Origin of the sequence: Clavibacter quasicaliforniensis (assembly GCF_051201715.1) — a bacterium.
Classification (GTDB): domain Bacteria; phylum Actinomycetota; class Actinomycetes; order Actinomycetales; family Microbacteriaceae; genus Clavibacter; species Clavibacter seminis.
Genome location: NZ_CP139624.1, coordinates 3224611 through 3267398, shown reverse-complemented (window position 1 = coordinate 3267398; position 42788 = coordinate 3224611). Strand labels below are relative to the sequence as shown.

At 71.5% G+C, this 42788-nt stretch carries 46 protein-coding genes and 1 pseudogene (1 of these 47 running past the window's edge); 32 read left to right on the top strand and 15 right to left on the bottom strand.

Annotated features, from left to right (window positions below):
* Window positions 1–478 precede the first annotated feature (478 nt).
* From rpmH to NL142_RS15670, 8 genes are all read left to right on the top strand, one after another.
* The gene (rpmH, locus tag NL142_RS15705) at window positions 479–616 is read left to right on the top strand and encodes a 50S ribosomal protein L34 (protein ID WP_012039665.1); all 138 of its coding nucleotides are present in this window, start codon (window positions 479–481) and stop codon (window positions 614–616) included.
* Window positions 617–619: 3 nt separating this feature from the next.
* Window positions 620–961: a ribonuclease P protein component gene (rnpA, locus tag NL142_RS15700; protein WP_435080439.1), complete on the top strand. Its 342-nt coding sequence runs from the start codon at window positions 620–622 to the stop codon at window positions 959–961.
* On the top strand, window positions 958–1269 hold the full coding sequence (gene yidD, locus NL142_RS15695; RefSeq protein WP_194684013.1) for a membrane protein insertion efficiency factor YidD: 312 nt from the start codon (window positions 958–960) through the stop codon (window positions 1267–1269). Before rnpA ends, yidD begins: the two co-directional genes overlap by 4 nt.
* Window positions 1270–1279: 10 nt before the next feature.
* The gene (yidC, locus tag NL142_RS15690) at window positions 1280–2242 is read left to right on the top strand and encodes a membrane protein insertase YidC (RefSeq protein WP_194684015.1); all 963 of its coding nucleotides are present in this window, start codon (window positions 1280–1282) and stop codon (window positions 2240–2242) included.
* Window positions 2239–2796 (top strand): Jag family protein, encoded by a 558-nt coding sequence (locus tag NL142_RS15685; RefSeq protein WP_435080438.1) that lies wholly within the window; start codon window positions 2239–2241, stop codon window positions 2794–2796. Before yidC ends, NL142_RS15685 begins: the two co-directional genes overlap by 4 nt.
* 539 nt (window positions 2797–3335) lie before the next feature.
* Window positions 3336–3971: a 16S rRNA (guanine(527)-N(7))-methyltransferase RsmG gene (gene rsmG, locus NL142_RS15680; protein WP_435080437.1), complete on the top strand. Its 636-nt coding sequence runs from the start codon at window positions 3336–3338 to the stop codon at window positions 3969–3971.
* Window positions 3972–4121: 150 nt separating this feature from the next.
* On the top strand, window positions 4122–5003 hold the full coding sequence (locus NL142_RS15675; RefSeq protein WP_435080436.1) for a ParA family protein: 882 nt from the start codon (window positions 4122–4124) through the stop codon (window positions 5001–5003).
* Window positions 5003–5992: a ParB/RepB/Spo0J family partition protein gene (locus NL142_RS15670; RefSeq protein WP_435080435.1), complete on the top strand. Its 990-nt coding sequence runs from the start codon at window positions 5003–5005 to the stop codon at window positions 5990–5992. Before NL142_RS15675 ends, NL142_RS15670 begins: the two co-directional genes overlap by 1 nt.
* A 56-nt stretch (window positions 5993–6048) precedes the next feature.
* Here the strand turns inward: NL142_RS15670 and NL142_RS15665 are convergent, their stop codons facing one another.
* From NL142_RS15665 to NL142_RS15640, 6 genes are all read right to left on the bottom strand, one after another.
* Window positions 6049–7014 (bottom strand): D-alanine--D-alanine ligase family protein, encoded by a 966-nt coding sequence (locus NL142_RS15665; protein WP_435080434.1) that lies wholly within the window; start codon window positions 7012–7014, stop codon window positions 6049–6051.
* A 43-nt stretch (window positions 7015–7057) separates the two neighbouring features.
* Entirely contained in the window at window positions 7058–8380 is a 1323-nt protein-coding gene (locus NL142_RS15660; protein ID WP_435080433.1) for an aminotransferase-like domain-containing protein, read from the bottom strand.
* Between the two features lie 169 nt (window positions 8381–8549).
* Window positions 8550–8873: a thioredoxin gene (trxA, locus tag NL142_RS15655; protein ID WP_012039655.1), complete on the bottom strand. Its 324-nt coding sequence runs from the start codon at window positions 8871–8873 to the stop codon at window positions 8550–8552.
* Between the two features lie 67 nt (window positions 8874–8940).
* Window positions 8941–9978, bottom strand: a complete 1038-nt coding sequence (trxB, locus tag NL142_RS15650; protein WP_194684026.1) for a thioredoxin-disulfide reductase — start codon at window positions 9976–9978, stop codon at window positions 8941–8943.
* A 156-nt stretch (window positions 9979–10134) separates the two neighbouring features.
* On the bottom strand, window positions 10135–11763 hold the full coding sequence (gene murJ / locus NL142_RS15645) for a murein biosynthesis integral membrane protein MurJ (protein ID WP_435080432.1): 1629 nt from the start codon (window positions 11761–11763) through the stop codon (window positions 10135–10137).
* A 36-nt stretch (window positions 11764–11799) separates the two neighbouring features.
* Window positions 11800–14097, bottom strand: coding sequence for a DUF6049 family protein (locus NL142_RS15640; protein ID WP_435080431.1), 2298 nt, complete (start codon window positions 14095–14097; stop codon window positions 11800–11802).
* A gap of 93 nt (window positions 14098–14190) precedes the next feature.
* On the opposite strand from NL142_RS15640, the gene NL142_RS15635 reads away from it, so the two are divergent.
* From NL142_RS15635 to dnaB, 6 genes and pseudogenes are all read left to right on the top strand, one after another.
* On the top strand, window positions 14191–15621 hold the full coding sequence (locus NL142_RS15635) for a CCA tRNA nucleotidyltransferase (protein WP_435080430.1): 1431 nt from the start codon (window positions 14191–14193) through the stop codon (window positions 15619–15621).
* 184 nt (window positions 15622–15805) lie between these two features.
* Window positions 15806–16150 (top strand): annotated as a pseudogene (gene rpsF / locus NL142_RS15630) (30S ribosomal protein S6); the annotation flags it as partial.
* Window positions 16151–16252: 102 nt separating this feature from the next.
* Window positions 16253–16807, top strand: a complete 555-nt coding sequence (locus NL142_RS15625; protein ID WP_435080429.1) for a single-stranded DNA-binding protein — start codon at window positions 16253–16255, stop codon at window positions 16805–16807.
* Between the two features lie 36 nt (window positions 16808–16843).
* Window positions 16844–17107, top strand: a complete 264-nt coding sequence (gene rpsR / locus NL142_RS15620; protein ID WP_012039648.1) for a 30S ribosomal protein S18 — start codon at window positions 16844–16846, stop codon at window positions 17105–17107.
* Between the two features lie 11 nt (window positions 17108–17118).
* Complete coding sequence (gene rplI, locus NL142_RS15615) at window positions 17119–17571, top strand: 50S ribosomal protein L9 (RefSeq protein WP_012039647.1); 453 nt, start codon at window positions 17119–17121, stop codon at window positions 17569–17571.
* Window positions 17572–18026: 455 nt separating this feature from the next.
* Entirely contained in the window at window positions 18027–19406 is a 1380-nt protein-coding gene (gene dnaB, locus NL142_RS15610; RefSeq protein ID WP_012039646.1) for a replicative DNA helicase, read from the top strand.
* A gap of 135 nt (window positions 19407–19541) precedes the next feature.
* Here the strand turns inward: dnaB and NL142_RS15605 are convergent, their stop codons facing one another.
* The 3 genes from NL142_RS15605 to NL142_RS15595 all read right to left on the bottom strand — a co-directional run bounded on the left by NL142_RS15605 (window position 19542) and on the right by NL142_RS15595 (window position 22103).
* Entirely contained in the window at window positions 19542–19868 is a 327-nt protein-coding gene (locus NL142_RS15605) for a CHY zinc finger protein (protein WP_435080428.1), read from the bottom strand.
* A gap of 163 nt (window positions 19869–20031) precedes the next feature.
* The gene (locus NL142_RS15600; protein ID WP_086506173.1) at window positions 20032–21657 is read right to left on the bottom strand and encodes a peptide chain release factor 3; all 1626 of its coding nucleotides are present in this window, start codon (window positions 21655–21657) and stop codon (window positions 20032–20034) included.
* A gap of 56 nt (window positions 21658–21713) precedes the next feature.
* Complete coding sequence (locus NL142_RS15595) at window positions 21714–22103, bottom strand: MerR family transcriptional regulator (RefSeq protein ID WP_435080427.1); 390 nt, start codon at window positions 22101–22103, stop codon at window positions 21714–21716.
* A 189-nt stretch (window positions 22104–22292) separates the two neighbouring features.
* On the opposite strand from NL142_RS15595, the gene NL142_RS15590 reads away from it, so the two are divergent.
* The gene (locus NL142_RS15590) at window positions 22293–23528 is read left to right on the top strand and encodes a glycosyltransferase (RefSeq protein ID WP_435080426.1); all 1236 of its coding nucleotides are present in this window, start codon (window positions 22293–22295) and stop codon (window positions 23526–23528) included.
* 16 nt (window positions 23529–23544) lie between these two features.
* Here NL142_RS15590 and NL142_RS15585 read toward each other — a convergent pair whose 3' ends face one another.
* A complete protein-coding gene (locus NL142_RS15585) occupies window positions 23545–24660 on the bottom strand; it encodes a glycerate kinase (protein WP_435080425.1) in 1116 nt (371 codons plus the stop codon).
* A gap of 110 nt (window positions 24661–24770) precedes the next feature.
* Window positions 24771–25655 (bottom strand): polyphosphate--glucose phosphotransferase, encoded by an 885-nt coding sequence (gene ppgK, locus NL142_RS15580; protein ID WP_435080424.1) that lies wholly within the window; start codon window positions 25653–25655, stop codon window positions 24771–24773.
* A 339-nt stretch (window positions 25656–25994) separates the two neighbouring features.
* Here ppgK and NL142_RS15575 point away from each other — a divergent pair, with 339 nt between their 5' ends.
* Window positions 25995–26669: an HdeD family acid-resistance protein gene (locus NL142_RS15575; RefSeq protein WP_237583706.1), complete on the top strand. Its 675-nt coding sequence runs from the start codon at window positions 25995–25997 to the stop codon at window positions 26667–26669.
* 2 nt (window positions 26670–26671) lie between these two features.
* A complete protein-coding gene (locus NL142_RS15570) occupies window positions 26672–26941 on the top strand; it encodes a hypothetical protein (RefSeq protein ID WP_194634312.1) in 270 nt (89 codons plus the stop codon).
* 84 nt (window positions 26942–27025) lie between these two features.
* On the opposite strand, the gene purB is transcribed toward NL142_RS15570, so the two are convergent.
* Window positions 27026–28408: an adenylosuccinate lyase gene (gene purB, locus NL142_RS15565; RefSeq protein ID WP_435080423.1), complete on the bottom strand. Its 1383-nt coding sequence runs from the start codon at window positions 28406–28408 to the stop codon at window positions 27026–27028.
* 13 nt (window positions 28409–28421) lie between these two features.
* Complete coding sequence (locus NL142_RS15560) at window positions 28422–28949, bottom strand: low molecular weight protein-tyrosine-phosphatase (RefSeq protein ID WP_012039636.1); 528 nt, start codon at window positions 28947–28949, stop codon at window positions 28422–28424.
* A 132-nt stretch (window positions 28950–29081) separates the two neighbouring features.
* On the opposite strand from NL142_RS15560, the gene NL142_RS15555 reads away from it, so the two are divergent.
* Both NL142_RS15555 and NL142_RS15550 read left to right on the top strand, forming a co-directional pair.
* Window positions 29082–29408, top strand: a complete 327-nt coding sequence (locus NL142_RS15555; protein WP_435080422.1) for a hypothetical protein — start codon at window positions 29082–29084, stop codon at window positions 29406–29408.
* Window positions 29405–30763: a hypothetical protein gene (locus tag NL142_RS15550; protein ID WP_435080421.1), complete on the top strand. Its 1359-nt coding sequence runs from the start codon at window positions 29405–29407 to the stop codon at window positions 30761–30763. The genes NL142_RS15555 and NL142_RS15550 overlap by 4 nt, the downstream gene beginning before the upstream one ends.
* A gap of 8 nt (window positions 30764–30771) precedes the next feature.
* Here the strand turns inward: NL142_RS15550 and NL142_RS15545 are convergent, their stop codons facing one another.
* Window positions 30772–31167, bottom strand: coding sequence for a phage holin family protein (locus tag NL142_RS15545; RefSeq protein WP_435080420.1), 396 nt, complete (start codon window positions 31165–31167; stop codon window positions 30772–30774).
* A gap of 70 nt (window positions 31168–31237) precedes the next feature.
* On the opposite strand from NL142_RS15545, the gene NL142_RS15540 reads away from it, so the two are divergent.
* The 13 genes from NL142_RS15540 (at window position 31238) to NL142_RS15480 (ending at window position 42689) form a co-directional block, all read left to right on the top strand.
* Window positions 31238–32353, top strand: a complete 1116-nt coding sequence (locus tag NL142_RS15540; RefSeq protein ID WP_435080419.1) for a pyridoxal phosphate-dependent aminotransferase — start codon at window positions 31238–31240, stop codon at window positions 32351–32353.
* A 9-nt stretch (window positions 32354–32362) separates the two neighbouring features.
* A complete protein-coding gene (locus NL142_RS15535; RefSeq protein ID WP_435080418.1) occupies window positions 32363–33475 on the top strand; it encodes a thiamine pyrophosphate-dependent dehydrogenase E1 component subunit alpha in 1113 nt (370 codons plus the stop codon).
* Window positions 33476–33561: 86 nt separating this feature from the next.
* Window positions 33562–34527, top strand: coding sequence for an alpha-ketoacid dehydrogenase subunit beta (locus tag NL142_RS15530; RefSeq protein WP_194684547.1), 966 nt, complete (start codon window positions 33562–33564; stop codon window positions 34525–34527).
* 40 nt (window positions 34528–34567) lie between these two features.
* Window positions 34568–35968 (top strand): dihydrolipoamide acetyltransferase family protein, encoded by a 1401-nt coding sequence (locus tag NL142_RS15525; RefSeq protein WP_435080417.1) that lies wholly within the window; start codon window positions 34568–34570, stop codon window positions 35966–35968.
* A 69-nt stretch (window positions 35969–36037) separates the two neighbouring features.
* Window positions 36038–36991 (top strand): metal ABC transporter solute-binding protein, Zn/Mn family, encoded by a 954-nt coding sequence (locus NL142_RS15520; protein ID WP_435080416.1) that lies wholly within the window; start codon window positions 36038–36040, stop codon window positions 36989–36991.
* On the top strand, window positions 36988–37863 hold the full coding sequence (locus NL142_RS15515; protein ID WP_435080415.1) for a metal ABC transporter ATP-binding protein: 876 nt from the start codon (window positions 36988–36990) through the stop codon (window positions 37861–37863). Before NL142_RS15520 ends, NL142_RS15515 begins: the two co-directional genes overlap by 4 nt.
* A complete protein-coding gene (locus NL142_RS15510; protein WP_435080414.1) occupies window positions 37860–38786 on the top strand; it encodes a metal ABC transporter permease in 927 nt (308 codons plus the stop codon). The genes NL142_RS15515 and NL142_RS15510 overlap by 4 nt, the downstream gene beginning before the upstream one ends.
* A complete protein-coding gene (locus NL142_RS15505; RefSeq protein ID WP_194684066.1) occupies window positions 38783–39232 on the top strand; it encodes a Fur family transcriptional regulator in 450 nt (149 codons plus the stop codon). Before NL142_RS15510 ends, NL142_RS15505 begins: the two co-directional genes overlap by 4 nt.
* Before the next feature lie 214 nt (window positions 39233–39446).
* Window positions 39447–39683, top strand: a complete 237-nt coding sequence (gene rpmB, locus NL142_RS15500; protein WP_012039624.1) for a 50S ribosomal protein L28 — start codon at window positions 39447–39449, stop codon at window positions 39681–39683.
* Entirely contained in the window at window positions 39683–39850 is a 168-nt protein-coding gene (rpmG, locus tag NL142_RS15495) for a 50S ribosomal protein L33 (RefSeq protein WP_011187086.1), read from the top strand. Before rpmB ends, rpmG begins: the two co-directional genes overlap by 1 nt.
* A gap of 2 nt (window positions 39851–39852) precedes the next feature.
* The gene (gene rpsN, locus NL142_RS15490; RefSeq protein WP_012039623.1) at window positions 39853–40158 is read left to right on the top strand and encodes a 30S ribosomal protein S14; all 306 of its coding nucleotides are present in this window, start codon (window positions 39853–39855) and stop codon (window positions 40156–40158) included.
* 131 nt (window positions 40159–40289) lie between these two features.
* Window positions 40290–40577, top strand: coding sequence for an HU family DNA-binding protein (locus NL142_RS15485; protein WP_043583695.1), 288 nt, complete (start codon window positions 40290–40292; stop codon window positions 40575–40577).
* A gap of 132 nt (window positions 40578–40709) precedes the next feature.
* Window positions 40710–42689 (top strand): bifunctional copper resistance protein CopD/cytochrome c oxidase assembly protein, encoded by a 1980-nt coding sequence (locus NL142_RS15480; RefSeq protein WP_435080413.1) that lies wholly within the window; start codon window positions 40710–40712, stop codon window positions 42687–42689.
* 33 nt (window positions 42690–42722) lie between these two features.
* Here the strand turns inward: NL142_RS15480 and NL142_RS15475 are convergent, their stop codons facing one another.
* Window positions 42723–42788, bottom strand: the 3' portion of a protein-coding gene (locus NL142_RS15475) for a DUF998 domain-containing protein (RefSeq protein WP_435080412.1). Its footprint extends 609 nt past the window's final position; the window shows 66 of its 675 coding nt (coding positions 610–675); its start codon lies beyond the right edge, outside the window; it ends in the stop codon at window positions 42723–42725.

Here is a 42788-nt window from a genome sequence, read left to right as displayed (position 1 = left end):
GTTTCCCCATCTGCCGTCACCAGGCTCGGTCCCGCGGCTGGTGCCGGGGCCGCCACGCGGTGCGCGGACTGCTGTCGACGCTGGAAGGGCGTCGCGGTCGTGCGTGCGGCGTCCGTCCCCGGAGGCTCCGAGGGTGCGGACCATCCGGGTACCGCGACCGCGGACAGCATAGTTACTCACAGGGTTATCCACCCTGTGTGCGAACGGGCCGTCAGCACCGCGCGGGCGATCCCCGACGCGTCGCGGCCACGCCACACGGTAGCCACTGTCGGAGATCAGGACAAATCGACCCTATCGACGGCGGCATGTCGATACCGGCCGATGGCCGATCTGTGTGGATAATCACGATCCGGCTCCCGGGTTTGACCGCAGCCCGCCCGGCCCGTAGATTTAGGCAGTTGACCCAGCCCCTCGAGGCTGCCCCATCTTCCCAGCCGCACTCGTCGGCCCCGTGGACCAACCTGAGTGGAGACTCACCGTGAGCAAGCGCACCTTCCAGCCGAACAACCGCAAGAAGGCCAAGAAGCACGGCTTCCGCCTCCGCATGCGCACCCGTGCCGGCCGTGCCATCCTCGCCGCCCGTCGTGGCAAGGGACGCACCGAGCTCTCCGCGTAGCACGTGCTCGCTCGGCGGAATCGCGTGACGAGCGGTGCGGACTACCGCACCATCGTCAGGCGAGGACGCCGCACGACCACGGGGACCGCGGTCGTTTCCGCGCTGGCCGGTTCCGATGGCTCGCCCACCCGCTTCGGGTTCATCGTCTCGAAGAAGGTCGGCAACGCCGTGACCCGCAACCTCGTCCGCAGGCGCCTCAAGGCCGTGTCGGCCGGCATGCTCCCCGAGGTCCCCATGGGCACCTCCATCGTGATCCGCGTACTGCCAGGCATGGAGCAGACACCGTGGGATACCCTGCAGGAGGAGATCGCGTCAGCCGTGACGCGGGTCGTGAGGACGATATGAAGAGGGTACTGACCTCCGTCGTCCTAGCGCCCCGGAACGCGGCCATCGCCGTGATCGGCCTCTATCGGCGCGTCGTATCCCCTCTGTATGGGGACGTGTGCAGGTACTACCCGTCGTGCTCGGCCTACGGCCTCGAGGCCGTGCAGGAGCACGGACTCGTCCACGGCGGCCTCCTCGCCGCGTGGCGCGTGTGCCGGTGCCACCCCTGGGCGGAGGGCGGCATCGACGACGTCCCCGCTCGTCGGGTCCAGCATTACCGGCGCACGAGGCTCGGATTCGTCGTCGCACCCAGCCACGGAAAGGGCTAACGACCACCTCATGGACTTCCTCGGAACGATCCTGTGGCCGATCAAGTGGGTCATCGAACTCATCCTGGTCGGCTTCCACACGCTGTGGACCACCCTCGGGCTGGATCCCGACAACGGCGCCACCTGGGTGCTGTCGATCGTGGGCCTCGTGCTCGTGGTCCGTGCTGCGCTCATCCCGATCTTCGTCCGGCAGATCAAGAACCAGCGCCGCATGATGGAGGTCGCGCCGCAGCTGAAGAAGATCCAGGACAAGTACAAGGGCAAGCGCGACCAGTTCTCGCGCGAGGCCATGTCCCGCGAGACCATGGCCCTGTACAAGGACACCGGCACCAACCCGCTGAGCAGCTGCCTCCCCCTGCTCCTGCAGATGCCGATCTTCTTCTCGCTCTACTCGGTGCTCCACCGTGCCGCGGTGGAGGAGCTCCCTGGCATCGGTCTCCTGAACGAGCAGCTCTCCCGTTCGTTCGGTGAGTCGTCGTTCCTCGGCGCTCCCCTCCAGTCGGCCATCTCCACGGCCAACGGCAACGTCACCGTCATCGTCATCGCGACCACCATGGTCATCCTCATGAGCGCTTCGCAGTTCATCACGCAGCTGCAGATCATGGCGAAGAACATGTCCGAGGAGACGAAGGCCAGCCCGATGTTCAAGCAGCAGCGCATCCTGCTGTACATCCTCCCGCTGGTGTTCGCCGTGTCTGGCATCGCCTTCCCCCTCGGCGTGATGTTCTACTGGCTGGTCTCGAACTTCTGGACGATGGGGCAGCAGTTCCTCGTCATCCGCAACATGCCGACTCCGGGTAGCGAGGCGGCGCGTGCCCGTGAGGCCCGACTGGCGCGCAAGGGCAAGCTGGTCACCCCTGAGGCGGCGTCGGATTCGTCGACCATCGTCGTCGAAGAGCGCAAGCCGGCGCAGCGTCAGCAGCCGGTCAGCAAGAACCGCGCCAAGAAGCAGGCGGGATCGAAGAGCCGATGACCGACGTGGAGAGCGAGGCAGTGCTTGTGCCCGATGCAGGTGGCGTCGACGGTGTGACGGAGCCATCCGAGCCCGAGCAGGTCGCGGTCGCTGGCGGCGGTGATGCCGTCGACGAGGGCGACATAGCGGCTGATTACATCGAGGAGCTCCTCGACATCTGCGACCTGGACGGCGACATCGACATCGATCAGCGCGGTGGGCGTGCATACGTCGCCGTCGACGCGGCGGACTCCCAGGACCTGCGCCTGCTGTCGAATCCGGAGACCGTGACGGCGCTCCAGGAGCTGACCCGACTCGCGGTCCAGAACAAGACGGGCGTGTTCAGCCGTTTGATCCTCGATGTCGGCGGCTCTCGGGACGCGCGTCAGGTCGAGCTCGCCCAGCTCGTCGACCGTGCCATCGAGCGCATCTCTGCCGGATCGGCGACCGCGTCCCTGCCGCCCATGTCGTCATACGAGCGGAAGCTCGTGCACGACATCGTGGCCGAGCGGGGGTACACGTCGGAGTCCGAGGGTGAGGGGCGCGACCGTCATACGGTGATCACGAAGGCGTGAGTACCGCGGCGTGAATGGAGAGGCCTGGTCCGGCGGATCGGGCCTCTTCCTTGTCCCACGCTAGACACGGAACTGTGTCTATTTAGCACGTGTGTGTTATAACCGGGCCATCGGGATGCACTTGGATTTGACAATCTGGTCGTCGTGAGACGAGGGTGCAGGGCTGGTCAGCTCGGATGCTCGACGCTTCGGTGCAAGGCGCGCAGACGTGAAGGTGGTCCATCGACTTGCCCCGTGCATGTCGATGAGTGTTTCACGTGAAACATAGGCCGGCTTTGGGTAGGAGGGATCCCGCGGAGTGCGCGCACACCCGCGGAGCGTGAGACCACCGCCTGCAGAGCCGGCCGGTTTCACGTGAAACATGAGGGGGGAATCAGCGTGCCGGACGGCAGACTGAGGGCCGATCCGGTCCTCGCGCAACATCCGTGAACGCTAAACTCGCAGGACACGCCTCAACAGTCGTCGCGACCGCTCGATGCTGACACGGGCCGCGGACATGTTCTAGTTGACACAGCCACCGAACACAGGATGGATAGGCGATGCCTGAGCAGATCATCATCGAGTCGGAGCCGACAGTGGCGGCATCGATGTTCGGAGACCGCCTGGACGTGGCACGCGAATTCGTCTCTCAGCTCGGTCAGCGCGGAGAGGAGCTCGGGCTCATCGGACCCCTCGAGCCCCCGCGACTCTGGTCTCGGCACATCATCAACTCAGTGCTGGTCGCGCCGCTTCTACGCCCTGGACTTGTCGGCGACATCGGAACCGGAGCAGGGCTGCCTGGACTGGTGCTCGCTATCGCGCGACCGGACGTCGAGTTCGTGCTCATCGAGCCCATGGAGCGCCGCATCGCCTGGCTGGAAGAGCAGGTGGCGCATCTAGCCCTGGACAACGTCTCTGTTCGACGCGCTCGTGCGGAGGAGGTGGCTCAGGAGTTCAGTCTCGACCAGGTGACAGCGCGGGCCGTCAGTGCGTTCTCGAAGCTGATCCCGCTTACCGTGCCACTCGTGAAGACCGGAGGAGAGCTCGTCCTGATGAAGGGATCAAACGCGGAGCGCGAGGTCGAGGCTGCCAGCAAGGCCATTCGCAAATACCACCTGGAGGATGTCGAGGTGCTCACGCTCGGTTCGGGGCAGGTCGACGAGGTCACGCGAGTGATCCGGGCGCGAGTCGCATGAGTGACGATGCCCGTCAATCCAAGATAGAAGAGCTGATCAAAATCGGATTACAGAGCAGAAGCCGCGACGAGGGCTGGATGTTCCACGTGAAACATGCCGATACGCACCGTGCACCCATCGCCCACCTCGACCACCGATCGGGAGCAATCCGTGGATGAAGACCTGAGTCCCATCGCACGCGAGCTCTCCGAGACGAGCCGACGACGGAAGGCCCTCGCGGGTCTCGTTCTGCCACGCCCGAAACGCACTCGGGTCTTCACGATCGCCAACCAGAAGGGCGGGGTGGGGAAGACCACGTCCACCGTGAACCTCGCCGCTGCGCTCGCGAAGGCCGGCTCGCGCACACTGGTCATCGACCTGGATCCGCAGGGAAACGCATCCACAGCGCTCGGCGCAGACCGTTCCAGCGACCTCATGAGCGTGTACGACGTGCTCGTCAATGATGTCGCCATAGAGAAGGTCGTGCAGACCAGCCCTGAATTCGGCACTCTCTTCTGCGTGCCCGCGACGATCCATCTCGCAGGAGCTGAGATCGAGCTCGTGAACCTTCCTCACCGTGAACGTCGGCTTCGAAAGGCGCTCGATGCCTTCTTGGCGTCGGACAGCGGGCGCGACTTCGACTACGTACTGATCGACTGCCCGCCGTCACTCGGGCTGCTCACGATCAACGCGTTCAGCGCCGCCAGGGAGGTGCTGATCCCCATCCAGTGCGAGTACTACGCGCTCGAGGGCCTCAGTCAGCTGCTCTCGAACATCGAGCTGATCGCGCAGCATCTCAACCCCGAGCTGGCGATGTCCACCATCCTGCTGACCATGTACGACGGACGTACGAACCTCGCCCAGCAGGTCGCGGCCGAAGTGCGTGAGCACTTCCCTCAGCAGACCCTCACGACCCTCATCCCACGGTCGGTCCGCATCAGCGAGGCGCCCAGCTATGGCCAGAGCGTCATCAGCTACGACCCCAATTCACCTGGCGCTCTCTCCTACTTGGAGGCAGCAGCCGAGATCGCACACCGAGGAGCCCGGAGATAATGGCAACCAAGAGAACCGGCCTGGGTCGAGGCATCGGCGCGCTCATCCCCACGTCCGATGAGCGCAGCAGGCCTGTCGACGTCTTCTTCCCGGACAGCATCGGTGCGGGTGCGCCGAGCGGGGTGCAGGGGGAGTCGCAGGCCAAGGGCGAGCCGGAGCTCGTGGCTGTTCCCGGGGCGCGCTTGGCTAACCTCGATCCCGCGGACATCACCCCGAACGCGCAGCAGCCGCGCACTGACTTCCGCCAGGACGAGCTCCAGGAGCTCATGGTGTCGATCCGGGAGTACGGGGTGCTCCAGCCGATCGTCGTGCGCCCGCTCGGTGCCGACGCGGATGGCCGCGCCCGGTACGAGCTCGTGATGGGGGAGCGTCGTCTTCGGGCCACCAAGGAGCTCGGGCTGGACACCATCCCGGCCGTCATCAAGGACACCGCCGACGAGTCCATGCTGCGGGACGCCCTGCTGGAGAACCTGCACCGGTCGGAGCTGAATCCCCTCGAGGAGGCCAGCGCCTATCAGCAGCTGCTGGCCGACTTCGCCATCACCCAGGACGAGCTCGCGCAGCGCCTCGGACGGTCGCGGCCGCAGATCACCAACACGATCCGCCTGCTCCGTCTACCCGAGGACGTGCAGCATCGGGTAGCGGCCGGCGTCCTGTCTGCGGGGCATGCGCGCGCGATCCTGTCGTCCGGGGACGAGGACGCCATGCGCCACCTCGCCGAGAAGATCGTCAACGAGGATCTCTCCGTGAGGGCGGCTGAGGCTGCTGCGCAACGGGGACAGCGGACCAGCAAGCCGCGCAAGTCCGCCAGCTCGGCGCGCAACGCGCATCTGGGCGACACGGCCCAGCGCATCGGGGACCACCTCAACACGAGCGTGCGCGTGACCATGTCGGCCCAGAAGGGCCAGATCATCATCGACTTCGCGACGGTGGGGGATCTGACGCGCATCGCCCAGGAGATGGGCGTCCCAGACGCCGACGCCAGCTGACGCGAAGCGAAGGGACGCGACCTGGGAGGGTCGCCTCCGTTCACGCGCTAGAGGCGTCAGGGGCCGGAGGAGGCTCCACGCGCAGCCTCGGCGAGGCGGCGGTAGAGATCGCCCACCTCGACCCCGGCAGCCGCGAGTCCTTGCGGGAGCAACGACGTCTCGGTGAGACCGGGGATGACGTTGACCTCGATGAACCAGGGCTCGCCCGCGGCGTCGATGATGATGTCCACTCGCGACATCTGTCCGATGCCGAGAGCACGGTGGATCCCGATGGCGGCCGCGGAGGCTGCCGCGTTCGCCTCGGGGGAGATGCGCGCGGGCGTGAAGAAGCGCGTCAGACCCGCGTTGTAGCGCGCCTCGTAGCCGTATACGCCGGATGTGGGCACGATCTCGGTCGCAGGGAGCGCCTCGGGGCCGTCGCCGGTGTCGAGGACGCCGATCGCGACCTCGGTACCCTCGACGAGCTGCTCGATGAGGGCGACGTCGCCGTATGTGTAGGCGTCCACCATCGCCCGCGGCAGGGATCCCGGATCGGTCACGATCGTGACCCCCTGTGCCGACCCGCCGCGGGCCGGCTTGACGGCGTACGGAGCGGGCACGGCCTCGGTGACGAGGCGCAGGACGGCAGCCGCGCCGAGCTCACGGAACGTGTCCTTGGGGAGGGTCACGGATCGCGGCGTGCGGATGCCCGCGGACTCGGCGATCGCCTTCGCGGTCGGCTTGTCCCATGCGAGACGTCCGGATCGTGCCGAGGAGCCCACGTAGGGGACGCCCGCGAGCTCGAGCAGGCCGAGGAGCGCGCCGTCCTCACCGCTGGCCCCGTGGAGGACCGGCCACACGACGGCGGGAGGCGTGTCCCGGAGGAAGTCCAGGAGGGTGGCGTCGGGATCGCGGAGCGACGCCTGGACACCGGCCGCGCGCAGGGCATCGGCCACGCGGCGACCGCTGCGGAGCGACACGTCGCGCTCGTGGGAGATCCCGCCCGCGAGGACGAGGACGGAGAGGGGCTCGTGTGCGGTCATGATGCTCGATCCGGTTGCGGTCGGTGTTCGTGGACGCGGGTTATCAGTCGAGGTCCGGCGGCGGCGTGACGACGGACGTCGTGGGGCGTGACGCCAGCGCACCCGTGCCGGAGAACGTGGTGAGCAGATCCAGCTCGTCGTCAATGACCCCCGCCATGCGGCGGATGCCCTCGCGGATGCGCTCGGGCGTCGGGTAGCAGAACGACAGGCGGATGGCGTCGCGTCCACGGCCGTCGGCGTAGAACGCCGTGCCGGGCGTGTAGGCGACGAGGGCCGTGACTGCTCGGGGGAGCATCTGCTTGGAGTCGAGCTGCTCAGGGAGCTTCAGCCAGACGTAGAAGCCGCCGTTCGGGACCGTCCAGGTCAGGCTCGGCAGGTGCTCCTGGAGGGCGGACAGCGTGGCGTCGCGTCGCTCCCGGTACACGCCGCGGAAGGTGTCGATCTGGCCCTTCCAGTCGGAGGCGTGGAGGTACTCCGAGATGATCAGCTGGCTGAAGGAGCTGGGGGAGAGGACCGCCGACTCCTGGGCGAGGATGAGCTTCTCGCGGATGGCATGCGGGGCGAGCGCCCAGCCGACGCGGAAGCCGGGGGCCAGGGTCTTGGAGAAGGAGCCGAGGTAGATGACGCCCTCGTCGTCGAGGCTGCGCATGGCGTCCGGGGCGGGCCGGTCGAACCAGAGCAGTCCGTAGGGATTGTCCTCGAGCACGAGGATGTCGTTCGAGCGGCAGATCTCGAGGATCTCCGGTCGCCGCGCGGCGGACATGGTGACGCCGGCCGGGTTGTGGAAGTTGGGGACCGTGTAGAGGAACTTGATGGTGCGGCCTTCGCCGCGGATCCTGGCGATGGCCTCGCGCAGCGCCTCGGGGACGAGACCGTCGTCGTCCATGACCACGTGCTCGACGACGGCCTGGTAGCTGCGGAAGACGCCGATGGCACCGACGTAGCTGGGTGCCTCGGCGAGGATCACGTCGCCGGGGTCGATGAAGAGCTTCGTGACGAGGTCGAGCGCCTGCTGCGAGCCCGTGGTGGTGACGATGTCGTCGACGCTGCCGCGGATGCCCTCGAGGGCCATGATCTCCAGGATGTCCTCGCGGAGCTCCGGCGTGCCCTGGCCGCCGCCGTACTGCAGCGCCACGGGGCCGCGCTCGCGCATGACCTTCTCCATCGCCGAGACGATGAGCTCCTGCGGGAGGGCCGAGACGAACGGCATCCCACCGGCGAGCGACACGACCTCGGGGCGGGAGGCCACGGCGAAGAGGGCGCGGACCTCGGACGCGCTGAGGCCGGAGGTCCTCTCCGCGTAGTGGGGGAACCAGGGGTCGAGGTTGGTGCCCGCGGATTCGCGGGGGCTGCCTGCAGGTGTCACGTCACGTCTCTCACTGTCCGATTGCCGTCCAGCCTAACGGGCGTCGGCCCGCGATCCTCCGGTGCAGCGCCCTGGCCGGCGACGGTGTGGGCGGGACGAAGGAGGGCCCGGCACCTCGCGGTGCCGGGCCCTCCGGTCGTACTCGCCGCCTGTACGGCGCGAGAGACGCCTACTTCAGGAAGTCGGCGAACTCCTGCTCGAGGGCCGGCTTCGGCTTGGCGCCGATGACGGTCTTGACGACCTCGCCCTTCTGGAAGACCTTCATGGCCGGGATCGACGTGATCTTGTACTTCATCGCGATCTCGGGGTTGTCGTCCACGTCGATCTTGACGAGCTCGATGCCGGGGTTCTCGGCCGCGATCTGGTCGAGGACGGGGGAGACGGCCTTGCACGGGCCGCACCAGGGCGCCCAGAAGTCGACGATGACGGTCTTCTCGGCGTCGAGGACGTCGGCCTGGAAGCTGGCGTCGGTGACGTCGCGGGAGTGGGACATGGGTTCTCCTTCGTGTGGTTCGCGTGGATCCGAGCGGATGCCGGATCGGGTCGTGATGGGGGTGCGGCTACTGGTGGTCGGCGCCGACGAGCTCGCCGTCGGGATCCACCGCGCTGCCGGCTGCCGGAGCGCCGTGGCCCGCGGGGCCGTCCGGTCCGTCGGATGCGGCGTCGAGCAGGGTGTCCGGCAGCGACGCGAGGAAGTGCTCCGCGTCGAGCGCCGCGACCGTGCCGGACGCGGCGGCCGTGACGGCCTGGCGGTACGTCGGGTCGATCACGTCGCCGGCCGCGAACACGCCCGGCAGGTTCGTGCGCGAGGAGCGGCCCTCGACGGCGATGGTGCCCTCGGTGGTGAGCTCGAGCTGCTGGTGGAAGAGGTGCGTGCGTGGGTCGTTGCCGATGGCGATGAAGAGGCCGTCGAGGGCGAGCGGGCGCTGCTCGCCGGTGACGGTGTCCTCGAGCACCACGCCGTCGACCTTCTCGCCGCCCGTGATGTCGACCACCTGCGCGTTCCAGACGAACTCGATCTTGGGGTTCTCGAACGCGCGGTCCTGCATGATCTTCGAGGCGCGCAGGGTGTCCTTGCGGTGGATCACGTAGACCTTCTCCGCGAAGCGCGTGAGGAAGGTGGCCTCCTCCATCGCGCTGTCGCCGCCGCCGACGACCGCGATGGTCTTCTGGCGGAAGAAGAAGCCGTCGCACGTCGCGCACCAGGAGACGCCGTGGCCGCTGAAGCGGTCCTCCGCGGGGAGGCCCAGCTTGCGGTACGCGGATCCGGTGGCGGCGATGACCGCGAGGGCCTCGTGCACGTCGCCGTTGCCGAGGGTGACGCGCTTGACGTCGCCCTGCAGCTCGACCGACGTGACGTCGTCGAGGACGACCTCGGTGCCGAAGCGCTCGGCCTGCGCCTGCATCGCCATCATGAGGTCGGGGCCCTGGATGCCGTCGGTGAAGCCGGGGTAGTTCTCGACCTCGGTGGTGTTCATGAGCTCGCCGCCGGCCTCGACCGAGCTGGCGATGAGGAGGGGCGTGAGGTTGGCGCGCGCGGCGTAGATGGCGGCCGTGTACCCGGCCGGACCCGAACCGATGATGATGATCTGACGCACGACGGCTTCTCCTCCACTGCTCGGCGGGGCGCCTCGCCGGCGCCCGCTCACCTCTGCAACAGACCCACGGTAGCGGCTATTCCTGCGGCTCCACCGGGCGGGGGCGCGTGCGCGGACAGGCCTCGGGGCCCGTCGAGCCGGTGGCGGCGTGCGGGGTCAGCGGCGGCGGATGCGGCGCATGACGGGGCCCGCGAGCTGCTGCAGCTCGGAGGAGCGCATGGCGGCCAGCGCGGCGACGTACACGGCCGTCATGACGGCGGCCAGGGGGATCCCGACGAGGAGCGACTGGCCCTTCGACGCGACGCCCACTCCCTCGAACGCGCCGCCCGAGACGAGGGCGAGGAGCGCGATGCCGACGAGCGCGGTCGGCACTGCGGCGACGACGAAGCGGACCACGCTGCGGAGGATCCGACGCCCGTCGACGCGGCCGATCCGGCGGCGGAGGAGCACCGCGGTCAGGACGGCCTGGACGGTGACCGTGACGGTCTGGAGCAGGGCGAGCCCGACGCCGATCAGCTCGACGGGCTGCTGCGAGATGACCAGCGCTCCGGCGATGAACAGCACGACCTGCGCGCACTGGATGAGGAACGGCGTGCGCGTGTCCGACAGGGCGTAGAAGGCGCGCTGCAGCACGAAGAGGGTGCTGAACGCCGGCAGGCCGAGGATGAAGGCGATGAGCACGATGCCGTAGCCGCGGACCTCGCCGATGTCGCCCGACACCATCACGCGCGCCACGGGTCCTGCCAGCACGGCGATGAGCGCGGTGGAGAGCACCGTCATGAGCGCGACGAGCCGCACGGCCGAGGAGAGGTCCGCGCGCATGCTGTCGTGGTCGCCCTCGCCCGCGTGCGTGCTCATCCGGGTGAAGTACGCGGTGGCGATCGAGACCGCGAAGATCGAGTGCGGCAGCATGAAGAACAGCCACGCGTTGAGCAGGATCGTGCTCGAGGGGCTGTCCGAGGTGGCCGCGATGTTCGCCACGTTCGACTGCGCGATGCCGGCGAGCTGCGTCACGACGAGCATGCCGAACGTCCAGCCGGCGAGGCGGCCGGCTGTGCCGAGGCCCACTCCCCGCCACGCGAAGTCAAACCGGAAGCGCAGGCCCACGCGGCGCCAGAACACGAAGAGGATGAGCGCCTGGGCGACGACGCCGAGGGTCGCGGATCCGGCGAGCACGACGATCTTGTCGAGGCTCCAGTCGTCGACCGGGCGGCTGCCGGAGCCGAACATGGCCTGGAAGACGAGGAGGCCGGCGATGGCGACCACGTTGTTGAGGACGGGCGCCCACGTGAACGGCCCGAAGGATCCCCGGGCGTTCAGCACCTCGCCGAGCACGGCGTAGAGCCCGTAGAAGAGGATCTGCGGCAGGCACCAGTACGCGAACGCGACGACGAGCGCGAAGACGTCCGGCGGCAGGGTGGCGGCGTAGAGGCGGGAGACGACGGGAGCGCCGACGGTCGCGAGGATCGTGACGCCGCCGAGCACGACGATCGCGATCGTCACGAGCTTGTTGATGTAGCCGGCGCCGCCGTCGGCGTGCTTGGCGGCGCGCACGACCTGCGGCACGAGGACGGCGTTGAGGACGCCGCCCGCGATGATCACGTAGATGTTGTTGGGGAGCTGGTTCGCGTTGGAGAACGCGTTGGAGCTGCCGAGGGTCGCGCCGATGGTCTGCAGCAGCACGATCGCCTTGACGAAGCCGAGGATGCGCGAGACGAACGTGCCCGAGGCCAGCAGGGCGGACGCGCGGCCGATGCCGCCGCGGGGAGCGGGTGACGCGGTCATGCCGCGTCCCATTCGGAGGCGGGCGGCACGATCCGGTCAGTCATCGATCTCCTCGGGCAGGCCGGCGAGCTGCCGGGCGCGGGCGCGGCGGCGCTTGCGGATGCTGCGGAACAGGCCGAAGCCGAACAGGAGCGCGACGGCGGCGACGAACAGCGTCGTGACGACGGCCTCGAACCCGGCCCGGATGAACAGCTCGACGGGCGCGCTCTCGCCGATCTGGACGGAACCGTCTTGGGTGGTCAGCCGCGCGGTGACCACGACGTCGCCGTTGGAGATGGAGGTGATGGGCGGGCGGGCCGATGCGCTGCCGTGGGCGGGGACCGTGACGACCGCGGAGTCGTCGACGCGGATCCGGCCGCTGCCGGCGATGATCGACAGCCGCACCGTGACGGGCTGGTCGAGCTCGTTGCTCACGTTGATGAGGAGGCTCGTCGTGTCGCTGATGACGGTGTTCTGGCGGGTGGTGATGGCGACGGAGCCCAGCAGCGCGTCGGCCTGCGCCGTGTAACCGTCCTGGACGGTCACCAGCCCATCCGTGTCGTCGCGCCAGCGGTTCGCGAGCGTGGCGAGGAGCAGCATCCGCTGCTGCCCGGTGATGAGCTCGGGGCGCTCGACCGCCTTGGCGAACGCGTCGACCTGCGCCTCGAGCGACATCGCGTCGGCGACGCGCTGGACCCGCGTGGCGTCCTCCGGGTGATCCACGACCTGCAGAGGCACGGGCGCGGTGGCGAAGGCGGCGCCCAGCTGCGCGGTGTCGCTGAAGGGGAGCCCCTGGATCGCGTCGAGCAGCTGACCCAGCCGCCCCCCGGATGCCGCCCAGCCGCGCTCGAGGCCGGCGACGACCACGTGCCCGTCAGCCGCGCGCGCGTCGGCCGCGAGGGTCGCCGAGAGCTGGGCCAGCGCGATCCCGAAGGCCTCGTCGGTCTCGGCGGAGAGGGCACGGTCGACGAGGGCGGAGACGCGGTCGTCGGTCACGAGCACGGTCGTGTCGCCGATCGTCCCGGTCGCGGCGACGGACGCGGAACCCGTGGACTGCACGTCGCCGCTCCCGAGGATCGCCGTGGTGGTGCCGCTGGCGGCGAGCACCCCGAGATCGCCCGAGGTCACGGTGCCCGCGGCCGGCCAGGAGACGCTGGAGATCGTGTAGTCCCAGGCCGTCAGGTCGGCGAGGCTCGGCGCGGGGGCCAGCGCAGGCGCCGATGGCGTGGGGCTCGGCTCGGGACTGGAGGAGGGGGCGGGCGTCTCGGCGGGGGCGGCGGTCGCGGCTCCGGCCATGGCGGATCCATCGCGCGTGCCGCTCGCGGCGGGGGACTCCGTCGCCGTGGGGGTCTCGCTGGGCGTCGAGCTCGGGGACGGCGCGGGGGTCGAGCCCGGCGCCGCGAACCGGCTCGCGCGCACGGCGTAGGAGGCGTCCGTGGGCGCGAGGAGGGTCGCGGCCCCCGCCTGCGCCTGCACGGCGACGTCGGCGTCCGCCCAGGCCAGCGCGAAGGTCTCGTTCGGGATCTCGCGGAGGCGCTGCAGCCACTCGACGGCGGATGCGGGGGCGTCGGCGCCGAGGATGCGGATGGACGCGATGATCCGCGGGTCGATGCCCACCGCGACGGGGCGGCCGTAGACCGCGTCGAGCTGACGCGTGAGCGTGCCGCCCGCCGCCGTGTAGGTCGCGAGGGCCTCGGCGTCGATGAAGTCCGACGCGCTCGCCGGGACGGTGAGCGGCATGACGGCCGCGACGGGCGTGGGCGCCGGATCCGCGCCGGGGCTCCAGACGACCGCACCGCGGCCCGTCGCGACGTCCGCGCCGCCGGCGTCGAGCTCCGCCGTGAGCCCGCGCGGCCCGAACCCGCCCCGGCTGCCCTGCAGGGCCACGGTCGCCGACGGGACCGTGATGGCCACGTCGACGGTGCCGCCCGCGGGCACCTCCGGGGTGTCGGCGCGGCCGATCCGCGGGCCGGTGCGCGAGTTCTGGTCGGTGGACGCCGTGTCGAGCCAGCCGTCGATCTTCGTCCGGGTGTCGAGGACGGTGCGGTTGAGGTCGAGGTCGATGCGCCCGGCCGGTACCGCGGCCTCCGTCGCGTTGACGACGGACACGGTGACGGCGAGGTCCTGGCCGGGGGTCAGGATCCCCTCGGCCGCGGGCGTGACGGTGAGCGTCACGCCGTCGGTGGCCGCGTGCGCCGGGGTCGACGGACCCGCGACCGTCCCGGCGGCGAGCGTCCCGGCGGCGACCGCGACGCACACGAGGGTGGAGATCGTGCGTCGAGCGGATCGCCGCATCAGCCGGAGGGCTCTGTCCGTGCGGGTGGGGCCGGCGTCGTGTCGAGGCGCGGCGTGCATCTGCCGATTCTAAATGGCTGGCCCCGCGCGGCCCGTGTGCGCTCGCCGTGGACGCCGGAAGCCCGTCGTCGTCCCGCCGTAGACTGTCCGACCATGCACAGCGTCGCACAGGCCCTCGAGCGTCTCCGCGAGCTGGCCGCATCACCCCCGGTCGCCGTGCTCGCGCGCGCCTTCCATGAGGCGGGCCACGAGCTAGCGCTCGTCGGCGGCCCCGTGCGCGACGCCTTCCTCGGCCGCGCGGCGACCGACCTCGACCTCACCACCGACGCGCGCCCCGACCGCATCCTCGAGATCGTGAAGCCCGTCGCCGACGCCCACTGGGACATCGGCCGCGCGTTCGGCACGATCGGCGCGCGCGTGAAGGGTGAGCAGGTCGAGATCACGACCTACCGCACCGACCAGTACGACGGCGTCTCCCGCAAGCCCGAGGTCGAGTTCGGCTCGTCGCTGGATGAGGATCTCGTGCGCCGCGACTTCACGGTGAACGCGCTCGCCGTGCGCCTGCCGCAGGTGGTGCTGGTGGATCCGTCCGGCGGCATCGACGACCTCCTCGCCCAGGTGCTCCGCACGCCCGTGGCCCCCGAGGTCTCGTTCGGCGACGACCCGCTCCGCATGATGCGCGCCGTCCGCTTCGCCTCGCAGCTCGGCTTCCGCCTCGACGACGCCGCGCTCGATGCCATCCGCGACATGGCCCCGAGGATCCTCGACATCTCCGTCGAGCGCGTGAGCGACGAGCTCTCCAAGCTGCTGCGCACCCCCGAGCCGCGCGCGGGCCTCGACCTGCTCGTCGAGGGCGGGCTGGCCGACCACGTGCTCCCCGAGCTCCCCGCGATGAAGCTCGAGGCCGACGAGCACCACCGTCACAAGGACGTCTACCAGCACTCCCTCCAAGTGCTCGACCAGGCCATCGACCACGAGCGCTCCCGCCACCCGGGCGACGCGCCGGATCTCGTCCTCCGCCTCGCCGCGCTGCTCCACGACATCGGCAAGCCGTCCACGCGCCGGCTCGAGCCCGGCGGCGTCGTCACCTTCCACCACCACGACGTCGTCGGATCGAAGATGGCCAAGCGCCGGCTCCGCGCGCTCCGCTTCGACAACGACACGATCGCGTCGGTCGCGCGCCTCATCGAGCTGCACCTCCGCTTCTTCGGCTACACGGAGGGCGGCTGGACCGACTCGGCCGTCCGCCGCTACGTGCGCGACGCCGGCCCTGAGCTCGAGCGCCTGCACATGCTCACGCGCGCGGACGTCACCACGCAGAACCGTCGCAAGGCCGACCGCCTCGGCTTCGCGTACGACGACCTCGAGGCCCGCATCGCCGAGCTCGCCGAGCAGGAGGAGATGGCGGCCGTCCGTCCGGACCTCGACGGCGAGGCGATCATGCGGATCCTCGACGTGCCGCCGGGGCCGGTCGTGGGCCGGGCCTACCGCTTCCTGCTCGAGCTGCGGCTCGACGAGGGCCCGCTCCCCGAGGAGGAGGCCGAGCGCCGCCTCGTCGCGTGGTGGGCGGCCGAGCAGGGCTGATCCGCTCGGCCACGACCCGCGGCCTGGTGCGACTCCTCCCCATCCGGTAGTCTTGCGAGGTTGTCCGCTCGGCAACGGGATTCCCCTGCCCCGCGCGGACAGATGCACATACCCTCCTGTCGCAGATCGTCTGCGACCGTTCAAGTCCGAAGGAGGTGGGTTAGTGACGCATCAGTACGAACTCATGGTGATCCTGGATCCCGAGATCGATGAGCGCACCGTCGCTCCCAGTCTCGACAAGTTCCTCAACGTCATCCGCACCAGCGGTGGCACCGTCGACAACGTCGACGTCTGGGGCCGTCGTCGACTGGCGTACGAGATCAACAAGAAGAACGAGGGCATCTACGCCGTCGTCCAGCTCACCGCCACGAGCGAGGCCACGCAGGAGCTCGACCGCCAGCTGGGTCTGTCCGAGGCCGTCATGCGCACCAAGGTGCTGCGTGCCGAGGAGGCCATGGCCATGGTCGCGTCCGCTCGCAAGCTCGCCGACGAGAAGGCCGCCCGCAAGGCAGCCGCCACGTCCAAGGCCGCAGACGCCGCGCCCCAGGCGCCCGCCACGGACGCCGCTCCGGCGACGCCCGGCAAGCCGGCAGCCCAGGCTGCTTCCAGCGAGAAGACCGGGGAGTAGTCGATGGCCGGCGAAACCATCATCACGGTCGTGGGCAACCTCACCAGTGATCCGGAGCTGCGATACACGCAGAACGGGCTGGCGGTAGCCAACTTCACCATCGCCTCCACGCCGAGGTCCTTCGACCGCGCGAGCAACGACTGGAAGGACGGCGACGCCCTCTTCCTCCGTGCGAGCGTGTGGCGCGAGTTCGCCGAGCACGTGGCGTCCTCGCTCACCAAGGGCTCGCGTGTCGTCGCGACCGGCCGCCTCAAGCAGCGGTCGTACGAGACGAAGGAGGGCGAGAAGCGCACCTCCATCGAGCTCGAGGTCGACGAGATCGGCCCCTCGCTCCGCTACGCGACCGCTCAGGTCACGCGCGCGGCCGGCGGCGGCGGCAACGGCGGCGGGGGCAACTCCGGCGGCAGTGGCCGTGGCCAGTTCGGCGGCGGACAGCCCCAGCAGCAGCAGGTGGCCGAGGAGCCGTGGGGCACCCCCGCGAGCTCGGGCGGCAACTCCGGCGGCGGCGACGGCGGCTGGTCCAACCCCGGCAACTTCAACGACGAGACGCCCTTCTAGGGCTCGTCGCACTACGTACGAAAGACAGGAAGAATCATGGCTGGAAAGAGCAGCGGCGACCGCCGCAAGCCTCTCCGCGGAGCCAAGGGCGGCAAGAACGCCGCCCCGGCGAAGTCCATCCGCGTCGGCGTCATCGACTACAAGGATGTCGCCACCCTCCGCAAGTTCATCTCCGAGCGGGGAAAGATCCGCGCTCGTCGCATCACCGGTGTCTCGGTGCAGGAGCAGCGCCTCATCGCGCGCGCAGTCAAGAACGCGCGTGAGATGGCACTTCTCCCTTACGCCGGCTCTGGCCGTTAAGGGGTAATGGAATGTCGAAAGTGATCCTCACGACCGAGGTCTCCGGCCTCGGTTCCCCCGGAGACGTCGTCGAGGTCAAGAACGGGTTCTCCCGCAACTACCTCGTGCCCCAGGGCTTCGCGGTCATCTGGAGCCGCGGCGGCGAGAAGCAGATCGAGCAGATCAAGGCAGCGCGTGCCGCTCGCGAGCACGCGACCATCGAGGAGGCGCAGGACCTCAAGAGCCGCCTCGAGGCCAAGATCGTCAAGCTCACCGTCAAGGCCGGCCAGGGCGGGCGCCTCTTCGGCTCCGTCAAGACGTCCGACATCGCCAAGGCGGTCGAGGAGTCCGGCATCGGCCAGGTCGACAAGCGCAAGATCGAGATCCCCAACGCCATCAAGGCCACGGGGAACCACGAGGCCACGATCCGGCTCCGTGACGACATCGTCGCCACGATCAGCCTGCAGGTCGTCGCCGCGAAGTAACGCAGCACGAGATCGATGGCGGTGGGCTCATGGAGCCCACCGCCATCTGCGGTTAACCAGCCGGTCAGAGGCCTCTGGATCCCCAGCCCCATCCACAGGCCAGGCCGTAGCAGACGAACTCTCAAGCCCTGGTGCAGACTAGTTTTCCCACACCGGTGGGGGAGAACTCCAGGCCTGGTCAGCAATGGATTCAGACCGGAAAAAAGTCAGTAGTGCACAGGCTTGTCCCCAGGTAGTCCACACGATCCTCGGCGTTTCGCCCACATTGTCCACAGCCTCGTCCACAGGGGCATTTGGTCCTGGCGGGACCGGATCCATATCGTGGGGCAGCGCCCGTCGAACGGGTCGCGGAGGACCCGACAGCGGTCCGGCCGACGTCGTCTGAGCGGTGTCGGAGGTCCGAGCTAGAACGGTCGTGCGGGCGCATCCGCCCAACCGACCGAGGGGAGCCGCACGTGTCCATCGCCCATCTGGGTCTCGCCGGCGAACGGGACGAGCGCGACAAGCGCGCCGGCCACGAGCGCACGCCGCCGCACGACCTCCTCGCCGAGCAGAGCGCCATCGGCGGCATGCTCCTCAGCAAGGACGCGGTCGCCGACGCGGTCGAGCAGGTGCGGGCGATCGACTTCTACATCCCCAAGCACGAGATCATCTTCGACGCCATCCTGTCGCTGTACTCGCACGGTGAGCCCACGGACGTCATCGCGGTCACCGACGAGCTCACCAAGCTCGGCGAGCTGAGCCGCGCGGGTGGCGCCGACTACCTCCACACCCTCACGAGCGTCGTCCCCACGGCAGCCAACGCCGGCTTCTACGCGTCCATCGTCGCCGAGAAGGCGGTGCTGCGGCGCCTGGTCGAGGCCGGCACCCGCATCGTGCAGATGGGCTACGCCAGCGAGGGCGAGGTCGTCGACCTCGTGAACAACGCTCAGGCGGAGATCTACGGCGTCACGGGCGGTGTCGAGGCGGAGGACTACGTGCCGCTCACGGACGCGGTCACGGTCGCCATCGACGAGATCGAGGCGGCCAAGGGCAAGGACGGCCAGATGACCGGCGTGCCCACGGGCTTCGCCGACCTCGACGCGCTCACCAACGGCCTGCACCCGGGCCAGCTCATCATCGTCGCCGCGCGCCCCGCGCTAGGCAAGTCGACGTTGGCGCTCGACTTCGCACGCGCCGCGAGCATCAAGTACGACATGCCGTCGATCTTCTTCAGCCTCGAGATGGGGCGCAGCGAGATCGCGATGCGCCTGCTGTCCGCCGAGGCGTCCGTGCCGCTCCAGAGCATGCGCAAGGGCACGGTGGACGCCAGGGACTGGACGACGATCGCGCAGACCCGCGGCCGCATCAACGACGCGCCCCTCTACATCGACGACAGCCCGAACATGACGCTCGTCGAGATCCGCGCGAAGTGCCGTCGGCTCAAGCAGAAGGTCGGGCTGAAGCTCGTCGTCATCGACTACCTGCAGCTCATGACGAGCGGCAAGAAAGTGGAGTCGCGCCAGCAGGAGGTCTCGGAGTTCTCGCGTGCGCTCAAGCTCATGGCGAAGGAACTGCAGGTTCCCGTCATCGCGCTCTCGCAGCTGAACCGCGGGCCGGAGCAGCGCGCCGACAAGATGCCGGCCATCTCCGACCTCCGCGAGTCCGGTTCGCTCGAGCAGGACGCCGACATGGTCATCCTGCTGCACCGCGAGAGCGCCTACGAGAAGGACAACCCGCGCGCGGGCGAGGCCGACTTCATCGTCGCCAAGCACCGCAACGGGCCGACGGGCACCATCACGGTCGGCTTCCACGGGCACTTCTCGCGCTTCGCGGACATGCCGGCGGGCGGATAGTCCGAGGGCCACCACGTCGGGCGCAGACGCCCGCGGAGGTGCCGCTCGTCCGGCGACCCGGCGGCGCATCCGGCGCCCCTGGCGAGCGGCCGAGCGGACCGGCGGATCGAGGCGCGGCTCCGGCGCGTGTCCCGGTCAGGGCGCGAAGTAGAGGTGGGCGTGAGCAGCACAGCCGGGGTTGAACGCGGCGCCGCAGCTCGGGCAGGCTTCCGCCGCGATGTACTCGGGCACGCTCATGGTGGCGCGGCACACGCCGCACAGGGCGGCCGGCAGGTGGTGGGCCGAGCGGGGGATCACTTCCAGCGGGTGGTCGGCGACGGCCGCATGGCAGAGGTGGCACGGGTACCACGCGTCGCAGCACGGGGCGCGGAGGGCGACCACGTCGAGCGCGGATCCGTAGTGGATGCAGCGGGTCTGGGCGTCGATCGCCGGGCCGCGGACGACGACGGCATCGACGTCCACGGTCGTGTCCTGTGGGATGGTATCGGACTCCATCGCCGGTCCGCCGACGGGAGCAGCCTCGACGGAGGTGCGGTGACCGGCCAAGGGGGTCATGGCCGCAGGCCCCGGATCGAGAGGCGCGGACGCGTGACCGGGTGAGGGGGTCACGCGCGCTTCCCCGTCATCAGGCGTCCGGCAGGGCCGTCGCGGCGTCGACGAGGGTGAGCTCGGGGCTGTCGCGCTGGATCGCCTTCAGGCGCCACGGGGTGGTGATCAACGCGATGTGCGTGCCGTCGGAGCGCACGAGCACCTCGACGCCGATGGTCTTCGCGAGGGCGGGAGCGGAGGCCGCGTCGGTGATCCGGGCCACCTGGTACTCGAGCGGCTCCATGCGCAGCGGCGCGCGGAACTCGTTTGTCATGCGCTCGACGACGACCTCGAACTGCATGGGACCGACCGCGCCGAGGACCGGGGCCTGGTCGCCGCGGAGGTCGGAGCGCATCACCTGGATGACGCCCTCGTGGTCCAGCTGCTCGATGCCCTTGCGGAACTGCTTGTGCGTGCTCGTGTCCTTGGAGCGGACCACGCGGAAGAGCTCGGGCGCGAACTGCGGGAGGCGCGGGAAGGTGACGGGAGCGCCGTCGAACAGCGTGTCGCCCACGCGGATGTTGGACGCGTTGACGAGGCCGACGACGTCGCCCGGGTAGGCGTCGTCGACGGTGGAGCGCTCGCGGCCGAAGAGCTGCTGCGCGTACTTGGTGACGAAGGGGCGGCCGGTCTGGGCGTGCGTGACGGTCATGCCGCGGTGGAAGACGCCCGAGCAGATCCGCATGAAGGCGAGGCGGTCGCGGTGCGCGGTGTTCATCCCGGACTGCACCTTGAAGACGAAGCCGGAGAAGTCCTCCTCGACGGGACGCGTGCGGTCCTGCTCGTCGGGGCGCGGTTGCGCGGCGGGCGCGATGGCGTCCAGCGCGTCGAGGATGTGGGTCACGCCGAAGTTGAGGACCGCGGCCGCGAAGAGGACGGGCGTGGTGCGGCGGGCGAGGAATGACTCCTCGTCGTGGTCCTGGCCCTCCTCGTGCAGGAGCTCGCTCTCCTCGACCGCGTTCGTCCACGCGGATCCGGCCGCGGCCAGAGCCTCGTCGGGCGACATGCGCGTCTCGGGGGCGATGCTCGCGCCGCCGGCCGTGCGGGTGAAGTGCACGCACTCGCCGCTTGAGCGGTCGACGACGCCGAAGAACGCGCCGGACTCGCCGACGGGCCACGTGAGCGGCGTGGGGAGGAGGCCCGTACGCTCCTTGATCTCGTCCATCAGGTCGAGCGGCTCGCGGCCCGGGCGGTCCCACTTGTTGATGACGGTGATGATCGGGATGCGGCGCTGGCGGCACACCTCGAACAGCTTCATGGTCTGGGTCTCGAGGCCGCGGGAGGCGTCGACGAGCATGATCGCGGCGTCCACCGCGGAGAGGACGCGGTAGGTGTCCTCGGAGAAGTCGGCGTGGCCGGGGGTGTCGACGACGTTCATGACGGTGTCGCGGTGGGTGAACTGGATCGCGGCGGAGCTCACCGAGATGCCGCGCTCCTTCTCCATGTCCATCCAGTCGGAGACCGTGGACTTCCGGCCCTGCTTGCCGTGCACCGCGCCTGCGGATCCGATGGCGTGCGCGTGCAGCAGCAGCGCCTCGGTGAGCGTGGACTTGCCCGCGTCGGGGTGGGAGATGACGGCGAAGGTGCGACGGCGGGACGCCTCGCGCAGCACGGGGGAGGCGGAGGCCGAGGCGGGCGCGCGGGGAGGGGTGATGGTCGACACCTCCCCATGGTACGAGGCGGTGTCGGGCGGGGGATCCGCGCGGTCGGGTCGCCGGGTCAGCGGGCGCGGAGGCGGTCGAGGAACTCGTCGGCCATGGCGAGGTGCTCGGACAGGCGGCGGCGGCGCTCCTCCGCGTCCGCGACGAAGGCGGCGAGGTCCGCGCGCAAGGAGGCGATGTCGTCATCCGGCCCGGCGGCGTCGAGGGCGTCCGTGACCTCGAGCAGGCGCACCATCTCCTCGAGCGAGAAGCCGAGCGGCTTCATCCGGCGGATGAGGAGGAGGCGTTCCAGGTCGTCGGCCGTGTAGAGGCGGAAGCCACCGTCCGAGCGGCCGGACGGGCGCAGGAGGCCGGTCTCGTCGTAGTGGCGGAGCGTGCGATGGGACATGCCGGTGCGCTCGGCGAGCTCGCCGATCTGCATGGTCGCGGGGCCGGCAGGTCGCGTCATGCGGGCCTCCAGACGGGTCCTCCCCGGGCGAGGGAGGGTGGACGGGTTGCGGACGGGCGACCGCATCCGTCCATTGTCCCCGATCGGGGCGCGCGGCACCTCCGGGGTTCGCAGGGCGTCGCGGTCGGGACAGGGCGTGCGCGCGGAGCCGCGTCGGCGTCGCCCGGCGCCGCTCGTAGGATCGGGCGCATGAGGATCGCGTTCGTCTCGCTGCACACGTCGCCGATCCAGACACCCAGCACCGGCGATGCCGGCGGGCTCAACGTCTACCTCCTGGAGCTCGCGCGGAGCCTCGGACGGCAGGGGCACGAGGTGCAGCTGATCACGCGCGCCACGGATCCGGCCGACCCGGCCGTGCTCCCCGTCGCGCCGGGCGTCGAGCTGCGGGCGCTCCGGGCGGGGCCGGTCGGGCCGCTCGCGAAGGAGGAGCTGCCCGGGATCACGGACGCCTTCGCTGACGCGCTCGCCGCGCTGCCGCCGGCGGACGTCGTGCACGCGCACTACTGGCTGTCGGCCGTGGCGGCGCTGCCGGTCGCGCGCGCATGGGGCGTGCCGCACGTGCTGACGCTGCACTCGGTCTCCGCGGGCAAGAACCGCCGGCTCGTCGCGGGGGACACCCCGGAGCCGGCCTCGCGGCTCGCGGACGAGGGGCGGCTCGTGCGCGAGTCGGACCTCGTGGTCGCGTCCGCGGAGTCGGAGAAGCGGCTGCTCGTGGAGGCCTACGACGCGGATCCCGCCGCGGTGCACGTCGTGGCGCCTGGCGTGGAGGAGGCGTTCCTGCGGGAGCCGTCGGGCCGCGACGGCGGGGGGCGGGTGCGGATCGTGCTGCTCGGGCGGATCCAGCCGCTCAAGGGGCAGGACGTCGCGCTGCGGGCCCTCGCCCTGCTGGATCCCGGGACCCGGCCCATGCTCGTGATCGCCGGCGGGGTCTCGCCCGGCCGGGACGCGTACGCGGCGAGCCTGCACGCGCTCGTGCGGTCGCTCGGCCTCGAGGACGACGTCGTCTTCGCGGGCGCGCTCGACCGGGCGGCGACCGCCCGCGTCCTCGCCGGCGCGCACCTCGCGCTCATGCCGTCGGCCGCGGAGACCTACGGGCTCGTGGCGCTCGAGGCCGCCGCGTGCGGCACGCCCGTCGTCGCGTCCCGCACGGAGGGGCTGGTCGACTCGGTGCGGGACGGCGTGAGCGGCGTGTTCGTGCCGACGCGGGATCCCGCCGACTGGGCCCGGGCGATCCGCGACCTGCTCGCCGACCGGCCCGCCCTCGCGCGGCTCTCGGCGTCGGCCCGGGCGCACGCGGCCGAGCGCACATGGGACGTCGCGGCGGCGGCCGTGGCGGAGGAGTACCGGGCGCTGCGGGAGCGGGGCGCGGCGGGTGGCACGGGTCGCGCGTCCGGCGCGGATCCGGCGGCGGGCGCCCGGGACTGAGTCGGCCCGCTCGACCTCAGTCGCGCCATTCCCATCCGCGTGCCAGCTCCTCCGCGGCGCGCTCGAGCCAGGTGACGGCATCCGCGCGTGCGGCGTCGGCGGATCCGGCGACGTCGGTGAGGGAGCGCGCGGCGGCGAACCCGTCGGTGGGGGCGGCGATGGCGCCGGCCACGAGGATCGCCGCGGTCCCGTGCGCCCGCGCCAGGTCGAGCACGTGCGAGGCGACCTTGCCCGTCCGCGACTGCGCGTCGAAGCGGCCCTCGCCCGTGATCACGACGTCGGCGTCCGCGACGAGGTCGGCCAGGCCGATCGCGTCGGCCACGCCGGCGGATCCGGATCCCACGACCGCGCCCCACGCGACGAGGCCCGCCGCGGTGCCGCCCGCCGCGCCCGCGCCCGGGGTGGACGGATCCACGTGGAGCAGGCCGGCGAGGTGGGCGAGGCCCGCATCGAGCGCGCTCACGTCCGCGGGCGTCGCGCCCTTCTGCGGACCGTAGACGGCGGCGGCGCCCGTGGGCCCGGTGAGGGGAGCGGTGACGTCGCCGAGGATCAGCGCTCCGCCCGCCGGCAGCGTCCGGAGCCCGGAGAGGTCGAGCGTCGCGATGTCCGCGAGCCCGCCGCCGCCGTCGCCAGCCGGCGATCCGTCCGCGCGGACGGCCCGCGCCCCGAGCTCGCGGAGCGCGCCGACGCCGCCGTCCGTGGACGAGCTGCCGCCGAGCGCGAGCAGCAGGCGCGGCACGCCGGCGTCGAGCGCCGCCCGGATCGCGCGGCCGAATCCTCGGGTGTGGGCGGTGAGCGGGCGGAGCGGATCCAGCAGCGTGATCCCGCTGGTCGACGCGACCTCGACCACGCCCGTGCCGTCCGGCAGCAGGAGCCAGTGCGCGTCGGCGGGTCGGTCGTCGGGTCCCGGGACGCGGACGGGCATGCGGCGCGCTCCCGGGATGGCGGCCGCGAGCACGTCGAGGGTGCCCTGCCCGCCGTCGGCCATGGGCGCGATCACCACGTCGTCGCCGGGTCGTGCGCGGAGCCAGCCGCGGCGGAGGGCCTCGGCGGCCTCGACGGCGGTGGCGGATCCGGTGAGCGAGTCGGGGGACATGACGACGCGCAGCGCGCGGGGAGCGACGGTGCTCATGGCGCCAGTCTGCCGGACGGGATCGGAGCCACGCGGCAGACCGGCGCGGATGCGGCCGCGGCGGGCCCGATGCGGCCGCGGCGGGCCCGATCGGACGCGGCCGCGCCGGATCAGTCCGGGGCGACGCCCGCCCGGTGCGCGAGCAGCGCGGCGCCGACCAGTCCGGCGTCGTTGCCGCGGCTTGCCGCGATGATCTCGGTGTCGAGGTGCAGGAACGCCGAGAAGCGCGCGAACTCGTGCGCTGCCGCTCCGCCCACCACGATGAGGTCGGGCGACATGATCGACTCGAGGTGGCGGTAGTACCGTTCCAGCCGCGCCGCCCACGCCTCGAAGGTCAGCCCCTCGCGCCGGACGGCGGAGAACGCGGCCTGCATCTCGTAGTCGCCGCCGTCGATGTGGACGTGGCCGAGCTCGCTGTTCGGGATGAGCGTGCCGTCGTGCAGCAGTGCCGTGCCGATGCCGGTGCCGAGCGTCGTGAGGATCACGAGGCCGCCGCGGCCCTGCAGCACGCCGTACTCGAGCTCGGCCACCCCGGCGGCGTCGGCGTCGTTGACGGTGAGGACGTCGATCCCGCTGCGCTCCCGGATCGCGGTGCGCGCGTCCATGCCGAGCCAGCGGTCGGAGATGTGCGCGGAGGAGCGCACGATGCCGTCCCGCACGATGCCGGGCACGCCGACGCCCACGGGCAGGTCCTCGTCGGGCGTCAGCTCGAGCACGATCTCGGCGATCACGTCCGCGATGTCCTCGGGCTCGCCGCCGACGGGCTTCGCGACGGTCATGCGCTCGGTGAGCCGGATCCCCGTGGTGACGTCGACGATCCCGGCCTTGAGCGTCGTGCCGCCGATGTCGATCCCGAGGGCCAGCCGGTCGCGTCGGGCCAGCGCCTCCGCTGCGCCCTCGGGGGCGGCGACGACGGCGCGGTCGACGGGGATGAACCCGCCGGTGGCCCGGCCGCTCTCGGAGGCGGGCCGCGGCGCGGTCTCGGGCTGGGGCACGGCGGGGCCTCTCGGTTGCGGTTCGCGCCTCGCAGGTTGCGGGGCGCCGGTTGGGCGGGTGCGCGGCGGACGGGCGCGGATCGGGCGGGCCCGACCCGCGGATCCCGGGCCGTCGGCCGCGGGACCGACGCGGCTCAGAACGCCCGGTTCGCGTAGACGATCCCGCAGGCCACGCCGACGGCGCAGACGACCGCGAGCCCGACGACCGCGCCGACCGCCGCAGCGGCCAGACGGGGGAGGGGACTCGTCACGTATCGAGCCTAGGCCAGCTCGCCGGGGCCGCCATCGCGGGCCGCGGCCGAGCATCCGCCCAGGAACCCACCGAGTAGGCTGGCCCGGATGGAGAGAGAGGCTGCCGTGTCCGAGGACGAGCTGACGTTCCGGGCGGCGTACTGGCCCGTGCTCCTCCTGCGCGCACTGCCCGCCCTCGCGCTCGCCGCGTTCATCACCTTCTCGACCGACCACTCGCCGTCACTCGGCCTGGTGGCGTTCGGCGTCTTCGCGATCCTCTCCGGCCTGATCACCGCGGGCCTCGGCGCCCGGACCCTCCGCGGTCCCGCCGCGCGCCTCCGCACGAGCGCCGTCGCGCAGGGCGCGATCACCGTGGTGGCGGGCATCGCCGCCCTCCTGGCCCGCGACGGGGGCGTCCTCGTCCTCCTCTACGCCGTCAGCGTCTGGGCCGTCGTCACCGGGTTCCTGGAGCTCGTCGCCGGCCTGCGCTCGCGCGGCCGCGTGCCGGGCGCCACCGACGCGATCACCGCCGGCGCGCTCACCGTCGTGCTCGCCGTCGCCTTCCTCCTGGTGCCGCCGGACCTCGTCGTCCAGTACGGCGGGGTCGAGCAGCGCGAGGGCCAGCTCACCGCGCCCGTCGTGGCCGTCGGCCTCCTGGGCGCCTACGCGGCGATCGTCGGGGTCTTCCTGGTCATCGCCGCCCTGAGCATGAAATGGGGCACCTCCACGCCCACCGCGACCTCCGCGGCGGACGCCCCCCGGACCACCGAGAGCGCGAGCTGACCGTGACTTCCAACATCCGCAAGGACCGCATGCGCCCCGCCGAGCTGCTCGGTATCGCCGCGGCCCTCGCCGCGTTCGTGGGCCTCATCGTGGGGCTCAGCACCAGGCCCGCCGACGCCCAGGGCTGGACGGTCGTGGTCGTGTTCACGGGCGTGGCCTTCATCGGCGCCCTCGTGATGCTCGCGATGCTCGCCCTGTCGTTCAAGCCGAACCGCGACGAGCTGCAGGACATGGACGACCAGGACCACCCGGATCGTCCCACCCGGCACTGAGCCCGCGTGATCCGTTCCGGCCCGATCCGCGTCCGCTGACGCGCCTCGGGACCCTCGCCGCGGCGAGGGCCCCGACCGACCGGGTCAGAGGATGTGGTCGACCAGCTGCGACGCCAGCCCGGCGTACCCGGCCGGGGTCAGCTCGAGCAGTCGCGCCTTCGCCTGGTCCCCGATGTCGAGCCCGGAGACGAACGCGCGCATCTCGTCGCGGCCCACGCGCTTGCCGCGCGTGAGCTCCTTGAGCACCGCGTAGGGGTCGCTGATGGAGCTGCGCCCCGCGACGATCTCCGCCCGGATGACCGTCTGGATGGCCTCGCCGAGGATCTCCCAGTTGGCGTCGAGGTCGGCCGCGAGCAGCGCGCGGTCGACGTCGATCTCGAGAAGACCTCGCCCGATGTTGTCGAGCGCCAGCAGCGAGTGCCCGAGCGCGACGCCGACGTTGCGCTGCGTCGTGGAGTCGGTGAGGTCGCGCTGGAGCCGGGACGTGACGAGCGTGGACGCGAGCGAGTCGAGCAGCGCGTCCGACAGCTCGAGGTTCGCCTCCGCGTTCTCGAAGCGGATGGGGTTGATCTTGTGCGGCATCGTCGACGAGCCGGTGGCCCCGGCCTGCGGGATCTGCCGGAAGTACCCCATGGAGATGTAGGTCCACACGTCCGTGCAGAGGTTGTGCAGCACCCGGTTGACGTGGGCGATGCGCGTGTACAGCTCGGCCTGCCAGTCGTGCGACTCGATCTGCGTGGTGAGCGGGTTCCACACGAGCCCGAGCGACGTGACGAACGCGCGGGACTCGGCGGGCCAGTCGACGTCCGCGTCGGCGGCGAGGTGCGCCGCGAACGTGCCCGTGGCGCCGCTGAACTTGCCGAGCACCTCGACGTCCTCCACATCGGCCCGGAGGCGCTCGAGCCGGTGCACGAACACCGCGAGCTCCTTGCCGAGGGTCGTGGGCGTGGCCGGCTGCCCGTGCGTGCGCGACAGCATGGCGTCGTCGCGGAAGAGGAGGGCCCGCTCGCGGAGCGCGCCGATGACGGAGGCCAGCTTCGGCAGCCAGACCTCGCGCACGGCCCGGTCGATGACGAGCGCGTAGGAGAGGTTGTTGATGTCCTCGCTCGTGCACGCGAAGTGGGTGAGCTCAGCGACGTGCGCGAGGCCGAGCTCCTCCAGGCGGTCGCGCACGAAGTACTCGACGGCCTTCACGTCGTGCCGGGTGACGGCCTCGACGCGGGCGAGCGCGTCGATCTGCTCCTGCCCGAAGCCCTGGACGACCTCGCGCAGCGCCGCCTTCTGCGCGTCCGTGAACGGCGAGGAGGAGAGGAGCGACCGGTCGGTGAGGTGGATGAGCCACTCGATCTCGACGTGGATGCGCGCCCGGTTGAGGCCCGCCTCCGAGAGGTGCTCGCCGAGCTCGGTGACGACGGGGGCGTAGCGGCCGTCGAGGGGGCTCAGCACCTGCGGGGGCAACGGGCTCATGCGGGGGGATCTCCTAGCTGGGGGGACGGATGCCGGGCTCCACCTGCGCGAGGAGGGCCCGGGCGGCTCGCTCTATCATCCCAAGAACCCGATCGAACATCGCCGCGTCCGTGTAGTACGGGTCGGGCACGTCCCGCAGGTGGGCCTGTGGAGGATCGAACGACAGCAGCAGGTGGATCTTCGCCCGGTCCGCCTCCGTCCGCGCCCACTGGCGCAGCGTCCGCTCCTGGCCGCGGTCGAACACGACCACCAGGTCGAGGTCGGGCAGCGTGTCCGGGTCGAACTGCTTGGCGCGGTGCGCGGATCCCGACAGGCCGCGGCGCTCGAGCGCGGCGAGGGTGCGCGCGTCCGCCTGCTCGCCCACGTGCCAGTCGCCCGTGCCGGCGCTCGTCACGGAGACGCGGTCGGCGTGCCCGGCGCGCTGCACGAGGTCCCGGAACACGACCTCCGCCATCGGGGAGCGGCAGATGTTGCCGGTGCAGACGAAGGCGATCCGGAAGACGGGTGGAGCCGTCGCGGCCGGAGAGTCGGGGGCTCCCATGCGCTCATTCTGTCGGCTGCGGTCCCTCCCCACACCCCCGTATCCCTCCTCCGTCCCCCGAGGCGGCATCCGGACGGCCTGCTGTCCTCGCCGCGGCGCACGATGCGGGCGGACGGGAGAGGACGGGACGCGATGCAGGAGCAGCCGGGTGGATGGGGCGCGGGCGGGGGCGATCCGCTCGGAGCGACGGGTCGGGAGAGCGGCAGCACACCGGGCCAGCTCCGCGCCGAGGCGCTGACGCGCGCGCATGCGCTCGCCGCCATCGCCGACGCGGTGACGGAGACGCACCGCGGCATCGCCTCCTGCCGGGACGACCCGTCGTGGTCCGGACGCGCGCACGACGCGTTCGTCGGCGCCCTCGACGACCTCGCCGGTCGCGTCGCGGTCGCCGGGACCCTGCTCCACGACGCGCAGCCGGCCGCCGGTTCGGCACCCGGCTGCCCCGGAGCGCACGCGTGACCGCGGTCGCGGGGCTCACCGTCACCGAGGGAGGCGGCACCGAGGTCGAGACGGACGACCTGACGCGCATCGCCGCGCGCCTCGACGACGCGGGCGGGCGGCTGGACGACCATGCCCGCGCGCTCGCCCTGCCGCCGCTGGTCGCCACGATCCTGGGCGATCACGACGTCGGCCTCGACGCCCCGCGCGGCCTGCTGGCGTCCGCCGCACACGATGCGCGGGCGCTCGCCGCCGACCTGCGGCGCATCGCCGCCGAGTACGCGGATGGGGAGCGGGACGTCGACCGCTGCGTGCGCGCTGCCTCCGGCGGCGATGCGACGGACGCGGCTCACCCGTCCCCGGGCGGCATCAGCGACGAGCTCGCCCGTGTCGGGCCCGACGGGGCGCGGCTGCTGGGTCTCGGCAGCATGCTCGCCCTCCGACCGGACGGACCCGGGCGGATCATGCTGCCCGCCGTCATCCGTGACGCGGTCGCGGACATCGCGGCCGCTGCCACGCGCTTCCTCTCGGACCGCCCGGCCGGCGACGACGGCGTCCGCGCGACGACCGCGGGTCTCCTGGCAGCGCTGGGTGCCGTCGGCGTCCTGCGCGACGCGCCGGCGGCCGTCCACGTGCGCCGTGACGTCGTCCGACCGGCGCCGGCGAGCTTCGCGGACCTCGCCGACCGGATCCCCGACCCGGTGCCCGGTTCCCCGCAGATGCGCGTCGAGGAGTACCGGGCGCCGGACGGGGGCCGCCGCTTCGTCGCGTACCTCGGCGGCATGGTGACCCTGGATCCGCGCACCGGGCGCGAGGACTTCGGCCCCGCCTCAGCCGCCGCCGCGCTCGCCACCGAGGACGGGTCGGCCGTGCGCGCGGCCCGCGCCGCGCTCTCCGAGGCCGGCGCGACCGCGGACGACGAGGTGTACGTCGTCGGCTACTCGATGGGCGGTCTCCTCGCGCGCTCGGTGGGTGACGGACCGGGGTTCCACGTCGCACACGAGCTGACGTTCGGCTCCCCGGTCGGGCAGCTGCCGATGCGCCAGGGGATCGACGGCGTGGCGGTGGAGCACACGGACGACCCCGTCCCCGCGCTCGGGGGCGTGCGCCCGTCCGACGGCGACGCGGGCGACGACGTCGTGGTGCGCGCGCCGGCCTTCGCTCCGACGGCCCACGCCGGCCCGCTCGACGCGCACGATCTGGGCACCTACCGGGCCACCGCGGCCGAGATGGACGCCTCGCGCTCCCCGCACCTCGAACGGGCACGCGACGAGCTCCACGGCTTCCTGGACGGGACCACGCCGGTCGCCTCCCACCTCTACCGGGCGGAACGGCCGGCCCATGCCGCGTCAGGCTCCTCGGGCGGCGGGATGTGATGCCCGGGTCACGCCCTCGCGGTCACCGGTCGGAGCACGAGGCCCACCAGCCAGCTGAAGAACGCCATGAGCAGCGCCCCGAGCACGCCCCACCAGAACCCCTCGACCGTGAGGCCGAAGCCGAGCGCGTCGGAGATGGCGCCGACCAGGAGGAAGAGCAGCCCGTTGACGATGAGCGCGATGAGGCCGAGCGTGAGGATGTAGAGGGGGAACGCGACGATCCGGATGGCCGTGCCGATGACGCCGTTCACGACGCCGAAGATCGCGCCGAGCAGGAGGTAGGTGAGCACGGTGGCCGTGGTGTCGCCCGGCTCGTAGGCGGTCACGATGGTGCCGGAGACGATGAGCGTGGTGAGCCAGAGCGCGACGGCGTTGACGACCACGCGGACGAGGAATCGGGGCATGCTGCGATCCTCGCAGACACCGTCCCCGCGGACCATGGGCCGGGCGGCGACCCGCCCCTAGAATCGCCCGGTGATCCCCGAACCCGCGCCCCTCGACGCCGCCGCCCCCGTGAGGCTCCGTCCCGCCATCGCGGCCATGGTCGCCTACCGCCAGGGCAAGCCCGCCGGGGAGGACGACTTCAAGCTCTCCAGCAACGAGAACCCGTTCGATCCGCTGCCGTCGGTGCTCGCGCGCATCGACCAGGTGCGCGACGTGAACCGCTACCCCGACGCCGGCGCGACCCTGCTGCGCACCGCGCTGGCCGAGCGCTTCGGCGTCACGGTCGACCACGTGCACGCGGGCGCGGGATCCGTGGCGATCCTCTCCCAGCTCATCACCGCGGCCGCCGGCCCGGGCGACGAGGTCGTGCACGCCTGGCGCTCCTTCGAGGCGTACCCCACCCTCATCACGGTCGCCGGCGCCACGGGCGTGCCGGTGCCGAACCTTCCCGACCACTCCCACGACGTCGACGGCATGATCCGGGCGCTCACCGACCGCACGCGAGTCGTCATCGTCTGCACGCCGAACAACCCCACGGGCACGCTGGTGACGCAGGAGGACCTCGAGCGCCTGCTGGCCGCCGTCCCGCGCGACGTGCTCGTGCTGCTCGACGAGGCCTATGGCGAGTTCGTCGCGCCGGAGCATGCCCTCGACGGCATGTCCCTCCTCGCCGACCACCCGAACCTCGTGGTCCTCCGCACCTTCTCCAAGGCGTACGGGCTCGCGGGCCTCCGCATCGGCTACGCGGTGGGCCGCCCGCGGATCCTCGACGCCGCCCGGTCCGCCGCCATCCCGCTCTCCGTCACCGGACACGCGCAGCACGCGGCGCTCGCGTCGCTCGAGCACGAGGACGAGCTCCTGGAGCGCGTGGCCGTCCTCGCGCGCGATCGCGACGAGGCCTGGCGCGCGCTGACCGAGCAGGGCTGGGATGTCCCGCGACCCCACGGCAACTTCGTCTGGCTGGCCACGGGCGCCGAGACCGCGGAGGTGGAGGCGCAGCTCGCGGCCGCCGGGCTCGTGGTGCGCGCGTTCGCGGGCGAGGGGATCCGCGTCACCATCGGCGAGCCCGCCTCTGTCCGGAAGCTACTGAACGCGTCGGCGGGAATTGTCCGGGAGCTGCCGGAGGGCCACCCGGTGCGCCGGTAGGTTGGGACGATGCCGGAAAGCGATGTGACGGTCCAGCTCCTGACCCCCGCGGGCGAGCTCGCACCGAGCGACTCCGCCGAGGAGTTCCTCCCGTACTTCGAGCGACTCACGGAGGACGACCACCGCGGCTTCCTCCGCGACATGCGCCTCACGCGGGCGTTCGACCTCGAGGCCACGAACCTCCAGCGCCAGGGCCACCTCGGCCTCTGGGCGCCGAGCACCGGTCAGGAAGCGGCGCAGGTCGGATCCGGTCGGGCCACGCGCCCGCAGGACCACGTGTTCCCGGCCTACCGCGAGCACGGCGTCGCGCTCATCCGCGGCATCGACCCGGTCGACATCGTGCGCCTCATGCGCGGCGTCACCCACGGCGGCTGGGATCCGGCGGTGGGCAACTTCCACCTCTACACGCTGGTCATCGGCTCGCAGGCGCTGCACGCCACGGGCTACGCGATGGGCGTCGCGTTCGACGGCGACGTCGCCACCGGGGATCCTGACCGCGACACCGCCGTCATCGCCTACTACGGCGACGGCGCCACCAGCCAGGGCGACGTGAGCGAGGCGTTCGTCTTCGCCGCGAGCTTCCAGACCCCGCAGGTCTTCTTCCTGCAGAACAACCACTGGGCGATCTCCGTGCCGGTCTCCACGCAGTCGCGCACGCCGCTCTACCTCCGCTCGCGCGGCTTCGGCGTGCCGAGCACGCAGGTCGACGGCAACGACGTCTTCGCGAGCTACGCCGTCACGGCCAAGCACCTCGACGACGCGCGCAACGGCGGCGGCCCCTCCTTCATCGAGGCGCTCACGTACCGCGTCGGCGCGCACACCTCGAGCGACGACCCCACGAAGTACCGCACCGACGACGAGCTGCAGGGCTGGGTCGCGAAGGACCCCATCGCCCGCCTCGAGGCGTACCTCCGGGCGCAGGGCGCGCCGCAGTCGCTCTTCGACGGGATCGACGAGGAGGCCAAGGACCTCGCCGCCGACGTCCGCCGCCGCACCATCGAGCTGACGAGCCCGGCGCTGCCCGGCATCTTCGACCACGTCTACTCGGAGCCGCACCCCGTCACGGCGGAGCAGCGCGAGTGGCTCGAGCGCTACGAGGCGTCCCTGGAGGGGAACCGATGACCGACACCATCGACCGCGCGGCCACCCCCGCCGGATCCGACGACGCCGCCACGCGCGGCACGGGAGCCGCCGCCGGCATCGAGAGCATGCCCATGGCCAAGGCGCTCAACGCCGGCCTCCGCCGCGCGCTCGAGGACGACGACAAGGTCCTGCTCATGGGCGAGGACATCGGCCCGCTCGGCGGCGTCTTCCGCATCACCGAGCACCTGCAGCGCGACTTCGGCGACCGCCGCGTCATCGACACCCCGCTCGCCGAGTCCGGCATCGTCGGCACGGCCATCGGCCTCGCGATGCGCGGCTACCGGCCCGTGTGCGAGATCCAGTTCGACGGCTTCATCTACCCGGCCTTCGACCAGATCACGAGCCAGCTCGCCAAGATCACCAACCGGCATGAGGGCGCCATGCGCATGCCCGTCGTGATCCGCGTGCCGTACGGCGGCCACATCGGCGCCATCGAGCACCACCAGGAGAGCCCCGAGGCGTACTTCGCGCACACCCCCGGCCTCCGTGTCGTGAGCCCGAGCACCCCGCACGACGCCTACTGGATGATCCAGGAGGCCATCCGGAGCGACGACCCGGTCATGTTCTTCGAGCCCAAGGCCCGCTACCGGCCGAAGGGCGAGGTCGACTTCTCCGCTCCCGGGATCGGACTGCACGAGAGCCGCGTCGTCCGCTCCGGCACCGACGTCACGCTCGTCGGGCACGGCGCCATGGTGGCGATGCTGCTGCAGGCCGCCGAGCTCGCGGCCGAGGAGGGCACGAGCGTCGAGGTCGTCGACCTGCGCTCGCTGTCGCCGGTGGACTACGGCCCCATCCTCGAGTCCGTCCAGCGCACCGGCCGCCTCGTCGTCGCGCAGGAGGCGCCCGGTCACGTGTCGGTCGGGTCCGAGATCGCGGCGACCGTCACCGAGCGCGCCTTCTACTCGCTCGAGGCGCCGGTGATCCGCGTCTCCGGCTTCGACGCCCCTTTCCCTCCCGCGAAGCTCGAGACGCTGTACCTCCCGGATGCCGACCGCATCCTCGAGGCCGTCGACCGCTCGCTCGCCTACTAGACGCCCGCCGCCCCCGCGGCACGGAGAAGAGGACCGCACGATGGCTGATTCCGAGTTCACCCTGCCCGACGTGGGCGAGGGCCTCATCGACGCCGAGATCGTCTCGTGGCGCGTGCAGCCGGGCGACCAGGTGGCGCTCAACCAGGTGATCGTCGAGATCGAGACCGCCAAGTCGCTCGTCGAGCTGCCCAGCCCGTTCGAGGGCACGGTCTCCGGCCTGCTCGTGCAGGAGGGGCAGACGGTCGAGGTGGGCACTCCCATCATCGCGATCGCGCAGGGTTCGCCGAGCCTGTCAGCGCCGGCCGAGACGCCCGCCCAGATGGCGCTGCCCGGCGAGACCGTGATCGAGGACGACACGGCCATCGAGAACCGCGAACCGGCTCCCGCGCCCGCCGCCGAGGAGACCTCCGGCGCCGTGCTCGTGGGCTACGGCACGGTGGGCAAGGTCGCGAGCCGTCGCCGTCGCGCCGAGCCGGGCGACGCCGCTCCGGCCGCCCGCCACGCCGTGCGCCCCGGCGCGCAGGCCGGCGCCCCGGTCACCCGCGCCCCGCGACCCGACTCGGTGCCCGCCGCGTCCGCCGTGCCGATCATCGCCAAGCCCCCCATCCGCAAGCTCGCGAAGGACCTCGAGGTCGACCTGGCCGAGGTCGAGGCCACGGGGCTCGTCGGCGAGATCACGCGCGAGGACGTCATCCGCACCGCGCAGCAGGCGAGCGTCTTCAAGAACATCGAGACGCCCGAGTGGCCGGATGCACGCGAGGACCGGATCCCCGTGAAGGGCGTCCGCAAGGTCATCGCCGCGGCCATGGTGCAGAGCGCGTTCCAGGCGCCCCACGTGAGCCTGTTCGTCGACGTCGACGCCACCCGCACGATGGAGTTCGTCAAGCGCCTCAAGGCGTCCACCGACTTCGCGGGCGTCAAGGTCTCGCCGCTGCTCATCATGGCGAAGGCGATGATCTGGGCGGTGCGCCGGAACCCCACCGTCAACTCCTCGTGGACCGACCAGGAGATCATCGTCCGCCACTACGTGAACCTCGGCGTGGCCGCCGCGACGCCGCGCGGACTCGTGGTGCCGAACGTCAAGGAGGCGCAGGCCATGTCGCTGCTGGAGCTCGCCCGCGCGCTCGAGCAGCTCACCCTCACGGCGCGCGACGGCAAGACGAGCCCGTCGGACATGAGCCAGGGCACGATCACGATCACCAACATCGGCGTCTTCGGGATGGACACCGGCACGCCGATCCTGAACCCCGGCGAGGTCGCGATCGTCGCGCTCGGCACCATCAAGCAGAAGCCGTGGGTCGTCGACGGCGAGGTGCGTCCGCGCTTCGTCACCACCATCGGCGCGAGCTTCGACCACCGCGTCGTCGACGGCGACGTCGCGAGCCGCTTCCTGGCGGACGTCGCGAGCATCATCGAGGAGCCGGCGCTGCTCCTGGAGTGAGGCGCCTGGCCTCCACAGCGGGGGCGGAGTGGTACTGATACCGGTTATCAATACCGTATCGTCGGATCCATGAACCGTCGCCCCCTCACCGCCCTGCTCGCCGTCTCGCTGCTCGCCGTCCCGCTCGCGGGCTGCGCCTCCGGATCCGCCACCCCCGCCGCGGACGCGTCGTCCTCCGCGTCCGGCGGCGGCACGCTCGAGGTCGTGGCCTCGACCGACGTCTACGGCGACATCGCGCAGCAGATCGGCGGCGACGACGTGAAGGTGACGTCGATCATCGACAGCCCCGACAAGGACCCGCACGAGTACCAGGCCACCTCGCGCGACCAGCTCGCGCTCTCCACGGCCGACGTCGTGATCCAGAACGGCGGCGGCTACGACGACTTCGTCGACACCATGATCAAGGCGCTCCCGGGCGGCAAGAGCCCCGTCCTCCTCAACGCGGTCGACATCTCCGGCTTCGACCAGAAGCCGGCCGAGGGCGAGCTCAACGAGCACGTCTGGTACGACATGCCCACGATGAAGAAGCTCGCCGAGGAGATCGAGCAGGCGTTCTCGAAGGCCGACAGCGCCGGTGCCGCCACGTTCGCGGCGAACGAGCAGGCCTTCACCGCGAAGCTCGACGGAATCGCCGCGGCCGAGGCGGCCGCGAAGCCGGCCGGCACCGGCAAGGGCGTCGCGATCACCGAGCCGGTGCCGCTGTACATGACGAGCGCCATGGGCCTCGAGAACCGCACGCCGGACGAGTTCAGCGAGGCCGTGGAGGAGGGCACCGACGTGCCCGCCGACGTGCTCAAGGAGACGCTCGCGCTCTTCGCCGAGAAGAAGGTCGCGGCGCTCGTGTACAACTCGCAGACGACGGGTGCCACGACCGACCAGGTCGTCGCCGCCGCGAAGGCCGCCGGCATCCCGGTCGTGCCCGTGACGGAGACCCTCCCCGCCGATCTGCCCGCGGGCAGCGGGTACGTTGAGTGGATGACCGAGAACGTCGACGCCGTGGCCTCCGCGATCCGGGGATCGTGACCGGCGCACCCGTCCTGAGCCTCCGGGACGCGACGCTCGCGTTCGGCTCGCGCACCCTCTGGAGCGGACTCGACCTCGACGTGGCGCCCGGCGAGTTCGTCGCGGTGCTCGGCCCGAACGGATCCGGCAAGACCAGCTTCCTGAAGTCCGTCCTCGGCGCCCAGCGCCTCACGTCGGGGGAGATGCGCTTCCTCGACGAGCCGGTGCGCCGCGGTGCGCGGCGCATCGGCTACATCCCGCAGCAGAAGCTCATCACCGCGGCCACGCCCGTGCGGGCGCGCGACCTCGTCGGCTTCGGCGTCACCGGCCACCGCTGGGGGCTGCCGATCAGCCGGCGGGCCGAGCGGGCCCGGGTCGACGAGCTGCTCGACGCCGTGGGCGCCACCGCCTACGCGGACGCGCCGGTCGCCACCCTCTCCGGCGGCGAGCAGCAGCGGCTGCGCGTGGCCCAGGCCCTGGCGTCGGATCCGCGGCTCCTCCTCTGCGACGAGCCGCTCCTCAGCCTCGACCTCGGGCACCAGCGTGTGGTCAGCGAGCTGATCGACCGGCACCGCAGGGAGACCGACGCGGCGGTCGTGTTCGTCACCCACGACGTCAACCCGGTGCTCGACATGGTCGACCGGGTGCTGTACCTCGTGGGCGGCAGGTTCCGCATCGGCACGCCCGACGAGGTCCTCGACTCCGAGGTGCTGAGCTCGCTCTACGGAACGCCCGTCGACGTGGTGCGCGTGCGCGGCCGCGTCGTCGTGGTCGGCGCCACGGACGATCCGCACGGCCACCACTCGCACGACGACGAGGACCACGAGGAGCACGGCGACCACGGGCCGCACGGCGTGCGCGAGGCCGCCCCCGCCGACGGGAGGGCCGCGTGATCCACCTGCTCGCCGACGCGGGCGACGTCTGGTCGCGCCTGTTCGACTTCTCCGACTACGGCGCGCTCGTCGCGCTGCTGCGGAACAGCATCATCGCGGGCGCCGTGCTCGGCGTCGTCGGCGGCCTCATCGGCGTCTTCGTCATGACGCGCGACCTCGCCTTCGCGGTGCACGGCGTGAGCGAGCTGTCGTTCGCCGGAGCGGCGGCGGCGCTGCTGCTCGGCGTGAACGTCGTCGGCGGATCCCTGGTCGGCTCCCTCATCGCGGCGATCGCCATCGGCGTGCTCGGCACGCGTGCGAAGGACCGCAACTCGATCATCGCCGTCATCATGCCGTTCGGCCTGGGCCTCGGGATCCTGTTCCTCGCCCTCTACGACGGCCGCGCCAGCAACAAGTTCGGCCTGCTCACCGGGCAGATCGTCTCGGTCGACAACCCGCAGCTCGGCTACCTGGTCGGCATCAGCGCCGTCGTCATCGTCGGCCTAGCGGTCATCTGGCGGCCGCTCATGTTCGCGAGCGTCGACCCCGACGTGGCGGCAGCCCGCGGCGTGCCGGTGCGCCTGCTCTCCATCGTGTTCATGATCCTGCTCGGGCTCGGCACGGCGGTCTCCATCCAGATCGTCGGCGCGCTGCTCGTGCTCTCGCTCCTCGTGACCCCGGCCGCCGCCGCCATGCGCGTCTCGTCCACGCCGCGCGTGGTGGTCTCGCTCAGCGTGCTGTTCGCGCTCGCGAGCATCGTGGGCGGCGTCATGCTCGCGCTCGGCAGCAGCATCCCGATCAGCCCGTACGTCACGACCATCTCGTTCACGATCTACCTGGTCTGCCGCGGCGTCGACGCCCTCCGCGCGCGCAGCGGCACGTCGGGTGGGACGCGTACCCTGACGGGGCGGGGAGGATCGCCCGCCGGGAGGGCACGGGCATGAAGCGGAACACGTGGCAGCGCGAGGCCGTCCGGCAGGCGCTGGACGCATCGACGGAGTTCGTGAGCGCGCAGCGCCTGCACGCGCGCCTGCACGACGCGGGATCCCCGATCGGGCTGGCCACCGTCTACCGCGCGCTCGGCGACCTCGCCGCCGAGGGCGACGCCGACTCGCTGCAGTCGCCTGACGGCGAGGCCCTCTACCGCACGTGCGCCACGGGCGGCCACCACCACCACCTCATCTGCCGCGTCTGCGGCAAGACGGTGGAGATCGCCGCCGACGAGGTCGAGTCGTGGGCGCACGACGTCGCCGCGCGCAACGGCTTCACGGCACCGAGCCACGTGGTCGACGTCTTCGGCCTCTGCGCTGAGTGCACGCGCCGGGCGGCCGAGGCCGCGTCCGCCGAGGGGTCGGCGTCGACGACGGCGGAAGCCCCCGCATCCGCATGATCCCGGGCCCTCGGCTTGCGTCCGGGCGTGTCGTCGCGTAATCTCGACCTTTGGCCGAGCGGCTCATCCGCTCGCATGTGCGCCCAGTGCCCCTCTCGAGGGGCAGCGCCCCTCCTGAGGGGCGGATCCCCCTCTCTCGAGATCCGGGGACGGGCGTGCCGACAAGAAATCTTGGGTAGGGCGGTCTCGCCCTACGGTACCTACGGAGGAAACCATGGCAGCAACCTGCCAGGTGACCGGCGCCGTCCCCGGCTTCGGACACAACATCTCGCACTCGCACAGGCGCACCAAGCGCCGCTTCGACCCGAACGTGCAGAAGAAGACGTACTACGTCCCCTCGCTGCGTCGCAACGTCAAGCTCACGCTCTCCGCGAAGGGCATCAAGGTCATCGACGCCCGCGGCATCGAGTCCGTCGTCAAGGACATCCTCGCTCGTGGGGTGAAGATCTAATGGCCAAGCAGCAGGACGTCCGTCCGATCATCAAGCTCCGCTCGACGGCTGGCACCGGGTACACCTACGTGACCCGCAAGAACCGCCGCAACAACCCCGACCGCCTCGTGCTGAAGAAGTACGACCCGGTCGTCCGCAAGCACGTCGACTTCCGCGAGGAGCGCTAAACATGGCCAAGAAGAGCAAGATCGCCCGCAACGAGCAGCGCAAGGTCATCGTCGAGCGGTACGCCGCGAAGCGCCTCGAGCTGAAGAAGGCCCTCGTGGACCCGAACGGCACCGACGAGAGCCGCGAGGCGGCCCGCGCCGGCATCCAGCGCCTCCCGCGCGACGCCTCGCCCATCCGCGTGCGCAACCGCGACGGCATCGACGGTCGCCCCCGCGGCAACCTGTCGAAGTTCGGCATCTCCCGCGTGCGCTTCCGTGACATGGCCCACCGCGGCGAGCTTCCGGGCATCACGAAGTCCAGCTGGTAGGTTCCAAGCGGCCGTACGGCCGAACGGACCGCTGATGGCCTCTTCGGCTCGCACGGTCCGCTGACGTAGACAGATCCCATCCACCACACGGCCGCTCGCGAAGAACGGCACCAGGTCCGAGGAGGACACCAATGGCTGACAAGTCACTCAACCGCACCGAGCTCGTTGCCGCCGTCGCCGCGGAGTCGGGCCAGAGCCAGGCCGCCGTCAACGGCGTGCTGGACTCGCTCTTCTCCATCGTCTCGACCAACGTCGCCGACGGCGTGAAGGTCACGATCCCGGGCTGGGTCGCGTTCGAGCAGACGGCTCGCGCCGCGCGCACCGGTCGCAACCCGCAGACGGGTGAGCCCCTCGAGATCAAGGCGTCCAAGGGCGTCAAGGTCTCCGCCGGCAGCAAGCTCAAGGCCGCCGTCAAGTAGTCCTCCTCACCACACGCCCAGCGGGGGCGCCGACTCCGGTCGGCGCCCCCGCTGTGTCGTTCCCGGCCGGTCGCGCGGGTGCCGACGGCCGCCAGCCGCCCGTCAGGACGGGCGAGTTAGGCTGATCCCCTCATGCCCAGACTCCTCCGCGTCGCGGGGCCCGCCGCCCTCCTCATCGTCGCGTTCCTCTCCCTGCTGGCCGCCCTCGCCATCGGCGGAGGCGCCGCCCCGCAGCTGCTCGAGGACGCCGGGCCCGTGGTCCGCTACGGCCTGCCCGCCGCGAAGATGATGGTGAACATCTCGGCGGCCACGGCCATCGGCGCGCTGCTGCTCGCGGCCTTCGCGCTGTCGCGCCAGCGCCCGGAGTACGGCCGCGCGCTCGACATCGCGGCCGCCGGTGCCGCCCTCTGGACGGTCGCCTCCGCGATCACCGCGTTCTTCACCTTCCTCAGCGTCTCGGGCACCGCATTCTCGTTCAGCGCGGAGTTCGGGACCAGCCTCGGCCTGGTGCTCACGCAGATCTCCGTGGGCCAGGCCTGGCTCGCGACCACGCTGATCGCCGCGACCGTCACGGTGCTGTGCTTCGCGGTCCGCAACCACACCGCCATCGCGTTCGTGCTCGTGATCGCGGTCGGCGGCCTCGTGCCCATGGCGCAGCAGGGCCACGCGGGCGGCACCGAGGGCCACGACGCGGCGGTCAACGCGCTCGGCCTGCACCTCGTGTTCGCGGCGATCTGGCTGGGCGGCCTCCTCACGATGGTGCTGCTGCGGTCGAAGCTCGACGGCGACCGGCTCGTGCCGGTGCTGCGCCGGTACTCGGCGGTCGCGCTCGTGTGCTTCGTGGTCGTGGCGGCGTCCGGGTACGTGAGCGCGGAGATCCGCGTCGGCTCGCTCGACCGGCTGCTGACCGCGTACGGGCTGCTGGTGCTGATCAAGGTCGCGGCGTTGCTCGCGCTCGGACTGTTCGGCGCCGCGTACCGGCGCGTGCTCATCGGGCGGCTCGAGGAGCGCGGATCCGCGGCGCGCGGGCCGTTCTGGTGGCTCGTCACCGCGGAGCTCGCCTTCATGGGAGTGGCGTCCGGCGTGGCCGCGGCGCTCGCCCGCACGGCGCCGCCCGTGAGCCAGGTCGTCGCGACGCAGCTGCCGGATCCGACGCCCGCCCAGATCCTCACCGGCGAGCCGCTGCCGCCCGAGCTGACGCCCATGCGCTACCTCACCGAGTGGAACTTCGACCTGCTCTGGATCCTGCTGTGCGCGTTCGGGATCTTCTTCTACCTCGCCGGGGTGCACCGCCTCCGGAAGCGCGGCGACGCCTGGCCCCTGCACCGCTCGATCCTCTGGGTCGCGGGCATGATCGGCCTCTTCTACATCACCAACGGCGGCGTGAACGTCTACCAGAAGTACCTCTTCAGCTCGCACATGCTGGCGCACATGGTGCTCGCCATGGTCATCCCGCTGCTGCTCGTGCCGGGCGCTCCGGTCACGCTCGCGATGCGCGCCATCCGCAAGCGGCAGGACGGCAGCCGCGGGGGTCGCGAGTGGATCCTCATGGCCGTGCACTCCCGCTTCGCGTCGTTCGTGGGCCACCCGATCGTGGCGGCCGTGCTGTTCGCCGGCTCGCTCCTCGTCTTCTACTACTCGCCGCTGTTCAGCTGGGCCACGACCGACCACATCGGGCACCAGTGGATGATCGTGCACTTCCTCATCGTCGGGTACCTCTTCACGCAGAACCTCATCGGAGTGGACCCGATGCCGGTGCGCCTCGCCTACCCGATGCGCCTGCTGCTGCTGCTCGCGACCATGGCGTTCCACGCGTTCTTCGGCCTCTCGCTCATGACCGGTACCGGGCTGCTGCTCGCGGACTGGTTCGGCGCGATGGGACGGCCGTGGGGCGAGTCGGCGCTGGCGGACCAGCAGGCGGGCGGCGGCATCGCGTGGAGCATCGGCGAGATCCCCACGGTGATCCTCGCGATCGTCACGGCCATCATGTGGAGCAAGAGCGACAAGCGCGACTCCGTGCGGTACGACCGCAAGGCCGACCGCGACGGCGATGCCGAGCTCGAGGCCTACAACCGCAACCTCGAGGCGCTGCAGGCGGCCGAGCGGCGCTGATCCGGGCCGGCGGCAGGCGACGGGCGCCGTCGTTCAGTCGCGCGGGCTCCCGCGGCGGCGGCGCGAGGCGGCGACGAGCACGGTGATGCCCGCCATCAG

Excerpts from the sequence above, each read along its gene's own strand:
- yidD (WP_194684013.1), top strand. The coding sequence starts at position 958 with ATGAAGAGGGTACTGACCTCCGTCGTCCTAGCGCCCCGGAACGCGGCC.
- yidC (WP_194684015.1), top strand. The coding sequence starts at position 1,280 with ATGGACTTCCTCGGAACGATCCTGTGGCCGATCAAGTGGGTCATCGAA.
- NL142_RS15685 (WP_435080438.1), top strand. The coding sequence starts at position 2,239 with ATGACCGACGTGGAGAGCGAGGCAGTGCTTGTGCCCGATGCAGGTGGC.
- rsmG (WP_435080437.1), top strand. The coding sequence starts at position 3,336 with ATGCCTGAGCAGATCATCATCGAGTCGGAGCCGACAGTGGCGGCATCG.
- NL142_RS15670 (WP_435080435.1), top strand. The coding sequence starts at position 5,003 with ATGGCAACCAAGAGAACCGGCCTGGGTCGAGGCATCGGCGCGCTCATC.
- NL142_RS15665 (WP_435080434.1), bottom strand. The coding sequence starts at position 7,014 with ATGACCGCACACGAGCCCCTCTCCGTCCTCGTCCTCGCGGGCGGGATC.
- trxA (WP_012039655.1), bottom strand. The coding sequence starts at position 8,873 with ATGTCCCACTCCCGCGACGTCACCGACGCCAGCTTCCAGGCCGACGTC.
- murJ (WP_435080432.1), bottom strand. The coding sequence starts at position 11,763 with ATGACCGCGTCACCCGCTCCCCGCGGCGGCATCGGCCGCGCGTCCGCC.
- NL142_RS15640 (WP_435080431.1), bottom strand. The coding sequence starts at position 14,097 with ATGCACGCCGCGCCTCGACACGACGCCGGCCCCACCCGCACGGACAGA.
- NL142_RS15635 (WP_435080430.1), top strand. The coding sequence starts at position 14,191 with ATGCACAGCGTCGCACAGGCCCTCGAGCGTCTCCGCGAGCTGGCCGCA.
- NL142_RS15625 (WP_435080429.1), top strand. The coding sequence starts at position 16,253 with ATGGCCGGCGAAACCATCATCACGGTCGTGGGCAACCTCACCAGTGAT.
- rpsR (WP_012039648.1), top strand. The coding sequence starts at position 16,844 with ATGGCTGGAAAGAGCAGCGGCGACCGCCGCAAGCCTCTCCGCGGAGCC.
- rplI (WP_012039647.1), top strand. The coding sequence starts at position 17,119 with ATGTCGAAAGTGATCCTCACGACCGAGGTCTCCGGCCTCGGTTCCCCC.
- NL142_RS15595 (WP_435080427.1), bottom strand. The coding sequence starts at position 22,103 with ATGACGCGACCTGCCGGCCCCGCGACCATGCAGATCGGCGAGCTCGCC.
- NL142_RS15590 (WP_435080426.1), top strand. The coding sequence starts at position 22,293 with ATGAGGATCGCGTTCGTCTCGCTGCACACGTCGCCGATCCAGACACCC.
- NL142_RS15585 (WP_435080425.1), bottom strand. The coding sequence starts at position 24,660 with ATGAGCACCGTCGCTCCCCGCGCGCTGCGCGTCGTCATGTCCCCCGAC.
- NL142_RS15575 (WP_237583706.1), top strand. The coding sequence starts at position 25,995 with ATGGAGAGAGAGGCTGCCGTGTCCGAGGACGAGCTGACGTTCCGGGCG.
- purB (WP_435080423.1), bottom strand. The coding sequence starts at position 28,408 with ATGAGCCCGTTGCCCCCGCAGGTGCTGAGCCCCCTCGACGGCCGCTAC.
- NL142_RS15560 (WP_012039636.1), bottom strand. The coding sequence starts at position 28,949 with ATGGGAGCCCCCGACTCTCCGGCCGCGACGGCTCCACCCGTCTTCCGG.
- NL142_RS15555 (WP_435080422.1), top strand. The coding sequence starts at position 29,082 with ATGCAGGAGCAGCCGGGTGGATGGGGCGCGGGCGGGGGCGATCCGCTC.
- NL142_RS15545 (WP_435080420.1), bottom strand. The coding sequence starts at position 31,167 with ATGCCCCGATTCCTCGTCCGCGTGGTCGTCAACGCCGTCGCGCTCTGG.
- NL142_RS15535 (WP_435080418.1), top strand. The coding sequence starts at position 32,363 with ATGCCGGAAAGCGATGTGACGGTCCAGCTCCTGACCCCCGCGGGCGAG.
- NL142_RS15530 (WP_194684547.1), top strand. The coding sequence starts at position 33,562 with ATGCCCATGGCCAAGGCGCTCAACGCCGGCCTCCGCCGCGCGCTCGAG.
- NL142_RS15525 (WP_435080417.1), top strand. The coding sequence starts at position 34,568 with ATGGCTGATTCCGAGTTCACCCTGCCCGACGTGGGCGAGGGCCTCATC.
- NL142_RS15520 (WP_435080416.1), top strand. The coding sequence starts at position 36,038 with ATGAACCGTCGCCCCCTCACCGCCCTGCTCGCCGTCTCGCTGCTCGCC.
- NL142_RS15505 (WP_194684066.1), top strand. The coding sequence starts at position 38,783 with ATGAAGCGGAACACGTGGCAGCGCGAGGCCGTCCGGCAGGCGCTGGAC.
- rpmB (WP_012039624.1), top strand. The coding sequence starts at position 39,447 with ATGGCAGCAACCTGCCAGGTGACCGGCGCCGTCCCCGGCTTCGGACAC.
- rpmG (WP_011187086.1), top strand. The coding sequence starts at position 39,683 with ATGGCCAAGCAGCAGGACGTCCGTCCGATCATCAAGCTCCGCTCGACG.
- rpsN (WP_012039623.1), top strand. The coding sequence starts at position 39,853 with ATGGCCAAGAAGAGCAAGATCGCCCGCAACGAGCAGCGCAAGGTCATC.
- NL142_RS15485 (WP_043583695.1), top strand. The coding sequence starts at position 40,290 with ATGGCTGACAAGTCACTCAACCGCACCGAGCTCGTTGCCGCCGTCGCC.
- NL142_RS15480 (WP_435080413.1), top strand. The coding sequence starts at position 40,710 with ATGCCCAGACTCCTCCGCGTCGCGGGGCCCGCCGCCCTCCTCATCGTC.